The 48818-nt window shown below is 71.0% G+C and carries 45 protein-coding genes, 2 tRNA genes and 1 pseudogene; 20 read left to right on the forward strand and 28 right to left on the reverse strand.

Features of this window, described 5'->3' with window-relative positions; translation table 11 throughout:
• Positions 1 to 688: 688 nt before the first annotated feature.
• A complete protein-coding gene (locus tag J7F03_RS23450) occupies positions 689 to 1342 on the reverse strand; it encodes a class I SAM-dependent methyltransferase (protein WP_214952643.1) in 654 nt (217 codons plus the stop codon).
• A 376-nt stretch (positions 1343 to 1718) separates the two neighbouring features.
• On the reverse strand, positions 1719 to 2777 hold the full coding sequence (locus J7F03_RS23455; RefSeq protein ID WP_214952558.1) for a hypothetical protein: 1059 nt from the start codon (positions 2775 to 2777) through the stop codon (positions 1719 to 1721).
• Between the two features lie 373 nt (positions 2778 to 3150).
• Between J7F03_RS23455 and J7F03_RS23460 the strand changes: the two genes are divergently transcribed.
• Complete coding sequence (locus J7F03_RS23460; protein ID WP_214952560.1) at positions 3151 to 4281, forward strand: pentapeptide repeat-containing protein; 1131 nt, start codon at positions 3151 to 3153, stop codon at positions 4279 to 4281.
• Between the two features lie 184 nt (positions 4282 to 4465).
• Entirely contained in the window at positions 4466 to 4657 is a 192-nt protein-coding gene (locus J7F03_RS23465; protein WP_214952562.1) for a hypothetical protein, read from the forward strand.
• A gap of 194 nt (positions 4658 to 4851) precedes the next feature.
• On the opposite strand, the gene J7F03_RS23470 is transcribed toward J7F03_RS23465, so the two are convergent.
• Entirely contained in the window at positions 4852 to 5037 is a 186-nt protein-coding gene (locus J7F03_RS23470; protein WP_214952564.1) for a hypothetical protein, read from the reverse strand.
• Between the two features lie 277 nt (positions 5038 to 5314).
• Between J7F03_RS23470 and mobF the strand changes: the two genes are divergently transcribed.
• Positions 5315 to 9253 (forward strand): MobF family relaxase, encoded by a 3939-nt coding sequence (mobF, locus tag J7F03_RS23475; RefSeq protein WP_214952566.1) that lies wholly within the window; start codon positions 5315 to 5317, stop codon positions 9251 to 9253.
• A gap of 196 nt (positions 9254 to 9449) precedes the next feature.
• Here mobF and J7F03_RS23480 read toward each other — a convergent pair whose 3' ends face one another.
• From J7F03_RS23480 to J7F03_RS23490, 3 genes are all read right to left on the reverse strand, one after another.
• On the reverse strand, positions 9450 to 10151 hold the full coding sequence (locus J7F03_RS23480; protein WP_214952568.1) for a nucleotidyl transferase AbiEii/AbiGii toxin family protein: 702 nt from the start codon (positions 10149 to 10151) through the stop codon (positions 9450 to 9452).
• On the reverse strand, positions 10148 to 10513 hold the full coding sequence (locus J7F03_RS23485) for a hypothetical protein (RefSeq protein ID WP_214952571.1): 366 nt from the start codon (positions 10511 to 10513) through the stop codon (positions 10148 to 10150). The genes J7F03_RS23480 and J7F03_RS23485 overlap by 4 nt, the downstream gene beginning before the upstream one ends.
• Before the next feature lie 275 nt (positions 10514 to 10788).
• The gene (locus J7F03_RS23490; protein ID WP_214952644.1) at positions 10789 to 10983 is read right to left on the reverse strand and encodes an antitoxin; all 195 of its coding nucleotides are present in this window, start codon (positions 10981 to 10983) and stop codon (positions 10789 to 10791) included.
• Between the two features lie 240 nt (positions 10984 to 11223).
• Between J7F03_RS23490 and J7F03_RS23495 the strand changes: the two genes are divergently transcribed.
• Entirely contained in the window at positions 11224 to 11679 is a 456-nt protein-coding gene (locus tag J7F03_RS23495) for a hypothetical protein (RefSeq protein WP_214952573.1), read from the forward strand.
• A 758-nt stretch (positions 11680 to 12437) separates the two neighbouring features.
• Complete coding sequence (locus tag J7F03_RS23500) at positions 12438 to 12596, forward strand: hypothetical protein (RefSeq protein ID WP_214952575.1); 159 nt, start codon at positions 12438 to 12440, stop codon at positions 12594 to 12596.
• A 118-nt stretch (positions 12597 to 12714) separates the two neighbouring features.
• Here J7F03_RS23500 and J7F03_RS23505 read toward each other — a convergent pair whose 3' ends face one another.
• The 7 genes from J7F03_RS23505 to J7F03_RS23535 all read right to left on the reverse strand — a co-directional run bounded on the left by J7F03_RS23505 (position 12715) and on the right by J7F03_RS23535 (position 19562).
• Complete coding sequence (locus tag J7F03_RS23505; RefSeq protein WP_214952576.1) at positions 12715 to 13902, reverse strand: integrase; 1188 nt, start codon at positions 13900 to 13902, stop codon at positions 12715 to 12717.
• Positions 13903 to 14103: 201 nt separating this feature from the next.
• Positions 14104 to 14865 (reverse strand): enoyl-ACP reductase FabI, encoded by a 762-nt coding sequence (gene fabI / locus J7F03_RS23510; protein ID WP_214952578.1) that lies wholly within the window; start codon positions 14863 to 14865, stop codon positions 14104 to 14106.
• A gap of 94 nt (positions 14866 to 14959) precedes the next feature.
• Positions 14960 to 15274: a ferredoxin gene (gene fdxA / locus J7F03_RS23515; RefSeq protein ID WP_214952580.1), complete on the reverse strand. Its 315-nt coding sequence runs from the start codon at positions 15272 to 15274 to the stop codon at positions 14960 to 14962.
• 39 nt (positions 15275 to 15313) lie between these two features.
• Positions 15314 to 16762 carry an MFS transporter gene (locus J7F03_RS23520; protein ID WP_214952583.1) on the reverse strand — a complete coding sequence of 483 codons (1449 nt, stop codon included), beginning with the start codon at positions 16760 to 16762 and terminating at the stop codon, positions 15314 to 15316.
• A 179-nt stretch (positions 16763 to 16941) separates the two neighbouring features.
• Positions 16942 to 18075: an acyl-CoA desaturase gene (locus tag J7F03_RS23525; RefSeq protein ID WP_214952585.1), complete on the reverse strand. Its 1134-nt coding sequence runs from the start codon at positions 18073 to 18075 to the stop codon at positions 16942 to 16944.
• 262 nt (positions 18076 to 18337) lie between these two features.
• Complete coding sequence (locus J7F03_RS23530) at positions 18338 to 18499, reverse strand: hypothetical protein (protein ID WP_214952648.1); 162 nt, start codon at positions 18497 to 18499, stop codon at positions 18338 to 18340.
• 67 nt (positions 18500 to 18566) lie between these two features.
• On the reverse strand, positions 18567 to 19562 hold the full coding sequence (locus tag J7F03_RS23535) for a DUF2156 domain-containing protein (RefSeq protein ID WP_214952587.1): 996 nt from the start codon (positions 19560 to 19562) through the stop codon (positions 18567 to 18569).
• Between the two features lie 176 nt (positions 19563 to 19738).
• On the opposite strand from J7F03_RS23535, the gene J7F03_RS23540 reads away from it, so the two are divergent.
• Both J7F03_RS23540 and J7F03_RS23545 read left to right on the forward strand, forming a co-directional pair.
• A tRNA-OTHER gene (locus J7F03_RS23540) sits at positions 19739 to 19832 on the forward strand.
• Positions 19833 to 19862: 30 nt separating this feature from the next.
• Positions 19863 to 19956: transfer RNA gene (locus J7F03_RS23545), tRNA-OTHER, on the forward strand.
• A gap of 164 nt (positions 19957 to 20120) precedes the next feature.
• Here the strand turns inward: J7F03_RS23545 and J7F03_RS23550 are convergent.
• Entirely contained in the window at positions 20121 to 20753 is a 633-nt protein-coding gene (locus tag J7F03_RS23550) for a TetR/AcrR family transcriptional regulator (RefSeq protein WP_214952589.1), read from the reverse strand.
• Positions 20754 to 20928: 175 nt separating this feature from the next.
• Here J7F03_RS23550 and J7F03_RS23555 point away from each other — a divergent pair, with 175 nt between their 5' ends.
• The 3 genes from J7F03_RS23555 (at position 20929) to J7F03_RS23565 (ending at position 24277) form a co-directional block, all read left to right on the forward strand.
• A complete protein-coding gene (locus J7F03_RS23555; protein WP_214952591.1) occupies positions 20929 to 22539 on the forward strand; it encodes a DHA2 family efflux MFS transporter permease subunit in 1611 nt (536 codons plus the stop codon).
• 84 nt (positions 22540 to 22623) lie between these two features.
• Complete coding sequence (locus J7F03_RS23560; protein WP_214952593.1) at positions 22624 to 23109, forward strand: hypothetical protein; 486 nt, start codon at positions 22624 to 22626, stop codon at positions 23107 to 23109.
• 373 nt (positions 23110 to 23482) lie between these two features.
• A complete protein-coding gene (locus J7F03_RS23565) occupies positions 23483 to 24277 on the forward strand; it encodes an AfsR/SARP family transcriptional regulator (protein ID WP_214952595.1) in 795 nt (264 codons plus the stop codon).
• Positions 24278 to 24382: 105 nt separating this feature from the next.
• Here the strand turns inward: J7F03_RS23565 and serS are convergent, their stop codons facing one another.
• From serS to J7F03_RS23620, 11 genes are all read right to left on the reverse strand, one after another.
• Positions 24383 to 25672 carry a serine--tRNA ligase gene (gene serS, locus J7F03_RS23570; RefSeq protein ID WP_214952598.1) on the reverse strand — a complete coding sequence of 430 codons (1290 nt, stop codon included), beginning with the start codon at positions 25670 to 25672 and terminating at the stop codon, positions 24383 to 24385.
• An 81-nt stretch (positions 25673 to 25753) separates the two neighbouring features.
• Positions 25754 to 26974 carry a beta-ketoacyl synthase gene (locus J7F03_RS23575; protein ID WP_214952600.1) on the reverse strand — a complete coding sequence of 407 codons (1221 nt, stop codon included), beginning with the start codon at positions 26972 to 26974 and terminating at the stop codon, positions 25754 to 25756.
• Positions 26974 to 27204 carry an acyl carrier protein gene (locus tag J7F03_RS23580; RefSeq protein WP_214952602.1) on the reverse strand — a complete coding sequence of 77 codons (231 nt, stop codon included), beginning with the start codon at positions 27202 to 27204 and terminating at the stop codon, positions 26974 to 26976. Before J7F03_RS23580 ends, J7F03_RS23575 begins: the two co-directional genes overlap by 1 nt.
• Positions 27205 to 27283: 79 nt before the next feature.
• Positions 27284 to 28312 (reverse strand): beta-ketoacyl-ACP synthase III, encoded by a 1029-nt coding sequence (locus J7F03_RS23585; protein ID WP_214952604.1) that lies wholly within the window; start codon positions 28310 to 28312, stop codon positions 27284 to 27286.
• Complete coding sequence (locus J7F03_RS23590; protein WP_214952606.1) at positions 28309 to 29295, reverse strand: VlmB-like protein; 987 nt, start codon at positions 29293 to 29295, stop codon at positions 28309 to 28311. Before J7F03_RS23590 ends, J7F03_RS23585 begins: the two co-directional genes overlap by 4 nt.
• Positions 29292 to 29882, reverse strand: a complete 591-nt coding sequence (locus J7F03_RS23595) for a flavin reductase family protein (RefSeq protein ID WP_214952608.1) — start codon at positions 29880 to 29882, stop codon at positions 29292 to 29294. Before J7F03_RS23595 ends, J7F03_RS23590 begins: the two co-directional genes overlap by 4 nt.
• Entirely contained in the window at positions 29879 to 30427 is a 549-nt protein-coding gene (locus J7F03_RS23600; protein WP_214952610.1) for a hypothetical protein, read from the reverse strand. Before J7F03_RS23600 ends, J7F03_RS23595 begins: the two co-directional genes overlap by 4 nt.
• A gap of 26 nt (positions 30428 to 30453) precedes the next feature.
• A complete protein-coding gene (locus J7F03_RS23605; protein ID WP_214952612.1) occupies positions 30454 to 30942 on the reverse strand; it encodes a type II toxin-antitoxin system RatA family toxin in 489 nt (162 codons plus the stop codon).
• A 2-nt stretch (positions 30943 to 30944) separates the two neighbouring features.
• Complete coding sequence (locus J7F03_RS23610) at positions 30945 to 32243, reverse strand: aspartate aminotransferase family protein (RefSeq protein ID WP_214952614.1); 1299 nt, start codon at positions 32241 to 32243, stop codon at positions 30945 to 30947.
• Positions 32244 to 32327: 84 nt separating this feature from the next.
• A complete protein-coding gene (locus J7F03_RS23615) occupies positions 32328 to 33467 on the reverse strand; it encodes an acyl-CoA dehydrogenase family protein (protein ID WP_214952616.1) in 1140 nt (379 codons plus the stop codon).
• A gap of 40 nt (positions 33468 to 33507) precedes the next feature.
• Complete coding sequence (locus tag J7F03_RS23620; protein ID WP_214952618.1) at positions 33508 to 35175, reverse strand: aldehyde dehydrogenase; 1668 nt, start codon at positions 35173 to 35175, stop codon at positions 33508 to 33510.
• A gap of 230 nt (positions 35176 to 35405) precedes the next feature.
• On the opposite strand from J7F03_RS23620, the gene J7F03_RS23625 reads away from it, so the two are divergent.
• The 6 genes and pseudogenes from J7F03_RS23625 to J7F03_RS23645 all read left to right on the forward strand — a co-directional run bounded on the left by J7F03_RS23625 (position 35406) and on the right by J7F03_RS23645 (position 41281).
• Entirely contained in the window at positions 35406 to 36404 is a 999-nt protein-coding gene (locus J7F03_RS23625; protein ID WP_214952620.1) for a diacylglycerol kinase family protein, read from the forward strand.
• Complete coding sequence (locus tag J7F03_RS23630) at positions 36365 to 37975, forward strand: MmgE/PrpD family protein (RefSeq protein WP_214952622.1); 1611 nt, start codon at positions 36365 to 36367, stop codon at positions 37973 to 37975. The genes J7F03_RS23625 and J7F03_RS23630 overlap by 40 nt, the downstream gene beginning before the upstream one ends.
• Positions 37976 to 38016: 41 nt before the next feature.
• Positions 38017 to 38220: pseudogene (locus J7F03_RS41225) on the forward strand (TetR/AcrR family transcriptional regulator); the annotation flags it as partial.
• A gap of 491 nt (positions 38221 to 38711) precedes the next feature.
• Positions 38712 to 39113: a VOC family protein gene (locus tag J7F03_RS41230; RefSeq protein ID WP_251072367.1), complete on the forward strand. Its 402-nt coding sequence runs from the start codon at positions 38712 to 38714 to the stop codon at positions 39111 to 39113.
• A 400-nt stretch (positions 39114 to 39513) separates the two neighbouring features.
• Positions 39514 to 40017, forward strand: a complete 504-nt coding sequence (locus J7F03_RS23640; protein WP_214952626.1) for a hypothetical protein — start codon at positions 39514 to 39516, stop codon at positions 40015 to 40017.
• Positions 40010 to 41281 (forward strand): MAB_1171c family putative transporter, encoded by a 1272-nt coding sequence (locus J7F03_RS23645; RefSeq protein WP_214952628.1) that lies wholly within the window; start codon positions 40010 to 40012, stop codon positions 41279 to 41281. Before J7F03_RS23640 ends, J7F03_RS23645 begins: the two co-directional genes overlap by 8 nt.
• Positions 41282 to 41332: 51 nt before the next feature.
• On the opposite strand, the gene J7F03_RS23650 is transcribed toward J7F03_RS23645, so the two are convergent.
• Together J7F03_RS23650 and J7F03_RS23655 are read right to left on the reverse strand one after the other, a co-directional pair.
• The gene (locus J7F03_RS23650; RefSeq protein ID WP_214952630.1) at positions 41333 to 41683 is read right to left on the reverse strand and encodes an ankyrin repeat domain-containing protein; all 351 of its coding nucleotides are present in this window, start codon (positions 41681 to 41683) and stop codon (positions 41333 to 41335) included.
• A 77-nt stretch (positions 41684 to 41760) separates the two neighbouring features.
• Positions 41761 to 42642: a helix-turn-helix transcriptional regulator gene (locus tag J7F03_RS23655; protein ID WP_214952632.1), complete on the reverse strand. Its 882-nt coding sequence runs from the start codon at positions 42640 to 42642 to the stop codon at positions 41761 to 41763.
• Positions 42643 to 43103: 461 nt separating this feature from the next.
• Here J7F03_RS23655 and J7F03_RS23660 point away from each other — a divergent pair, with 461 nt between their 5' ends.
• The gene (locus J7F03_RS23660; RefSeq protein WP_214952634.1) at positions 43104 to 44297 is read left to right on the forward strand and encodes a helix-turn-helix domain-containing protein; all 1194 of its coding nucleotides are present in this window, start codon (positions 43104 to 43106) and stop codon (positions 44295 to 44297) included.
• A 170-nt stretch (positions 44298 to 44467) separates the two neighbouring features.
• On the opposite strand, the gene J7F03_RS23665 is transcribed toward J7F03_RS23660, so the two are convergent.
• Positions 44468 to 45352 (reverse strand): hypothetical protein, encoded by an 885-nt coding sequence (locus J7F03_RS23665; RefSeq protein WP_214952636.1) that lies wholly within the window; start codon positions 45350 to 45352, stop codon positions 44468 to 44470.
• A gap of 379 nt (positions 45353 to 45731) precedes the next feature.
• Between J7F03_RS23665 and J7F03_RS23670 the strand changes: the two genes are divergently transcribed.
• The 3 genes from J7F03_RS23670 (at position 45732) to J7F03_RS23680 (ending at position 48083) form a co-directional block, all read left to right on the forward strand.
• Positions 45732 to 46139, forward strand: coding sequence for a YciI family protein (locus tag J7F03_RS23670; RefSeq protein ID WP_214952638.1), 408 nt, complete (start codon positions 45732 to 45734; stop codon positions 46137 to 46139).
• Positions 46140 to 46147: 8 nt separating this feature from the next.
• On the forward strand, positions 46148 to 47293 hold the full coding sequence (locus J7F03_RS23675; RefSeq protein ID WP_214952646.1) for an RNA polymerase sigma factor: 1146 nt from the start codon (positions 46148 to 46150) through the stop codon (positions 47291 to 47293).
• Between the two features lie 361 nt (positions 47294 to 47654).
• Positions 47655 to 48083: a VOC family protein gene (locus J7F03_RS23680; protein WP_214952641.1), complete on the forward strand. Its 429-nt coding sequence runs from the start codon at positions 47655 to 47657 to the stop codon at positions 48081 to 48083.
• Positions 48084 to 48818: the final 735 nt, after the last annotated feature.

The raw sequence follows: 48818 nt of genomic DNA on the forward strand, positions 1-48818 counted from the left end.
CCAACCTCACGGGTCAGTACACCTAGCCCGGATCCCGCAGCACGCATACCGAACCCGTGGGTCGGTCCGTGCCCTGCGCGCAGCCGGCGGCGCTGCTGTCGTTCTCCGCGGCCACCGACGTCGCCCATCTGATCACGACGATCTGCGAAGCAGGCCGGCGAGCCAGACGGTGGCACTGTCGCTATTTCCCATGAACATCCAGAGCACAGGTGATCACTGAACGCCGCCGGAACCCACGAACAAACGCTGTCGGTTGAAGTGAACGCAGCCACCCGTAGACCCCGTAGACCTCGTAGACGGCGTCGGGAAGACTCCGGGCGACGACGTTGGGGAGACCCCGCGCGATGACGTTGGGGAGACCCCGGGCGACGACATCGGGGCGACCTTCGCCTATGACTGAGTGGCCGGGAACTTCCGGAGTCGCGGCCTGAGTGGCAGCGCGAGCTGATCGTGGCGCGTACGTGAGGGCCCCGACTTTTGTCCGCGGACAAAAGTCGGGGCCCTCCGCGCCCTCCGGCGAGCTCCTCGACGGAGGGCGGGAACAGCGCTCGGAAGCCGTTCCGTTCGGCATCGGCCAGGTGTCGGGCCGGGGGAGGCCGGCCGCTCCGTGGAACCATTCGGCCGGCAACGGCAGCGTGAAGCTCCGTGCGGCGCAGATGCGGCTCGACAGCCCAGGTTGCTGCTGGGATCAGATCTGAGCGATGAGCGCGTAGCGCTCGTCGGTCACCGGCCCGCCCCAGAGGTCGGGGCTGCTGCTGAGGTCCTCGGTTCGCAGATCGGTGACGAGCGGGCGTACGGCGGCTGTCAGTTCCTCGGCGCGAATGCCGCGATGCCAGGGCAGGGACTCAGCTCCCGCGACATAGGGGGCCCCGGCCTGTCCGGACTCGCGCCACCGGCCTTCGACCAGGACGAGCGTGCCGCCCGGGCGGATACGCGCAATCCACTCACGCAGCGCGGCCTGCGGATCGGGCAGCGTCCACACCAGGTGGCGGGAGAGCAGGAGGTCGAACTGCTCGTCACCGGTGGGCGGCACGGCAGCGTCCCCCACGAGGAATCGGGCCTGGAGACCGGCGGCCGCCAGCTTGGCGCGGGCCTGGTCGACCATCCGCGGAGCCAGGTCCACTCCTGTGACGCGATGTCCGGACTCGGCCAGTAGCTGTGAGAGTGAGCCGGTACCGCAGCCGACGTCCAGCACATCCGCCGGGGCGGTCGGCGCCCAGGAGAGCAAGCGCTTCTGCCAGGCGGTGCGGGTGACTTCATCGCGCAGGCCGTGGTCGGGCTCGTCGTCAAAATCGGGGGCGGCGTCGTTCCAGTAGGCGGCGATGGCGGCAGGGTTGGTCATGGTGGCGATCTTGGCATTCTCCACTGACAGATGTTGCGCCGAGGCGGTCGAGCATGGTGACCGTAAGGTGTCGGCCGTGCGGAGGGCGGCGAGGGCGGCGTTGTACCCGGCCGCTACGGCAAGATCCCCGCGCTGAAGTCCGGACCCGCGATCCGCACCCCCGCGGCGCGCGGTCCGGGCCGGCCGTGTCAGCCCGGCCCCCGAACCCGACCTCGCCGTCGGCGGCGCGCTCGCGCGGGCCGGCGACCGCATCGGCTACGCACTGACCCGCCATGGCAGTTGAATGCGTGATGTCGGTCAGCCGTCCATGATCAGGTCAGCTCCGGCCAGGCAGCCGTCGACCAGTTCCGGGCGGTCCGTCACGCCCTCGGACGGGTCAGTATTCGTGGCCGTAGATCGTCCGCAGCCATGGCTCGCAGACGGCGGGCATACGTGCGAGCGTGTGCCGGAACGCAGCGGCGGACGGCCGGAACGGCATCGTTGGGTGTGGTGGCAGCGGATCGTCTCGCTCCACGCCCTCGGGTAGCCCGCCGATCACCGGTAGCCGCGTCCGCTGGGGCGGGAAGGCCAGCTCGGCCCAGAGCGCGGCCTGGACGGGCACGGCCACCGCGCCGCCGCTCGGCTGCCACACCTCTCCGGTCTGCGGATGGACCGGAACCAGGAGCAGCTCGGCCGCCGGCTCGAAGATCCCCGGCCCCGCCAGGTCCAGCCGCTTCGCGCCTTCGCCAGAGGGCAGCAGTGCGGCGAGGGCCCGGCCGAGGAGCTCGGCGATCGGACCGGGCGCCACCTCGACGGGCCCGCCCCTGGCAGCCACCACCACGTGGGCGAGGGCCGCGCCCGCCGGGATGTCCCGGTACTCGCTCAGCCCGTGCCACAGCACACCGTCGGCCGGCAGCTCCGCCCATTCCATGACCGGCCGCTCCAGCGGGCCAGGCAGCCGCACCACCGCCTGCGGGAGGAGCCGGACCACCTGCCACTGCCCGCAGTCGTCGATCCGCGATCCCACCGGGAGCCCACAGCCCAGGCAGGCGAGGTTCGGCCCGCCGCTCCCGTTGATCCCCATGCAGTAGCCCTCGGTCCGCTCCGCGATCACCCCGGTGCCGCGCATGTCGCCGGGCGCGAGCAGGACGGTGTCAGACGGCCCGTCGGACAGGGAGCCGCACGGCGCGAAGAGCCCCCGCGCGGCGGCCTCCTGCGCTCCGACCTCGTCCCACAGCCGCCAGGGCGGCCCGTACGGCTCGGGGTCGACGGCGTAGGTCCCCGCCTCCAGGAGGGGCGGGTGCAGCGTCTCCCAGTAGGTGTCGCGCAGGTGGATCGGCAGTGCGACCTTCGACACCCCCGCCGTCAGTACCGCACCGCACCCCGCACACCCGAACACCGCAGTCCTCGCCAGACCGCTGACACAGGCGCGGCGACGCCAAGTCCCCGGTGACATCCCTCGTGACCAACCCGCTGTCATCCGCTGTCCAACCCCGCTGACATCTCGATGTTGTAGGGCGCAGAGTAGATGTCAGTGAGGCGCAGGGTTCTGTCAGCGCCCGTGGCTCAGCCGACGTCTGTGTTGGCCGCCGGGGCGCGTGCCCGGACGGGAGCGGCCCCACTGGCCTAGGACAGGGCAGCGGCTGGCCCTCTTCCACGGAGTGTCCGCCGCAGACTGGGCCGGAGGGGTGGCCTGGCAGCGTGTCGCCTCAACCGCGGACAGCGGAGAAGGTGCCATAGGCAGAGTGAGGCGCAGACCCGGCAGCGCGTGGCTTCATCGGATCGCCAGCCGACGAAGGGCGAGGCGAAGACTTCGGCGCGGATCGGGCATGGATGGCAGTCACGCCAGCTCGGCTTCGCTGGTAATCCTCAGCCTGCCGGGGCTTGCTGCCCTGGCCGCACTCCTCTTCACGTGGATGCAGGTCGGTCAGGCAAGCAAAGAACTCCGCATCAGCGAACAGGGCCAAATCACTGGCCGGTTCAATGCCGCGATCACCAATCTCGGTTCCAGCTCTGTAGACGTGCGCCTGGGCGGCATCTATGCGCTGGAACGCATCATGCTCGACTCGGCACGCGATCACCCGACCGTCGTCTCGGTACTCGCCGCTTATGTACGCCGACATGCCCCGGTCACTGCAACCAGCACAGCCCGCAAGGCGCCGCCTGACGCCGAGATCGACGCCGCCATGAACATTCTTGCCGGACGCCGACCGGACCGTGACAAAGGAGTGCTGATTGACCTCAGTCGCTCCGATCTGAGCGGATGGAAGCCCACACAAACCGACATCCAGCTCGGCGGAGTGGCCCTGACTGGTTCAGATCTCCGCGGGGCAGAGCTATCCGTCGCGGACTTGCACGACGCGAATCTGGAGCAAGCGGATCTCAGCGATGCGACGATGTATGGCGCTAACCTGCGGGCTTCGTCTTTGCTAGGTGCCAACCTTCGTAGCACGAACCTCTTCGAAGCAGACATCACCAACGCCTGGTTGTGCACTGATGGGTCAGACTGCCCCGACCTGACCAAGACGGACCTGACCGGAGCATCGTTGAGTGGTGCTTCCCTTGTGGGTGCCGACCTCGTAACGACCATCATCTGCAGCACGTCGACCGCATTCGTGATCGAGACAGAGGCGCCAGCCGCAAGTCACCCCCCAGGCCATGACGTCCGCGACTGTGCGAATTTGAGCCGCGCGGATCTCTCTCAATCCCGCCTCGTACAGGTGGATCTGGCGGGAGCGAACCTGGCCGGCGCCATCCTCACAGGAGCGAATCTGGCGGAAGCGCATCTCAAGGGCGCAAATCTGGCAGGGGCAGATCTGACGGGAGCGGACTTGTCGAAGGCGGACCTCACGAACGCCGATCTCTCCGGGGCTAATCTGACGAGAGTGGACGTCACAGGCGCGCGTCATGCTGGAGCGAAGTTGAAGGGCACCCGCGGTGTGCCGGATTCGTTCCACTGATTGGAGGCCGTTTTCTTACGCAGCCGCCTGTGACCGGACGGCAGTGGTCCACCTCGTGGCCGCGCGCGACCAGACGCGAAGGCCCCCGCCGACGCCTGGACAGTGTCCAGACCTCCCAGCTTCAGCAAGCGGCGCCTCCTGGCTGCCGGGATGACCGGCTGGGCAGCTCGCGGACCTCCTCGGCGTGCATGAGCACCAGATCGACCTCGAAGAACTCCCCAACCTGTCCGTCTGCGTCCTGCTCGAACTCGCCCGCCGCCTGGACATCCACCCGGCCGACCTCATGGACGGAGCGGACGACCTCTTCGAGCGGCCCGCCAACGGGAAGTTCTCGACCGGCGCCCGACCGGCGCCGAACACGACGCCCTCATCCTGATCACCGCGCTCACGTACGCCGACGGCCTCCTCACCCCGACGGCATCGCGCTGGCGTTGACGTGGAACAGCTACCGGCTCGACGCCGCCCTCGACTACGCCCGCACCTACCCCGGTGCCCTCCGGCCCGTCCCTCCAGACGGGTACACGGCCGCCCCGCGGCTCGACATCCTCCGGCCCGACCTCGCCGACGCCGTCACCGGACGGAAGAAGCCCCACGCTGCTGTACGAGGTCGCCGTCCAGCCCGTCGAGGCGGAGGACCGCCTCCGCGTCTGGGTCGATGGCGGCTTCGACACCAGCGACGCCGCTCAGCGCCAGGCCCTCGAAGACCTCGCCGACGCCGAGATGATCACCCGCGGCGACATCATCGACCGCTTCCACGACAACGTGCTCTACAGCCTTCGGATGCTCCCAGAGCCGCCCATACGTACTGACACGGACTCTGCGCCCCCACTGCCATAACCCTGCGCATCCCACTGACATCCACCCTGCGCACGACAGATGTCCAACGACGGTCGGCCCCGACTTTTGTCCGCGGACAAAAGTCGGGGCCGACCGGGCGTCGACCAGGTGTTGGAGATAAGTGCTTAGTACTCCAGGTATCTTTGGTACACGATCATGGTTCAGAGTGAGGGATACCGGATGAGGGGGTGGCCGGATGGGTTACGCGACGCCCATCTACGCCCCCGAGCAGGTCGATTACCGCCTGAGCGAGGACTGCGGATGCGATCGGGCCGAGGATGCCCAGGTCGAGTTCCGGCTCGCCGGGGAGAGCACGCTGCGGTGGATCGGGAGTGGGCTCGGTGAGTTGGGGCTCGTCGCCGGGGAGCGGGTGGATCCGGTTGCCGCCCGTGCGCTGATGGACGGTCGGGACTGGCGTAGCGGCGAGCAGCTCGTCGTACGGAAGAAGGCGCTCGATCCGCGCGGGAAGGTCGCCGCGCGCGTGCTCGTGGACGCCCTCGGCGAGGTGGCCGCCGGGGCTGGGAAGACGGTCGCGGAATACCTGGGCCGGCCCGTGCTCGCGAAGCGGTTCGCCCGGGCCGAGCGCGGGATCCTGCGGGACGGTGAGGTGCACTTGCTGCCGCTGGCCGACGCCGAGCAGTTGGCCGCGGCCGCCGGACTTGAGGTGGAAGGGCTGTACGGCGCGGACACCGTGGCCGAGGCGCGGAAGTGGATGCGGCACCGCGTCGATGTCGGCCTGCGTGGTGTGGACATCACCCTCGATCTTCCGAAGAGCATCTCGGCGGCCTACGGGTTGGCCGGCGCCGAGCTCGCCGGGCGGATAGAGGAGGACTGGCTGGCGTCCGTAGGCGAGGCCGTGCAGGCGCTGGAGCAGTGGGCGGCGTACGGGATGGCCGGCCATCACGGGGACGGCCGGCAGGCCGAGCGGGTGGAGACGTCCGGGCTGATCGGCTGGACGACGCTGCACCGTTCCGCGCGCCCCGTGGACGGGTCGCCCGGAGACCCGCACCTCCACGTCCACGTGAACATCGCGCACATGGCGAAGTGCGCGGACGGCAAGTGGCGCACGATCGCGGGCGGTGGCGAGGACCTGCACCGGTACGCCCACCTGGTCAACGAGATCGCCGAAGGCCGGCTCCGGGCGCGGCTGGCGCAGTCGTACGGGGCCACGTTCGAGCGGTCGGAGCGCACCGGGGCGTGGGAGCTGGCCGGGATCGGCGAGGGGCTGCGGGAGGCGTTCTCCCGGCGGCACCGGCAGGTCGTCGAGCTCGCGGGCGAGGGCGCCTCGCGCGAGCTGCAGAAGACGGCCGCCCGCAGGAGTGCGGAGGCCAAGGAGGAGGCCGGGCCGGGTGCGCCGCGGGAGGCCTGGCGTACCCGGGCGGCCGCCGTGCTCGGCGGCGGCGAGGGCGGCGGCGAGGGCGGCGGGGAGGATGCGGTCGACGCGATGGTCGCGGCCGCGCTGCCCGGGTGGGACGGGATCCCTCCCTCCTCGGAAGGTGGCCCCCGGAATCCGGGGCCGGCCGAGATCGCGGACCTGGTCTGGGACGCCGAGCACGGGCTCGTCGCCTCCCGTAAGACCGTCTCCCACACGCACGTCATGGCCGCCGTCGCCAAGACGCTGCCCGGCCTCCGGTCGGTCGAGCAGCTGACGGCGCTCACGGACGAGGTCCTCGCCGTGGGCGGCCACGCGGTCCGGCTGGCGGACTCCAACCGGGGCCACCACGCCCACCGCCAGCGCTACACGCACACCACGGTCGTGGCCGCCGAGCAGAGCGTGATCGAGTGCGCCACGGCCGGCCTGGAGCAGGGTCTGGCCCGGCTCACCGTCGAGGCCGCCGAGATGACGCTCGCGTCTGTTGAGGTTGCCGACTCGGCCCATGGCCGCCCCTTCGCCTTCAGCGCCGAGCAGCGTGCCGCAGTGACGCGGCTACTGACGGCCGGTCACGCGGTCGACGCGGTCATCGGCGTGGCCGGCGCGGGCAAGACCACGCTCATGCGGGCCGCCCGGGCCGGCTGGGAGGCCGCCGGGCTGCGCGTCGTCGGCGCCTCCACGGCCGCGGTCGCCGCCGCGAACCTGGCCGCCGAGGCGGGCATCGAGTCCCGGACCGTCGCCGCGTGGACCCGCGAGATCGACGGCGGCCGCGGCCTGCACGGAGTCGGCGTACTCGTCATCGACGAGGCGGCGGTGGTCGACGACCGGGCGCTCGCCGCCCTCCTGCGGCACGCGGCCGCCACCGGCACCAAGGTCGTCGCCGTCGGCGATCCGCTCCAGCTCCGCGACGTCGGCATCGGCGGCGGCTTCGCCCGCGTCCACCGCCTCGTCGGCGGACTGGAACTCACGGAGAACCGCCGCCGGCGCGACATCGTGGAGCGGGCCGCCCTGCGGGACTGGCGGGTCGGCGCCCGCACCAGCGCGCTCGCCGCCTTCGCCGCACACGGCCGCGTCCACGCAGAGGACACCGCCGCCGACGCCCTGACCGCGATGCTCGGCGACTGGAACGAAGCCCGGATCCGCTGGGCGGGCGACCCGCACGGGCAGGTCGCCGAGCTCCTGCTCCTCGCCGCGCGCCGCGCCGACGTCGCCGCCCTCAACGCCGGTGCCCGCGCCGCGCTCGTCGCCTGCGGAGAGCTGGAGCAGGGGCGTACGTACGCGGTCGCGGGCGGGGAGCGGATCGCCATCGCCCCCGGGGATCTGGTCCACATCCGCCGCAACGACTACCGCAGCCGGCGGGACGCGTCCGAGGGTGACGTCCTCAACGGATTCCGCGGCGTGGTCCTGGCGCTGGACGAGCGCAGGGGCGTACGCGTCCAGTGGCGCGGGCCCCGCCCGGCGGCCGGCGGGTCCGCGACGCACGGGTCCGCGACGCACGGGTCCGCGATGCATGGGTTCGCCACGCACGGGTTCGCCACGCACGAGGCCTGGATGTCCGTCCGCGACATCGCCGAGGGCCGCCTCAGCCACGCGTACGCCATGACGGTCGCCTCCGCGCAGGGGCTGACGGCCGAAGTCGCCATCGCCTACGGGCTGCACACCGATTCCCGCACCCTCTACCCGGCCATGTCCCGCGCCCGCCGGGAGAGCCACCTCCACCTGCCGCTGGAGGAGCTGGAGGACCACCCCACCCGGGCCGCCCTCGGCCCGGTCCGCACCGATGCCGAGCGTTTGGACCGCGCGGTCGCCGCGTACGGACGCCGGCTCGAGGCCGACGCCGAGGACGTGATGGTCACCGACGAACTGGCCCGGGTCGTCCCGGCTCGGGAAGCGGAAGAGCAGGCGTACGCCTCCTGGCGCCAGCGCCCGTACGGCCACCTGCCCGCGCAGTACCTGACGGTCCGGCAGGCCGAGGAGCGCGAGGCCGCGCAGCGCGCCGAGGAGCTCGCCGCCGCGTACGAGCGCCGCGCCGCCGAGCAGCAGGCCAGGCTGGACACCGCGCTCACCCCGGGCGGGGCCCTTGCCGCAGCCGCGTACGAGGTCCTCTCCCGCGCCGAGGCCCGGGCCGACCGGGCGCGCGAGGAAGCCGGGCGGGGTGCGGCGGCGCAGCGGCACGCGGAGTCGGTACGCCGCATCCGCGAGCGGATCGAGGCGTCCGGGCAGAAGGGCCGGCTCGCTCTGCGCCTGGCCGGCACCAGCAAGAGGGAGACCCTCACCCTCACCGCCCAGTACCAACAGCAGTACGAGGCCGCGCTCGCGGAGGCCGACCGGGCAGCGCGCGCCTCGGCCGAGGCACTGCGCGAGGCCGGTCGGATCCTCGCCGCCCACCCGCACGTCTCCTTGCTCGCCCCGGGCGGGAGCTGGACCCCGCCGAGGGACACTCAGGCGATGGCCGCTCTCCTGGAGGCGATGCGGCAGCGCGTCCCGGTGCCGGCCGCCCGCATGGACGCCCGGGTCGCCGAGGACGCCCAGCAGCTGCGCACCGACGCGGCGGCGCGGCGCGCCACGGCCGTACGGCACCTCGAGCGCGCGACCGTGATGCGGCGGGAGGCCGCCCTGCGCGAGGAGATGCGCGCCGCGGCCCCCGTCCGCCACGCCCGCGAGGCCGAGGAACGCACCGCGGCCCTGCGCGGCGGGCAGGACCGGACGCTGCCTCCGCAGACTCCTGCGCCTGCCGTATCGCCCCGCCCTCGGTTCGCGTAGGTCTCCGTCACCGAGGACCGTGGCCCCCGCGCGCCGGGCCGCTGATCCGACAGGCCTTCATCAGCGCCTATCGGCGTTCGGGCTCGGAGGCGAGGTCTTCGCGAGGACTTCCCCGTGGTGGCCGTCACCTTCGCCGACACGGTTCCCTCTTGGGGCACAACGAGGAACGTCCGGGGGCAGGGACGAGCGCGCGCTCTCAGGCGTCTTGATCGTGATCGTCGTGATCGTCGTGATCGTGACCGTGGTCGTGGTCGTGCAGACGCTGGTCGAGGTCGTCGGCCCAGCGCCGGGCCCAGACGCGCAGCTCGGCGGTCTCGTCCTCGGTGAGACCGTAGGCGGCGAACTCCTCGTCGTCCGCCCAGTCCGCCCCGGTGAGTCGGTCGCGGAGGTCCTGGAGGCGGAACTCTTCGCGGCCGTGCCGCTCGCCGAGGCGTTCGAGCTCGCCGGCGGTCCGGTGGCGGGAGGCCGCGTGGACGTCGATGAAGTCGCGAACGGCCCCGCGGTCGGCCAGGGCGCGGACCTTCGTACCGATGACGGAGTCGAAGGCGAGGACCGGCCCGTACTCGGTGAGGGCCGGCGGGGTCCAGAAGTGCTCCTTGAGGACGTCGACCTCGCACTCCTCGCCGGTGTCCGGGTCGACGACCATCAGCCGGGCCGACAGGGGATCCACGGCGATCACGCGCACCTGCCAGCCCCGCGCCGCCAGGCCCTGCTCGAGGCCGGCGACGATCTCCGCCATCGGGGCGGGGTTCTCGGTGGCGACGTCGAGGTCCTGGCTCAGGCGCTCGACGAGGCCGTGGGCCTGGACGGCGTACCCGCCGGTGATCACGAGGGGGTACGGAGCCCCGATGTCGATCACGGCGGCGAGGAGACGGCGGTGCAGGTCGCTCAGTTTCACGCGGCGACGGACCCCGCGGCCGCGAGCTCGGGGAACGCGTCCTCCCAGACCTCCCGCAGATGCCTGCTGACCAGGGTGCGCAGGACGGGCCACTGGGCCAGGAGGAGCTCCCGGTCCAGCAGGGCTACGAGGTCCTCGTGCTGCCCTTCGGCCAGGACGGTGCGGTAGAGGCCCATGCGCAGCCGCGGCCGGTCCAGGTCGTAGGAACGCAGTCCGGACCAGGCGACGTGCAGCGGCAGCTCGACCACTCCGTGCCGGGGCCCTGCGAGCTCCTTCAGCGAGGCGGGCAGCCGGCCCGCGTACCGGGCGTGGAGCACCTCGGCCGCCGAGGGCGCCGCGCTGCTGGAGGAGAGCATGACCATGACCCCGATTATCCCGTGTCCCGCCCGTCCCCGGTACCGCAGACGCGCGTACCGCCCCGCCGGCCGCACCGGGCATCCTGCTCGCGGCCCAGCCGGACTACGACTGCTGCCGACGCCCGCGTACGCACGTTCCCGGTCTCACAGGGCCGGCACGTTGGTGGCTGGGGTATCCGCGTCGGGGAGCAGCCCTTCGGTATCTCCGCGTCCGGGGCCTGTGGGGGGTTCATCCCCGCAGGCCCCGGAAGGGCGAAGGAACCGCTGGACTGCCCCCGCAACTACTTCTGCGGCGGCTCTTCCTGACCGCGGTCGTTTCCCAACTGCTCCTTGAGTTTTTCCTGGGCGGTGTCGACCGGGCTCCTGTACTTGCCCTGGGTCTTCTCGTCGACGAAGTCACCGGCTTTGTCGATGCCCTGTCCGGCCTGTTCCTCGTGGCCCTTCAGCATCCGCTTGAGCTTGTCCATCGCAGACATCAAGGCTCCTTCCGCTGCGCTGCGTTCCATCCCCTCCAGGATCGCGGCCCACCACGCAGCGCGCATCCTCTCGGCTTCGGGCTGCGGGCCAGGCGGTCGGATCATCGCGCCGAGACGTCACGGGCGCCGGGTTCTTCGTTAAGGGACCGAACACCTCACGTCCATGTAGCATGTGCAATATCACATGGCATACACCGTTCGGGGCAAGCCCGAGCGGCCGCCATGACAAGGAGAGGTCCCATGAACCGTCTTGCCCTTCTCACCGCCACCGTTGCAGGTCTGACCGTCTTAGGGGTTGCCCCCGCCGGCGCCGCCACCACTGCGCAGAGCGCCACCGCGACCGTCACCTCGTGCGGCACCATGGGCCTCCAGGCCGGTCTTGCCACCAGAGTGTGCGCCGACATCACCGGCAACTCGGTTGAGATCTACGGCAAGGTCTCCCTCGCCGGCCCGCCCTCTCCCGGCAGCCCGGCGCCCGCGCCGAAGGACCTCATGACGTCGGTGACTTCCGAGATCGTGGGCAGCGGCTCGCCCGAGACCCGCAACAGCCGGGTCATCTTCACCGCCACGACCATCAAGGTGCCCGGCGCGACCACCACGGTCCCCTGCGGCTCGACCATTCGCGGCACCTTCTCCGTGGCGTCGTTCCCCTGGACGGCCAACCCGGTTGTCCACGAGGTCACCATTTCCTGCTGATCACGCTGACGGCTCCCGCCGAGTTCTGACGATGGGGTATCGGGTTCCATCGAAGACTCCAGGGCGGGAGAGGCCTCGGGTCGGACCGCGCGGGGTCTGGGCGGTCGGTGCCTCCGGGCCCGGGGGACTGGGAGGGGCACCGCCCCGACCGGTCCGTGCCGACATGGGGTTCGTGCCGGGGAGATCCCTCGGCGGGAGCTACGGGCGGTGGCTACGCTGCCGGGGCAGGGTCGCCGCCGGCGAGGGTGCGGCGGAGACTCGGGCCTTGGGATGCGCGAAGTCGTCCAGGAGTGCGGCCCGGCCGGGCGGGGTGAGGCGGATCCTCCAGGTGTTGTGATGGATGAACCGGCCAGAAGGCCTTCGACCATCTCGCCCGGCGGTACTCCGAGGTGGGTGCAGATCTTCTGAGGGTTGATCAAAGTCCTGTGCCCAGCAGGTTTGCCATTGGTGCGTGATCGCGGAGGTCCACGTGGCGTGCGCCTCCGCGCCGGAACAGTCGAGCCGCGGCTACAGGCCTCGCTGACCAGCGCGGATTTCGACTGCGCGGCAGGGGCCGTCGCGCACACCGAAGCGCGACAGCGCAGGTCGACTTGGTCGCATGGCACCCTCAGAAGATCTGCACCCGACCTCGATCGTCTTCGTTCGTGCGAAGCCCGGGAATCGTGCCCCATTCGTGCTTGTCGTGCAGGTCTTGCGCTTGCGATCATCGCGACCGCAGTCCCGCCGACCGGTCGGGCCGCGACCACTTGGGGGAACGTATGCGCATCTCACGCCCGCTCGCCGCTGCTCTGCTCACCGCGCTCGCCGTCGGCGTCGCCATCCAGCTGTCAGAGGCCGACGGCCACACCGGCCCTCCGGCGCAGCTCGGCTACATCAACATCAACACCCAGGTGCTCCCTTCGCAGCAGCCGGCCTGAGCTGTGCGGGGCCGCCACGGTCAACGAGGCCCGGTAGTCCCGGCGTGGTCGATGCCTTCCACCAGGCCCGGACCAGCTCCCCGGCGGCCTTAACCGTCCAACCGGTCCAGGCCACGGCTCACCTGGCATCTGCCTCGGCGCTGCGCCGCGTGGCCTGGACCTGGTGCCAGGGGTTTTGGGCGCGGGATTGGGCTCGGTCGAGGTACTCGCGTTTCACCGTGGCCGAGCCCGGTTTCCAGCGGCCCTGGTGGGTCGGGTCGCCGCCGGCGTCCGCGATCTCCTGGGCTCCGCCGCGGCGAAGCCCGTGCGAGGTGATCAGGTGCCAGCCGGGCAGGCCGGCCAGGTACGCGCGGTGGCGGACCCAGTCGTTGAGGGCGTCACCGGTGACGTAGGCGCCCCGTGTGGTGGCCGCCGAGCGGTTCTGGAGCCTGCCCTTGGAGGTGAGGGCGCGCATCAGCGGGCCCTCGTGAACTCCCATGCGGTGCAGGCGGTTCAGCCAGTCCCGTACGGCCGCGACCGGGTCGTAGCGCGGGTCCGCGGGGTCGGCCGGGATGAAGGTGCTCTCGCCCTTCCCCTCCTGGTCGGTCTTGGAGTACGCGATCCACAGGTCGACGCCGCTGTCCTCGACCTCGACGTGGTCGATGTCCAAATCGGCCAGTTCGATACGGCGGTTCAGCGCCCCCCGGCCCACCATGAGCGCGCACCGGTCCCTCAGTCCGGCCGGTGAGCGCAGGTCGCAGGTGTCGACCATGGCGCGCAGCATCGGCTCGGTGATCGCCGGAGCCTTGCGGACCCGGTTCCTCTTGCCCCACTCCTTGCGGTACTCGGCCAGCATTCCCCGCGCTTCGGTCGTCCCGGGCCGCCGGTCCTCGGGCATCCACATACGGACGCCCGACATGTACGTGCGGATGGTGTTCGGCGCCATCTCGCGGGCGATGAGTCCCGCGACCCACTCCACGTACGTGGCAGTCGTACAGGGTCGCGCGACCCGGCCCATCGCCTCGCACCACTCGGCGAAGTTCTTGCGCTGGCTGGTGTAGTTGCGGTTGGTGTTGGCGGGTGCGGCCCTGTCGCGCAGGCGCTCCGCCGTCCCCGCGGACACCTCGAAGTCCGCCCGGGTGTACGTCGGTGCGTCCGCCTCCGTGGGGACGGCCTCCCCCGGGTAGAGGATGGTGTGCCGGTCGATGAGGGGCCTGGCCGGTTGACGGGGACTGCGGGTGGCCGGCAGCAGCCCGGCTTCCACGATTTCGGCCTCGACGACCTCGCTGTCCATGTCGTCCACTGCTGACTCCTGATCCTCACTCATACGCCCCTCCCCTGACGATCGTTCCTGCGCAACCACCCTCGTATAAGGAATCTTATACGAGGGTGGCTTGAGGATGTCCTGGTCGTGCCCCGGTGGAGTAGTCCGAACGAGGTCCCCGACCAGTCCCGAACGTCAGGGGGTGGTGACCTGGCGATTGCTGTTCCGGGTTGCTGTTGCGAGTTTGTGAACGGTCGTGGGACCTCAGGCGCCCATCATGTGTACGCCTCCGTCGACGTGGATGATCTCCCCGGTGGTCTGCGGGAAGAAGTCGGACAGCAGGCCGACGACGCCGCGGCCGACCGGCTCCGGGTCCTTGAGGTTCCAGGAGAGGGCGGAGCGCTTCTCCCACACTTCCGCGAGGTCGCCGAAGCCCGGGATGGACTTGGCCGCCATCGACAGGAGCGGGCCGGCCGCGATGAGGTTGCAGCGGATGTTCCGGTCCCCCAGGTCGCGGGCGAGGTAGCGGTTGGTGGATTCCAGGGCGGCCTTGGCCACGCCCATCCAGTCGTAGTGGGGCCAGGTGACGCCGGCGTCGAAGGTAAGGCCGACCACCGAGGCGCCCGGCCGCATGAGGGGCAGACAGGCCGTGACCAGGGCTTTGTAGGAGAACGCCGACACCTGGACGGCGGTGGCCACGTCGTCCCAGTCCGCGGCGAGGAAGTCGAAGACGCTCCTGGGTCCGAACGCGACCGAGTGCACGATGCCGTCGAGGGATGGCGCGTGGTCGCTGATCCGGGCGGCCAGAGCGGCCAGTTGTTCCGGGGACGTCACGTCCAGCTCGATGACCGGGGCGGCCTTGGGCAGTAGCCGAGCGGTGCGTTCCACCAGGGTCATTCGGCCGAATCCCGTGAGGATGACCTCCGCGCCTTCCTCCTGAGCGACCTTGGCCGCGTGAAAGGCGATGGACTGCTCGGTCAGCATGCCGGTGACGAGGATGCGCTTGCCGTCGAGTATGCCGCTCATGATCCCTACCAATCCGCCACCCGGCCGGGCCGGGCGGCTTCGATACGACGTACGGGTGCCCGTTCCAGGGCGGGTTCTGCCGGGCCGGGGTCTCTCAGGCCGCATCACCCCGCGGCAGTGCGGCCACCAAGGGCGGGTCGTGGGGGACTTCCCGCAGCGAAGCGGCTCCTCCGGGAGATCCGAGGGCGGTGAAGAAATCCGCGTTCGCGCTCCGCCACCGCTCCGGCACGTCGTCCTCGTAGAAGATCGCCTCGACCGGGCAGACCGGTTCGCACGCCCCGCAGTCCACGCATTCGTCGGGGTGGATGTACAGGGCGCGCGTGCCCTCGTAGATGCAGTCCACCGGGCATTCCTCGACGCAGGACTTGTCCTTCACGTCGACGCAGGGCTGGCCGACCACGAACGTCATGGAGTTTCCTTTGCGGCTTGTAGGGCGGGCGGGTGCTCGTCAGCGCTCCATGTCCACCGAGGCTCCGGTGGTCCGGTCTCCCAGGAGCAGGACCGTCGCCGCGAGCAGTGCCATGGCCGCGGCGATGACGAGGAAGAGCATGCCGGGGCCGTACGCGTCGAGGACCGGCAGCAGGATGAAGGGCAGCGCGGCGGCGCTGAGCTTCGACAGGGAGTACGCCGCTCCCGAAGCGGTCGCCCGGAAGGCGGTGGGGTACTGCTCCGCCAGGTACACGTGCGAGACGTTGGAGAAGACGTTGCTGCAGAGCGTGTAGCCGAACCCGAACGCGACGACGGGCACCGCGGAGTCCGCGTAGGCGAAGCCCATGCCCGTCGCCACCATGGCCGCGGCGACGATGCCCACCAGGGTCTTGCGCTCGTACCGGTCGATGATGGGGAGCGACAGGGCGGAGCCGATGGGGTAGCCCAGGAAGGAGAGGGCGATGAAGCCGAGACCGGTCACCACGCCGTAGCCCTTGGCCGCCAGGATCTGCGGGGCCAGCGCGCCGAAGCCGTAGTAGCCGAAGACGGAGAGGACGCTGAAGATCCACAGCATGGTCGTGCGGCGACGGTAGCGCTTGGTGAAGATGGTCCGCAGGCGCGGCCGCTGCTCGGCATCGGCGGGTACGCCTTCCCGTGAGGAAACGCCTTCCCGTGCGGGTACGCCTTCCCGTGCGGGTGCGGCCGTCGTCGGGCTCCGGAGCGGGCGCCGGGCGGCCGGGCCCTCGGACTGCGACTCCATCCGCGCGACCAGTAGTTCGGCCTCTTCCAGCCGGCCGTTCGCGGCGAGCCACCGCGGTGACTCGATCAGCCGGCGGCGCAGGATCCAGACCACGGCCGATCCCAGCGAGCCCAGGATGAACAGCCAGCGCCATCCGTCGATGCCCAGCGGGCTCAGTGGTACGAGCCACAGTGCCGCGAACCCGACCGCCGGCACCCCGCAGAAGGCGAGCGTGTAGGCCCACGCCGTGTACCGCCCCCGCTTCGACGCCGGGAGCACGTCCGCGAGGTAGCAGTCGGAGAGGGTCTGCTCGGCTCCGATGCCGATGCCCGCCAGGAACCGTGCCGCGATGAGCCACACCGCGTTGGGCGAGAAGGCCGCAAGCAACGAGAAGCCCGAGTAGAGCGCGAGGTTGATCAGGAACGCCCGGCGCCGACCGTACCGGTCCGCGACCCTGCCGAGCGCCAGCGAGCCGATGAACTGGCCGACGAAGGCGGAGGCCAGGACGAGCTTCAGGGTCGTGCCGTTGAAGGCGAAGTCGTTCTGGAGGACCTTGGAGATCGTGCCGGCGAGGTTGTTCTCGAACGTATCGAACAGCAGGCCGATTCCGACCACCGCGGTGAGCTGACGGTGCGTGGAGGTGATCGGCATGCGGTCCAGCCGCTCGCCGATCGCCGCCGCGGCGGCTCCGTCCCCGCTGCTCCTTGGTGGCGCGGCAGTCTCAAGCATGGGGGGCGACAACTCCTCGTCTGGGCTTTCGCTTCTTCTTCGCCGCGTCATGACAGCGGCAGGTCGGCGACCCGCCCGCCTCGGGGCCGCGGTCGCCGACCGGTCTGTCCGCTGTGGGGTCCGCTGTGGGGTCTGTCGGGAGGTACGTGCTCTGCGGCGCGTGTCAGGCGGCGCGCGCGTCAGGCGGCGCGCCGGCCCAGCGTCTGCTCGACCTCGCCCCGGCGCACGGGTGCGCTCACCTCGTGGAGGAAGCCGGCCACCTCGCGGTACGAGGCCCAGAAGCCCACCTCGTGGTAGGGGACGCCTCGCTCCGCGCAGTACTCGCGGGTCAGCTCCCGGGCGCGGGGCAGGTTCTTCTGCGCCATCGAGGGGAAGAGGTGGTGCTCGACCTGGTAGTTGAGGCCGCCGTACATGAAGTCGATGAGCCGGGAAGGGCGGATGTTGCGCGAGGTGAGCACCTGGCGCTCCAGCCAGTCCAAGGTCTCCTCCTCGCCGTCGCGGATCTCCATGCCCTTGTGGTTCGGGGCGAAGATCATTCCGAAGTAGAGACCCTGGACGAACTGCTGGACCACGATGAAGACGACGGCGAGCAGCGGGGAGAGCACGGTGAAGGCCAGCGTCAGGTAGATCGCCGCACGCAGCAGGATGAGCGAGGCCTCGAGCACCGGGCGCTTGGTCTGGCCCTGGGATATCACCTTGATGGCGGTCTTGCTCATCTTGAGGGATTCGAGGACCAGCAGGACGAAGAACAGGACGCTCTGGTACCGGACGATGAAGCGCTTGACCCCCCGGCGGGTGGCGTACTGCTTGAGGTCGAAGATCGCGGTGCGACGTCCGATGTCGGGGTCCATGTCCAGATGGTTCGGGTTGCTGTGGTGCCGGTTGTGGTGGTTGACCCACCACCCGTAACTCGACCCGTTGATCAGGTTGGCGTGGATGTAGCCCACGGTCGTGGCGACCCGCTTGTCGCGGAACATCGCCTTGTGGCCGGCGTCGTGGAACATGTAGGCGCTCTGCGTCCCGCACAGGCCCATCCACGCGGCCACGACCAGCTGCCACCAGGAGTCGCCGAGCAGGAAGAACGCCGTGAAGCCGGCCGCCAGGAGCAGGGTGTTGAGGGCCAGGCGGCCCGTGTAGTAGCGCGGGTCGAAGTCCAGCAGGCCCTCGGCCTTCACGCGCTTCAAGAGCTCGGAGAACGTTGCGGAGGCTCCTGCGGTCTGGGCAGCCGGAGCCGGAGCCGGAGCCGGAGTCGCGCGGCGGGCGTCGAGCGACTCGACCACGCCGTTCTGGGAAGGGACGTGCGGCGATGACATACGTGCACTCCTTGGGCTGATGCGCCCGGTGGTGAGGCGGTGGCACGGCAGCCGTCCCACGATCAGGAGGCTGCGCAGGGTGAGAGGCAGGAGCCACAAGGTGGCTTCGTGGCCTTGCCCGCACTTGTGCCGTGGCAGTGCGGTGCGTTGCGCCTGGTTCCGAGCTGGCGTGCCACCCAGCCTGGCCTACCGCGCTGATGCGGTTCTGATACCCGGCTGACTGGGGCGCGGCCGGGGCCGGGGTGGGGCAGGGCGGCGCGGGTCAGGCCGCTGCCGCCTCATGGGCGAGGCGGTCGTCCAGGGTCAGCAGGATGGAGTCGGCGTCGCGCGCCAGTGTCTCGTCGTCGGGGCATCCCATGATCCGCATGAGGTGCTCGACCATCGACTGTCGGAGCTGGTCGGTACTGAGAGATGCGTAGGACACGGTCTTCCTTTCGGGGGCGACATGCGGGGAACGTGCTCTAGAAGTGCCTTTGCGGGTGCGCGAACGCTCAGAAGGCGTTGCTGACGCGGAAGATGTGTGCGAACCCGGCAAGCGAGGCCTGGCTCTCGAAGGCGACGTACTCGGGTATGAGGACGTCGGCGGCCCACTTCTGCTTGTAGGCCAGCTGTGTCTGCGCGGGGTAGAGGGCGGAGCCCTCGGCCCACAGGAAGTGCATCAGCCACTGGAACGCCGGACTGTGGCCGACGACCTCGTGGCCCGCGTCCAGACCGGTGAAGGGCGTGAAGCCGAAGTGCAGCCACTCCACCCCCTCGCCTCGGAACACCTCGAGCGCGTGGGCGTTGATCGCCTCCATCAGCCCGGGAGAGCCCTCCGGGATGCGCCGGCTCAGGTCGTGCATCCAGCCGGCGCGCGAGCCGTACACGGGCGAGTAGGAGATGTACGCGACGGGTGCGTCGTCGATGGTCCCGACGAAGAGCCGGCGGTGCGCCTGCATCGTGCCGCCGATCTGGCCCACCAGGAACTCCAGGGGGCGCGCGCCTTCGCCCTTCGCCCCGAGCCAGGCACGGTCGATCCTCTCCAGGCCGTCCTGCCACTGCGACGCCTGGACCTCCTGGATCTTCAGGCCGTTGCGGTGCGCTCGGGAGACCTTGTTGCGCAACTGCATGAACCGGGTGCCCCGCAGGGTGAGCTCCGGTATGCGCACCGCCCAGGAAGCCCCGATCTGATTGACCGTGAAGCCCTGGCGGGCGTAGGCCTCGGCGTCGGCACGCTGGAGCTGTACGCCGACGAGGCTGAGGCCTTCGTCGTGGACGTACGCGGCGAAACGCTCGAGGAGTGCGTCGTACGACGCCTCCTCGGCAAAGGGTCCGCCGAACTGAACGGCGTATCGGCCCGCCCGCCGGTAGGAGATCACCCCGTCGATTTCGGGGACGCTGAATGTTTTGTTGCCCTCGTTCAGCGCGAGAAACGAACTGGGATTGTCGGCCTGGGTGTGCTTCTGGACGGCCCGGAATACCGGGCTGTCCGTTTCAATCACGGACACGTTCGCGCTCCCTCTCGGTGGGACTGGGCCGATGGAATTAGAGCATCGGACCGCTCGGCACCGAAAGGGGGTTCTCGCGGGATGTCGGAGGCACGTCAGCCCCGTGTCAGACCGGTATCAGAGGCGTCTGTCATTGTTGTTCTCAGGAACGGCCCGGTCGACACCGGGCAGGTCTTGGAGAGGTGCCCGGAGTGGTTTATCGGGGACCTGAGTTTCGGCTCGAAGGTCGGGTTCAATGGACCCGCGCAGGTTCGAATCCTGCCCTCTCCGCGAAACCGACCCGCGCAACCGGGTGGTTTTGGAGAGGTGCCCGGAGTGGTTTATCGGGGACCTGAGCTGCGGCTCGAAGGTCGGGTTCTACGGACCCGCGCAGGTTCGAATCCTGCCCTCTCCGCGTGTTGGTCTCCAGGGAGGGCCCCCCGCTCCCTGGTCGTGTGATCCGCCCTGGCAGGCCTGCTCAGCAGGTCCGCCAGGGCGGATCATTTGTGTGGGTGCGCCGGCCCGGGCCCGGCCCGGGGCCAGTAGCCGGGCCGGGGATCCAGTGGCCCGGCCCGGGATTCAGTAGCCCGCCGCTGCCAGGTCCGGGTCGCCGAGTGTCCGGTGGGCCATTTCGAGCACGCTGCGGCTGATCGCCGCGGTGTCGATGGGCGTCCCGTCGGCGATCAGGTCGTCCAGCAGACCGTCGGCGGCGTGGTAGATCATGCGGAACGCCCATTCGGGGCTGGCGCTGCGAAAGGCCCCGGCGACCGCGCCGCGTCTGACGAAGTCGCAGATCAGGTCCACTACGCGGGCGTTGGACTCCTTGCACAGCTCCAGCGCCTTCGCGTTCGCCGATCCGTAGACCAGCCGGTGCAGTTCAGCGTTCTCGATGGCGTGCTCGAGGAGTCTTTGCAGCAGCTCGTCCATGGTGGGCCACCAGGCGTTGCCCCGCGCGAGGATCTCCTCGGTGGTGTCGTAGAACGCGTTGACGTACTCCTCCCAGAGGGCGCCGAGGACGTGGTCCTTGGTCTCGAAGTACATGTAGAAGCTGCCCTTGCCCATGCCCGCGGCGGTCGTGATGTCCGCGATGGTGGCGTCGGCGAATCCGGTCGTGCCGAACACCTCGCGGCCGGCCTTCAGGATGTCGGCCCTGCGCGCCTCGGCGGTCTTGACGACGCGCTTTCGCTTCTTCGGAGTCGCGGTCTGAGCCATCTCTGCAGCCCTCCAGGCTTGTTGTGTATACGCCGAGGCTACATGACTGACCGCCAGTCGCTTGCCGGACCGACCGTCGGTCAGTTAGCGTTTGTCATGCCCCGGCCCCTAGGGCCCCCCGCTGCCCATCGTGCGGCGGGCCTCCCTCCGCACCCCGCATGAACGTGAGGACGGCATGACAAGTACGACACCGGACGCCACTCGAGGCAAAGGTCTCCTGCTGACCTTCATCTGCATCGGCATCTTCATGGTGTACCTCGACTCCACGATCGTGAACGTGGCGCTGCCCGAGATCCAGCAGGACCTTTCGGCGGACATGACCCAGCTCCAGTGGGTCATCAACGCCTACGCGCTCGTCGTTGCCTGCCTCCTGCTCACGGCGGGCACGCTCGGCGACATCTTCGGACGCAAGCGCATCTTCCTCGGCGGCCTGGTCGGGTTCCTCGCCGCGTCCGTGCTGTGCGCGATCGCGCCGAACTACGAGTTCCTGCTGGTCGCCCGCGTGCTCCAGGGTGCCGCGGGGTCCATCATGATCCCGGTCTCGCTGGCCCTCGTCTCCACCACCTACCCCGCGCCCGCCGCACGGGCCCGTGCCATCGGCATCTGGGCCGGCATCGGCGGACTCGCCCTCGCGGCGGGGCCGGTGCTCGGCGGCGTACTGGTGGACGCGTTCGGCTGGCAGTCGATCTTCTGGGTCAACCTGCCCTTCGGACTGGTCGCCCTGGCCGTCCTCGCCGGCAAGCTGGCCGAGAGCAAGGCGCCCACCCGCCGCCGCGCCGACGTCCTCGGGCAGATCCTGTTCATCGTGGCCATGGCCAGCCTCGTCTACGGCCTGATCGAGGCCAGCGCCCGGGGCTGGAGCGACTCGCTCATCCTCGGTTCCTTCGGTGTCGCGCTCGTCGCCCTGGCCGCGTTCGTCGCCTGGGAGCTGCGCCGACCGGACCCCATGCTGCCGATGAACCTGTTCCGCAGCCCCGTCCTCGTCGTCGCGGGCGCGGTCAACTTCCTCGGCCTGTTCGGCCTGTACGGCAGCATCTTCCTGCTGACCTTCTACCTCCAGCAGGTCAACGGCCTGTCGACCACCGCGGCCGGCGTCCGGTTCCTGGCCCTCAACGTGTCGATCATGGTGTTCTCGTACATCGCCAGTGTGGTCGCCGCCAAGTTCGGCCCGAAACTCCCGATCCTCATCGGCTCGGTGGCCAGCGCGGTCGGCCTCTTCGAGCTCGCCCAGTTGGAGCCCGGCAGCGGATTCGGCTCCTACTGGTGGGCGATGGCGCTGCTCGGTGCGGGTGTCTCCCTCGTGGGAGCACCGGCGACCGTCGCGCTGCTCTCCTCGGTCCGCCCGGAGCAGGCCGGTACCGCGTCGGGTGTCTCCAACACCTTCCGCCAGGTCGGCAGCGTGTTCGGCGTGGCCCTGACCGGCACCCTGCTGATCCAGCACCTGCGTGACGCGGTCCCGGACGCGCTGAAGGGCGTGGATCTGGATCCGGCAGCGCGCAGCGAGGCGGTGGACGTCCTGTCCTCGGGCGACCTGAGCGTCATCGCCGGGCTGCCGGCCGGGGCCCGGGGCCCGGTGCGGGACGCGGTGGCCCCCATCTTCACGGACGGACTGCAGATCGGCTTCACCGCGGCTGCCCTCGGCACCATCGTCGGAGGCCTGCTGGCGCTCGTGATCCTGCCCGGCCGCAAGAAGATGGCCGCGGCCAGGGCCGCGGCCGCCGCGGCGGCCGCCCCCGCGCCGTCGGCCGATGCCCCCCGCGCCGCCTCGGGCGCCACCTCAGTGTGACCGCGGCAGTCAACGCAACCCAGCGAGTTCCCGCGCTCCCCCGGACGCGCGCTCGCGGCACCCACACCTCTCACCGGAGCCCCCGTGGACACCAAAGAACTCTTTCGCGCCTACCAGGAACTGCTCGCCGCGGCTGAGGGCATTACCGACGACTCGCTTCTCGCCGAATCCGATCGCGCGCAAGTCGATTGGACACTGGCCCACATCGCGTTGAGCGATCGGGCTCTGGCCGGCGCGGGACGTGCGGTTCTCGCCAGTCGGGAAGCCCGCCTGGACAACGCCCAGGCCATGTCGAAGTCCGAGATCGGCCGGATCATCTGTTCGACGACCCATGGGGAGCGAGCGGAGATGGTGCGCCGCAACGCGATGGAGCTGGTCGACCTGCTGGACCTCAGTCCTGACGAGGCGGCGGGAGCGACCGTACGGGCCTGTCTCGTCAACCGTGAGGGAGCCGTGGTCTTCGACGACGACCTGAAATGGGGCGATCTGATCCGGATGCGCGCCGAGGAGCACATCCCCGGGCACACGGCGGCTCTGCGTTCCTGGGCGCGCGCGCAGATCCGCGGGTAGACACCTGGAGACCCCTATCGGCTGCCGGCTTCCGGGCCGGCGCCCGGCCGTCCCCCACGGCCGGGCTTTGCCGTGCACGGTTCGGAAAATTCCTCGGACTGGAGCCCGGATTATGTGAGATGAAATACTTTCAGTATGAATGTGCATGTGACAGGATCGGTATACGTCAATTGGCTGTGGTGCCACTTACGCAACGGCAGCACTGTCGAAAATTAGCCATCCGACGGCTACGGGGGAAGCGTATGCATAGGTCGTTTTCGGCCATCCGTGTGATTGGTGACCGCGGCCAGTTTCGCGCCTCCACGCCAACCAGTCTCCATACGAGACCACGTCCGTATTCATTTCCACCGAATACATGGCAAGGGAGCACGATGTGCTGAGTTTTTCGATTCTCGGGGCTTTAGAGGTACACACCGGAGCGGGTCAGATCGAGATCCCCGGAGATCTGCAGCGCACCCTCGTCCAGGTTCTGTTGGTCAGCGAGGGCCAGGCCGTCTCCGGCGAGACGCTCATCGACGAGATGTGGGGGGAATCGGCCCCCGACAACCGGGTCAACGCCCTGCAGGCACACGTCAGCCGGCTGCGGCGCCGTCTGAAATCCATGGAGCCCGAGCGCTCCGCATCGCGTCTGACCATGCACCCGTCCGGCTACCGGCTGGCAGTGGACGAGGAGGAGCTCGACGCCGCCCAGTTCCTGCGCAAGGTCCGCCGTGCCGAGGCGGTCGTCTCCGCCCGTCCCGCCGAGGCGGCCGGCCTGCTGCGCTCCGCGCTGTCCATGTGGCGCGGTCCCGTCTTCGGATCCCTGCCCGGCGGGTCGGTGTGCCGGCTCACCAGCGCCCTGTACGAAGAACACCGGCTGCGTGCCCGAGAGCTGCTGTTCGACGCCGAGCTCAGTGCCGGGCACCACGCGAACATCCTCGCCGAGCTCTACGACGCCCACATCAGCAATCCCCTGCGCGAGCGGTTCTGCGAACAGCTCATGATCGCCCTGTACCGTTCCGGCCGCCAGGCCGACGCACTGGACACCTACCGGCGCATGTGGCAGCGCCTTTCCGAGGAGATCGGCGTGCTGCCCTCTCCCTCACTGCGCAGCGTGGAGCACGCCATCTTGTCCCACGATCCCTCTCTCACCCTGATCAGCGCCGCCGCCATGCTCCAGCCCGCGTGACGAGCCCCTCGCCGTGACGCCGCCGTCCGTACGCCCGTAGGCGGGTACGGGGTCGGGCCCATCCGCCGCTGCAACCGGCGGATGGGCCCGACGCGTCGCCTCGCCTCAGGCGGTGCGCCCTCCGGGCAGGATCGTCCGGAAGCCGGTGTAGGGGACGAGGGCGTCCGGCAGGACCACGCTGCCGTCGGGCCGCGCGCCCTGTTCGAGGAGGGCCGCGACCGTGCGGCCGATCGGCAGGGCGGACCCGTTGAGCGTCGCGGCGGGAACGTTGCGTCCGGTCCCGGAGCGGTGGCGGATGCCCGCCCGGCGGGCCTGGAAGGCGCCGCAGTCCGAGACGGAGGAGATCTCCCGGAAGGCCCCGCTGCCGGGCAGCCACACCTCGAGGTCGTGGGTCATCCGTGCGGAGAAGCCCATGTCGCCCGCGGGGAGCAGCACCACGCGGTAGGACAGTTCGAGCTTCTGCAGGCACTTCTCGACGTGTCCGACCATCAGGTCGAACTGGCTCGGGGCGTCCTCCAGCGCGCAGACGCGCACCAGTTCCACCTTCTCGAACTGGTGCAGCCGCAGCAGACCGCGGGTGTCGCGGCCGTAGGAGCCGGCCTCGGAACGGAAGCACGGGGTGTGGGCGGTGAAGGCGAGCGGCAGCTCGGCGGAGGTGAGCACCTCGCCGGCTACGAGGTTCGTCAGGGGTACTTCGGCGGTGGGGATGAGGAAGAGCTCGCGGTCGCCGACCCGCGTGGCGAAGAGGTCCTCCTCGAACTTCGGCAGCTGACCGGTGCCCGTCATGGTCTCGCGGTTGACGAGGAAGGGGACGGCGTACTCGGTGTAGCCGTGCTCCTCGGTGTGCAGGTCGAGCAGGAAGGCGGCGAGCGCACGCTCCAGGCGGGCTCCCGGCCCGCGGCTGACGTGGAACCGGGCGCCCGACAGACGTGTGGAGCGCGCGGCGTCGAAGAGTCCGAGGCGCTCGCCGATGTCGGCGTGGTGGGGCACGTCGCCCTCGGCGGCGACGATGGGGGGCCCGCCCCGGCGGATCTCCACGGCCTCCTTCTCGGACTGGCCGTCCGGTACGCGGTCCAGCGGCAGGTTGGGGATCGTCTGCAGCCACTGGCTCAGCTCGGTGCCCGCCGCCCGCGCCTCGGTCTCGGCGTCCTGCACGCGATCGCGCAGGGCGCGTGCCGCCGCGCGTTCCTCCTCGCTCGGGGCGCCCGTACGGGCACCCTTCCCCGCGCGCGACGCGGCCTTCAGCTGCGCTCGCAGCCGGCTCACCTGTTCTTCGGCGGCCGTCCGCCTGCGGGCGGCGGCCTCCAAGGCGTCGAGGTCGAGGGGGTGGTTGCGCCGTGCCAGTTGCCGTACGGCCTCGGGTCCGAGCGCGATGAGCTCGCGTGCGTCGTGCACGGCACTCTCCTTGGTTTCCAGGGGTACGGGGAGGGGCAGCCGACCCGGCGTCGGATCGGCTGCCCCGGACGGCGTCGGCGGTCAGGCGGCGGCGATGGCCAGAACGGCGTTCTGCCCGCCGAAGCCGCAGGAGTTGCTCAGCGCCAGTTCGATGGGCACGGCCATCTCGGTCTCGGCGACCTTGATGTCCATGCGGGGGTCCAGCGTGGTCAGGTTGGCGGTGGGCGGTACGAGCCCTTGCTCCACCGACAGGACCGTGAGGACGGCCTCCACGGCCCCCGCGGCTCCCAGGAGGTGCCCCGTCACGCCCTTGGTGGAGGTGACCAGCGGGTCGCCCGTCAGGGTCCGCTTCAGCATGGCGGCCTCGGCCAGGTCGTTCAGGGGCGTCGACGTGCCGTGCGCGTTGACGTGCTGCACGTCTCCCCGTCCGGCGCCCGCGTCACGCAGGGCGGCGCGTACGGCCGACTCGATCCCGGCGCCCGTCGGATGGGGCGACGTCATGTGGTGGGCGTCGGCGGACGCCCCGTAGCCCACGACGCGCGCCCGGACCCGGGCACCGCGGGCGCGGGCGTCCGCGAGCCTTTCGAGGACCAGGACGCCGGCGCCCTCACCGGCGACGAACCCGTCCCTGTCCGCGTCGAAGGGACGCGAAGCGCAGGAGGGGTCGTCCTCGCGCTGGGACAGGGCGCCCATCTGCGCGAAGCCCGCCATCGCCAGCGGCGTGATCAGGGCCTCGCTGCCGCCGGTCAGGACCACGTCGCAGCGGTCGAGGGCCAGGAGGTCGCGTGCGACGCCCACCGCCGTCGTGCCGGACGCGCACGCCGTGGCCACCACGAGGTTGGGGCCGGTCGCCCCGAACTCGATGGCCGCCTGGCCGGCGAGCATGTTGGGCAGCTGCATGGGCAGCAGGAGGGGTGAGACCCGGCCGGCGCCCTGCTCGAGGAGCACCCGGTGCTGGGCTTCCACCGTGGTGGGCCCCCCGTCACCGTTGCCCAGCACCACACCGACCCGGGCGCCGTCCCAGGTCTTCGGATCCAGCCCCGCGTCGGCCAGCGCCTCGCGGGCGGCGACCAGCGCGAACTGTACGAACGGGTCCAGGCGCAGGGCGCGCCTGGCTCCCAGCAGGGCATCGGCATCGAACCCGGGAACGCGGCACGAGATCTTGACCGGGTTCGACTCCAGCACGGGGTCGAAGGCGGCTGTGGAGCGCCCTGAGCGGACCGTCGCCCAGCTCGGCCCGACCCCGATGCCGGCGGGGGTGACGAGGCCGAGACCGGTGACGGCAACATCGATGCCTGCCATCAGATCTTCGCGCCCCGCTGCTCCATGAGCGCCACCATGTCGCCGACGGTGGGCGCTTCCAGCAGCTCGTCGTCGCTGATGGTGAGGCCCAGCTCGGATTCGAGCATGAGGGACAGCTCCACGACGGCCAGGGAGTCGAGTTCGATCTCCTCCCGGGTGGCTTCGGGCGTGATGAGCTCGGGCGAGACCTTCAGCTTGTCGACGAGGAGGTTCTTGAACTGCTCGAACATGGTTCTTCCTTCGGTCGTGCGCGGGCTCGCGCGTGGATTTCGCTGCGTCGTACGGGGCCGCGGTCCGGCGGCGGGTTTCTCAGAACGGAGTGAGCTCGGGCCAGTGCAGGGCTGTCGCGCCCCAGGCCAAGCCGCCGCCGAACGCGGTGAGCAGGACCTTGTGCCCGGCGGCCAGACGGCCGTCCTGTGCCGCCTGGGACAGCAGCAACGGGATCGAGGCGCCGCCGGTGTTGCCCACGTGCTCGATGTTGGACAGCCGGCGCTCGCCCGGGATCTCCAGCCGGTCCGAGACCGCCGTGAGGATGCGGGCGTTGGCCTGGTGCGCGGCGAACCGGTCGACGTCGGCCATGGTCCATCCGCGGCGCTGAACCGCCTCCAGGGAGGCCGCGGTCATCCGTTCGACCGCGTGGCGGTAGGTGTCGCGTCCCCGCATCCGGAAGTAGTGGTCCTCCAGGGGGGCGCTCCGGCCCGAGGAGCGTTGCCGCGAGCCGCCGGCCGGCACGTGGATGAGGTCGCCGAGACTGCCGTCGCTGCCCAGGATCAGGGGCCCTATCGCGCCGGGTTCGTCCGGGCGTCCGGCGCGCAGTACGACGGCGCCCGCCCCGTCCGCGAAGATCACGGCGGTGGTGCGGTCGTCGGGGTCGATGATGGTGGTGAAGGCATCGGCGGCCACCAGCAGCACCCGGTCCGCGATGCCCGCCGCGATCAGTCCGGAGGCGGAGGCCAGGCCGTAGAGGAAGCCGGTGCACACGGCCGCCACGTCGAAGGCCGGCACACCGGTCAGACCGAGGCGGGCGGCCACGGCCGGTGCGGTGGCGGGGCAGGAGTGGTCCGGTGTCGTGGTGGCGAGCACCACCGCGTCGACGTCGGCGCTGCCCGCGGACTTCAGGGCCCGCTGCCCGGCCTCGACGGCCAGGTCGGAGGTGGCGGTGCCGGCGGAGACCACGTGGCGCGTGGCGATTCCGGTGCGGCTGCGGATCCACTCGTCCGTGGTGTCGAGCCGGCGGGTCAGGTCCTGGTTGGTCACCACGTCCGGCGGCACGTACGACCCGATGCCCGCGATGACCGCCGTGCGCCCCGCGGGTGCCCACCGGGTGGCGGTGGTCATCCCGTGCTCTCCTGGCCGCCGGCCAGGACGTCGACGGGCAGGCCCATGTAGGCCATGCGGGCCTCGGCCATCTCGTCGGTCCACTGCTCGGCCATGTCGTAGCGCTGCTCGGGGGTGGTGTCCAGCATGCGCACGCCGGGCCACAGTTCGTAGTCGCCGATCAGGTCGGCGTGCTCCCGCATGCCCTTCTGGAACATCTCCTCGCGGGGCAGGACGTACTCGCGGTCGGGGAGTTCGTCCCAGAGCCGGACGCCCGCCCGCAGGATCTCCAGCAGCCTCGGCTCGTACTCGGGGTGCTTGACGACGTGGTCGCGCAGGATCGTGCTGGCCACGGTCAGGTGCCGGATCTCGTCGATGGCGGTGCCGCGGGAGATCTCACCGGTGGCGGGCGACAGCGGGGTCCACTTGCGCTCGCTCAGCTCGGCCGCGGGGGCCAGTACGCCTTCGATGACGATGGCGAACACGGCGACCCCGCCGATGAAGTCCGACTGTCCGGTCACGATCTCGTCGGTGAACTCCTTCACCGGCTCCAGGACGCGGCGCCGGTAGTCGGCGGCCATCTCGTCCACATCCCGCAGCAGGCTGCCGGCGGGGTGGCCGAGCTCGACGAGGTGGTTGCGGAACACCCGGGCGTGACGGGCCTCGTCGATGAGCTGGGTCGCGTAGAACTCCATCTCCGGTATGCCCGGGGCGATGGTGACGTAGCGGCCGAGGATGCGGGTGGCCATCTCCTCGGACAGGGCGCGGAAGCCGAACTCCAGGGTGAGGGCGTCCCTCAGCGGGCCGGGCTCCTTGAGGAAGTCGGGAACGACGGCGTCGGCGTGGTGTCCGGTGTCGCCGCGGTCCCGCAGGGTCCCCTGGGCCACGGAGGTGAACCAATAGGAGAGGTCGCAATCGTCGGGGCCGAGGGTGAGTTCTTTCGCTCCGTCGAGCAGACCGGGTGCCTTGTCCCAGTCGGCTTCGGGCGCCACGGACTCGGTCATGCCGTGGTCTCCTTCCTGGTTTGACTGCCCGGCCCGGGGTCCCGGACAGGGGTGGGCGGGCCGCTGAACAGCCCGCCGGCGTAACTGAGGAGGGGGGCGCCCTCACCGACGGCGGCGTGCGTCACGTGGCCGATCAGTACCTCGTGGTCGCCCAGCGCGCTCGATCCGTAGAGCCGGCAGGTGTAGTGGGCCAGCGCGCCTTCGAGGAGGGGCGCGTGGGCGTACGGGTCGGGCTCCCATCCCAGTCCGGCGAACTGCTCCGCCCCGCCGGGGCGCGAGCTGTCGGCGAAGTACCGGGCCAGATCGGCCTGCGCCCCGGTGAGGACGTTGACCGCGTAGCGGCCCGCCGCCGCGGCCAGTTCGGCGAACTGCGACCCGCTCCTGAGGCAGGTGCCGAGCAGCAGCGGCTCCCGGGACACGGTGGTCACCGTGCTCACGGTGGTCCCGTGCAGGACGCCTCCGTGGCTGACGGTCAGCACCGCCACCGGGGCGGTGAGGTGGTACAGGGCCCTGCGCCGGCGCAGGCGTCCGTCGGGACTGCGGTGCCCGGCCGACAGTCCGGTGCGCGGGCGGAGCGCGGTGCTCATCGCGTCGCCTCCTGACGGACGCGCTCGCTTGGGACGGAGGTCCGCGCGGCGGGGACGTGCCCGACGGGCGCGGGGTCCGAGACGTGGCCCACGGGCTTGGGGTGCTTGATGCCGAGGTCGTCCAGGAGGCTCAGGTAGCCGGGCTGGCGCACGGGCTCGAAGGGCAGGGCGAAGGACTTCATGAAGTTGCCGAACAGGCCCCGGTCACCGAAGAGGTGGAAGGGAATCACCAGCAGCGCCCACTCCGGCCCGATCAGCCAGCACCACAGGGCCGCGACCGCCGCCTGGGTGATGAGGCTGTGCATCACGTTGTAGAGCACGTAGTACGTCTTGGATATCGGGCGGCCGCCGCTCCGCCGGAAGGCGATGGCGCCGGGGATGTACCCGATCAGATCGATGTAGAAGAACAGCAGGACGGCCGGCACCCATCGGATGTCGCCCAGGTGGGCGATGATCAGACCGGTGGTGACGGCCAGGCCGACGAGGTACTCGGCCCGGTGGAGCGAGTAGGTGCGCGGGGTCTCGAACGGGTTGGCCTGATCCACGGTTCAGCTCCTGTCGGGGCAGCGGGTCACGCCGCGACGTTCTCTGGGCGGGCGTCGCTGAGGTTGGCGTCGCCGAGCAGCGTGGAGCCGGGGAACAGGCCGGTCACGGCCCAGGCCACGCTCTCCTTGATGACGCGCTCGGCGATGGGGTCGAGGATCCCCTCGAGGCTGGGGATGCCGAAGTCGAAGTCGGCCTCGAAGTCGACGGTGACGTCCGCGCCGTCCTGGCGCAGCGTCCACACGCCGACGAAGCTGTCGAAGTCGCCGTCGGTCTGCTCGAAGCGGGCCGTCAGGTCCTGGACGGAGAACTCGTCCTTCTCGGTCCAGCGCAGCAGACCGCTGCGGAAGTGCAGTTCCCAGCTGGAGCTGCACTCGGCGGCCGGCAGCGTGCCGTGCACGGTGGTGGTGTGCACGTGGGGTGCCAGGTCGGGGTACTTCTCCCACTTGATGACCGAGTCGAAGACGGTCCGGGCGTCCTGGGAGGGAACCAGGACCTTCAGCTCTACGTGTCGCACGGTCAGTTACCGCCTTCCGGCATCGTGGCCGCGCCCCGTATGAGGTCACGGGTGGCCTTGTCGAAGGAATCGAGGAGAAACTGCACTTCGGTGTCGGTCAGGGTGGCCGGCGGCGTGAAGCGCACCACCGCACTGCCGTTCATCGAGTGGTTGGCGACGATGCCGTGGTTGAACAGCTCGATCAGCAGCTCGCCGGCGAGCCCGGCCTCGACCAGCTCGACGCCGATCAGCAGACCGCGGCCGCGTACCTCCACCAGCTGGTCGGGGATGTTGCGGCGGGCGATCTCGGTGAGCTTGGGCAGCAGGGTGCCGCCGAGGTCGACGGCCTTGGTGACGAGCCGCTCTTCCTTGATCGTCTCGATGGACGCCTGGACGGCGGCCATGAGCAGCGGCTGCCCCGAGAACGTCGCGGTGTGCAGGAAGGGGTCCTTGTCGAAGGGACGGAACGCCTTGCGGGTGGCGACCGCGGCGGAGACCGGCAGTACGCCGCCGCCCAGGGCCTTGCCCGTCAGCATGACGTCGGGGACGACGCCTTCGATGTCCGCGCCCCACCACTCGCCGAGCCGGCCGAGGCCGGACTGGATCTCGTCGAGGATGAGGAAGCCCTCGTACTCGCGGACCAGTTCCTCGACGCGCTTGAGGTAGCCCTTCGGCGGGATGATCACGCCGCCCTCGCCCTGGACGGGTTCGAGGATGACGCAGACCTCGCCGGGGTGGGCCGCGAGCTCGGCCTCCAGCGCGTCCGCGTCGCCGAACGGCAGGTGGAGGAAGTCGGGTACGAGCGGCCGGAAGGGCTGCTGGTAGACGTCCTTGGCGGTGGCGGACAGCGCGCCGAGGGTCTTGCCGTGGTAGCCGCCGCGCATGGAGACGGTCCGCTTGAAGCCGTTGGCGCGGGCGAGCTTGAGACCGGTTTCCACGGCCTCGGACCCCGACAGGGCGAAGTGCACGCGGTCCAGGCCCTCGGGCATGACCGATACGAGTGCCTCGGCGGCGCGGGCGGCGGTCGGCTCGAGGAGGATGCGGGTCGCGGCGGGGTGGGTGTGCAGCTGGCGCTGGACGGCCTCCACGACCCGGGGGTGGCGGGCTCCCATGATGAAGACCCCGTAGCCGCCCGCGTTGAGGAAGCGCTCGCCGTCGCTGGTGGTCAGCCAGGCTCCGGAGGACTCCACCTCCATGTGGCTGCCGAAGAGCTCGGCGAGCGTCGCCCGGCCTTTGCTGAGGTGTGCCCGGTAGAGGCGGAGGATCTCTTCCTCCGTGCTCGGCGCGGCGGCACCGGGCCGGGCTTCCTGGATCACGGTCACGAGTGGTCACTCCCAAGTGGTGCGGGGCTGGAGCAGGAATCGCGGGGGCCGGCGGCGGCCGGGGCGAGGACGCGGCGGCGCGCCTCAGGCCAGCTCAAGGGACCCGCCGGCGAAGTAGCGCAGGAGCGGTTCGGCCGCGGCGGGCCTGGCCGGCGGGTGGAAGGCCAGGGGGCGCACCGAAGCGGCGAGGGTGGCGTTCGGGGATCCCTTGATGAAGTCCATGCCGCCGAGGAGCTCCAGCGCCCGGTTGGCGTTGGCGACCAGGGCGTCCTGGACGGTGTAGCGGGCGATCAGGGCGCCGGCCACCGCCTCTTCGCCTTCGACTCCGCTCTCTACGGCGCGCGCGGCGCCTTCGAGCAGGGCGACGGCCGCCTCGTGGGCGAGCGCGAGGGCCGCGCGTTCGGTGGGGTTGCCCCGCTCGTGCGTGACCGCCTCTTCTACGAGGGCGGCGGTGGCTCCCGTGTATCCGGCGGAGATGAGCAGGACGAACCAGATGAACCCGGCCGTCTGCAGGTCGTCCAGCCTGGTCGGGTCGTCGGCGGAGGTCCGTACCACCAGTTCGTCCGGTACGAACACGTCCTCCAGGCGGACCTCGTCGCTCTCGGCCCCGGCCAGCAGGCCGGTGCCCCAGAAGGGGTGGACGCTCAGGCCGGCCGAGTCCGCCGGCACGATGGCGAGGGCGAGCTCGGGGGTGCCGTCGGCGCCGGGTACGGAGATGCTGGCCGTCAGCAGGTCCATCGAGGACGAGAGGCTGCAGGGCTTCTTGGAGCCCCGCAGGCGGTATCCGCCCTCGGTGGGCACCGCGGCCACGGTCGGGGCCAGGATGTTCTGCTGGGTGCGTCCCTCGGCCCAGCCGGAGGCCATGAGCTTCTGCTCGGGCACGATCCGGTGCAGGAGGTCCACTTGGGCGAGCGTCAGCCTGTCCTGCCGGTCGGCCAGTGCGTAGAGCATGGCGGCGGTGAAGTGGTGCATGGTCGTGGCGGCGGCCAGCGACGGTGCCACCGCGCCCAGGGCTTCCTGCACGCGGACGGCCTCCAGGGGGGACGCCCCGTTGCCGCCGAACTCGGTGGGGATGAGCAGTCCGACGCCGCCGTGGGCGCGGAAGAGGTCGATGGCGGCGCTGCCGGGCTTCTCCCGTTCGTCGAAGGGGATCTCCTCCAGGGCTTTGAGGAGCCCCGGGTGGTAGTGCTCGCAGACGGCGCGGGCTCGGTCGAGGGAGCGCACGGGTACCTCCGGTGGGAGAGGGGATTCGGGGGCAGGGCGCTCAGGCGCCGAAGACCGCCTCGTAGGGGCTGACGTCGCGGGCGATGCTCACGCCCTGCAGGTGGGAGGTCTTGAGCATCGGGTAGTTGGCCTCGCCGAAGGCTCCGCCGGTCAGGCCGGTGCCGCCGTGCGTGGGCAGGTAGGGGACGCACCCCATGTGGGAGTCGTTGATCTTCAGCAGTCCGCCGTTGGTGACCTGGCGGACGAAGGTGTCGATGACGTCCTCGGACCGGGCCCACAGCGAGTTGCGCAGTCCGTAGGGGTTCGAATTGGTGAAGTCGACGAACCGGGCCAGGAGCTCCTGGTCGGCGGCGGGTTCGGCGACGATGACGGGGATCAGCGGGAAGAACGTTTCCTCGCGGACGATGTCGAAGTCGCGGGCGCGGGCCAGGCCGTCGACCCGTACGACGGTGGGCTGCAGGAACACACCGGTGTCCGAGGGGGTGCCGTCGACCTCCATGCGGCGCCCGCCGGTGACGAGCGATCCGCCCTGGTCCAGGGCCTGGTTGAGGAGGCGGAAGAACCGCTCGCTGCGCCGGACCGGCGAGAGCAGGACGTCCTCCTCCTCCGGATAGCCGGGCCGTATCCGCTTGACCTGCTCCTTGAGCTCGGCCAGCAGCTCGTCGGCGACCGCGGGGTGCACCAGCACGCCGTTGGGGACCATGCAGATCTGGCCCGAGCCGTAGAAGGCCTCGGTGATGGCCTCGACGGCCTTGGGGATGTCCGCGTCGGACCAGACGACGACGCTGTCGTTGCCGGCCAGCTCGAGGATGGCCTTCTTGCCCTTCGCGACGCACTGCTGCTCGAAGCGCAGGCCCTCCTGGCTGCCCCCGATGTAGAAGATGTCGTCGATCAGGGGGCTGTCGATCCAGCGGTCCAGCGTCTGCTTGGGGTTGGCGCACAGGGCGTTGAGCGTGCCGGGCGGGGCGTCCAGCTCCTCGAGGATCGGGGCGACCACGTCCCGCATCAGCCACATGGTGCTGAGGGCGATGCTGCGCGGGGCGCGCATGACGACGGCGTTGCCGGACATCAGGCACAGCACTCCGAGGGCCGCGCTGGGGAGCGGGGCGTTCTGCGGGGGGTTGAAGGCGACGACACCGTCGGGCTGGCGGCGCACGATCAGCCGGCGGTCCCCGTGCCGGAACTCGGTGTGCATCTGCTCCTGGTACCAGCCGAGGCTCTCCTCGCTGAATATCTGGAGCAGGGAGCTGTGTTCCCAGCGGGCGAGCTTGGCGGGGTGGGCCTCCGCGATCAGCATCTCGATGAACTCGTCCCGGCGCCGTTCGAGCTCCTCGCGGAAGCGGTGGCCCAGGCGCATGCGGCGTTCCAGCGGGAAGGCGGCCCAGCCGGGGGCGGCGGCCGCGGCGGCCTCGCTCGCCAGGTCCAGGGCGTCGTCGCCGGCGATCGCACAGCGTCCCACGACGTAGGGGTGCTGGGCCGCGTCCGATTCGGCGTCCTGCTCCAGGGTCCGCTTGAGCGTCACGCTGGTGAACACGTCCTCCAGGAGGGATCTGCCGCTCACCGTGTAGACCCATCCGTCGCCTTCGATGTCCTTGCCGGCGACGTAGAGCTTGTAGCTGCGCAGGGGTGCCTGGCGTTCTTCTGCCGCGGGGCCAGAAGAGGCAGAACGTACGGAGGACTTCTCCTCTGTTGTTCCGTCCGAGAGCATGGTTGGCCTTTCCGGATGGGTCCCAGTGCTGACCGGCACGTGACAACGGGGCGCCGGGGTTCGGTTCGATCGTTGCAGTTGGCCCTGACCCGGTTCTGACACCGAGCTGATGCTGTCGCCGCCGGATTGACCGACCGTCGGTCATATGGTTACGGTCGAAGGGAGAAGAAGATCACCCGTCGGCCCCCGGCCTGACTCCCCTTCCGCTCCCGCCCACGTGTGAGGACGACATGCCCAACGACCCCCAGGCGCCGGCCACGACCGCACCGCATGCGGCCCGCCCCCGAAAAGCCCTCATCGTCGCCAACCCGACGGCCGGCACCATGCACCCCGGGGCGCTGGCGGAAGTCACCGACCTGTGCCGAGAACGCCTCGAACGGGTCGACATCCACATCACGACCCACCGGGGAGACGCCCGCGACGTCGTGAGCGAGGCGGTTGGGCAACCGCGGGGGGCAGCCCCGGACCTGGTCATCGCGATCGGCGGCGACGGCACCGTGGGCGAAGTCATCGCGGGCATGGCCGGCGGCCGTCAGCCCGCCACCTCCGCGCTCGCCATCGTCCCGGCGGGTACGGGCAACTCCGGCTACCGGATGCTCTGGGGCGACCTCCCCTGGCAGGACGCCCTCCGCGCCGCACTCACCGGACCCTCCGCCGGCACGCGGGAGCGCCGCATCGACCTCGCGCTCCTCGTCGAGACCGGCGCCCTGGTCTTCCTCGGCGCGTGCAGCGGCGTCATCGCGCAGGCCCTGGAGACCGCCCGGGGCATACCCCTGACCGGGCCCGCCCGCTACGAACGCGCCCTGGCCGAGACCGCGCGGACGTTCACCGGCTACCCGGGCCGCGTCACCGTCGACGGCGCGGTCGTGCACGAGGGCGGCACCGTCTTCGCCAACGTCGGCGGCGGACGGATCCGCGGCGGCCAGTACCTCGTCCTGCCCTGGTCGGTACCCGACGACGGGCTCCTCGACGTCTGCGTCCTCGGATCCGACGTGCACCCCACCGAGGTGGCGGAACTGACCCTGACCGGCGCGCACCTGGACCGCCCGGGCGTCGTGTACGCCCGGGGCCGCACCATCCGCGTCGAACGTCTGGACGGCCGGCCCCTGTGCTTCGAGCACGACGGAGAGCTCCAGCCCGCCTCCGGACCGGCGATGACCTTACGGGTCCTGCCCGCGATGATCCCCGTATGGGGCGCGCCGGTCACCGAGCCGGCAGCCGCCGCGTGATCGCCCGGGGCGCCGCGCACGGCACACCGGCTCCCGAGGTCACGGCGGCCTCCCCCACCCGTCGGGCAGCCGGTCCGGGGCGCCCCGCCGCGCTGGCCGAACTCGCGCGATGGGCCGCCGGACTCCGCCCCCAGGACGTGCCCGAGCGGCTGCTCTCACTCGCTGCCAGCCAGCTCCTCTCCCAGCTCGCCTCCATCCGGGCGGGCGCCGAACAGCCCCTGGGCCGGCGCATGGTCCAGGCGTTCGGCCCCCCGTTCCAGGACGACCCGCGCACCTCGGCGTGCGTCCTGGCCGGCCTCGGGTCCTGGCTCAACCTCGACGACACCGCCTACGCCGGGCACCTGTCCAACTCCACCGTCGCCGTCCCCCTCGCGTACGCGCACCACCGCGGCCTGGACGGCGCCGCCCTCCTCACCGCGATCGTCGCGGCCAACGAGTGCGCCGCCCGCGTCACCGCCGCGGCGACCCTGGGCCCCCTGCGCGGACAGAGCGCCCTGCACACGCACCTCGTCGGAGCCACCGCCGGCCGGCTGCACTGCGAGGGCGCCGACGCCGATACGTGGACCAACGCCCTCGGCCTGGCCCTCGCCATGCCCCCGTGGCCCCTCATGCGGGCCTTCCTGGCCAGCGACGCCCGCCTGTTCAACGCCTTCTCCCCCGTGCGCACCGCCATGGACGCCTGCGACGCGGCGACCGCCGGCTTCCAGGGGCCTGCCGACCTGCTCGAACACCCCGACGGCTTCCTCGCGCGCTTCGCCACCGTGCCCCTCGTCAGCGCCGTCACCGACGGCCTGGGCGAGCGCTGGCACACCGACACCCTGTCGTTCAAGATGCACCCGGGCGGACCCGGCGTCGACGCGGCCATCGACTGCGCGCTCGACCTGCACCGCGAGCTCGCGATCGGCCGCCCCGACAACGCCACCGACACCGCCGGGATCGACGAGATCGTCGTCGAGACCTCCCTCTACACGCTCGCCGCCCAACGCACCGCGGAGCGCTACGTCGACGGCCCCGGAGCCCCCCTCGGCGCGCTCGTCCTGCACACCCCGTACACCGTCGCGACCGCCCTCCTGACGGGCGACCTGACCGTCGCCGACTTCACCGCGCCCCGCCGCGACGAGGAGTCGCGCTGGCGGACCGCCCGACGCGTCCGGCTCGTCCACGACCCCGCCATGACCCGGGCCCTGCTCACCTCGGAGGCGCCGTTCGGAGAGGCGGTCCGTCAGGCCGGCTCCGACGCCGAGGACTGGCTCCACGGTTTCGGCGGGCCGGAGCTGGTCGAACTGGCCGCCGCCGTACAACGCCCCGAGGGCCCGGCCGGCTTCACGCGCGCGTCGAAGCTCACCGGGGCCCGTGTGAGCGTCCGCCTCTCCGACGGCCGCACCGCGACCAGGGAGCGCATGATCCCCCTCGGCGCCGCGGGTCCTCACACCCGTCAGCACCACGCCCGCCTGATGCGGCAGAAGTTCACCGGCCTGGGCGGGCCGCACCACGTGGCGGAGGCCGTCGCGGAGGTCGGCGGGATGTCCCCCGCCGCCCTTCGAACCTGGACCGAGGCAGCCCTGAGCTGACCGTCAGCCACGACCGTCAGCCACGACCGAGAGCCGGCCCGATGACCACCCACAGCACCCCGCGCCGCGGACCAGGCGGCAACGGCACGAGGAGTACCCCGGACCGGCGCGCCGAGATCCTGGAGGCCAGCCTCTCCATCTTCGACGCCATCGGATTCGGCGAGGCCACCGTCGCGGACATCACCAGGACGGCCGGCATCGCCAAAGGCACCTTCTACTTGTACTTCGACTCCAAGGACCACGTGCTCGGCGCCCTCTGGGAGCAGTCCGTCGACTCCCTCATCACCCGCGCCGAGGCCGTCCTCGACGACGGCGAGCAGTGGTGGCGCACCCTCGACCGCCTGCTCACCGAGGTCATCGAACACGCCCTGGAGAACGCCGGGCTCCGCCGCATCGTCTACCGGTCGGCCAACGCCAGGGCCCTGCGGATCTGCCGCGAGTCCGACGAGCGCGTCATCAGCCTCCTGACCGCCTTCGTCACCCGCGGGTCCCTGGCCGGCGCCTTCCAGAGCGCCGGCCCGCACTGGGCCTGCCGCATGCTCTACCGGGCCGCCGACGCCTTCCTCCACGACCTGATCTCCGCGCGCTCCCCGATCGACGCGCGGCTGGTCACCCGCAGCGTCCTCGAGGCGGCCCACCGCACCCTCGGCGACCCCCTGCCCCTGCCCGACTCCCCGCCCGAGCACCCACGCCCCGCACGACATCCCGTACGACATCCCGCACGAGAGGCTCCTCCATGTCCGGATACGCCCTGTCCCACGTCGACCTCAGCGTCAGCGACCTCGACCACGCGGAGAAGTGGTACGGCCGGCTCCTCGATGCCACCTGTGTCCTCGAAGGCACCAACGACGAGTACGGGTTCGCCTTCCGCTACCTGAAGACCCCCGCCGGCACGCTCCTCGGCCTCATCCGGCACGCCGAGCGGGACGCCGCTCCCTTCTCGCCGCGCCGGACCGGCCTCGACCACCTGTCGTTCGCCGTCGACTCCCCCGAAGAGCTCCGCGCCCAGCTGCAGAAGCTGACCGACCTGCGCATCCCGAACAGCGGCATCATCGAACAGCCCACCGGTGACGCGATCGCCTTCCGCGACCCGGACGGGATCCAGCTCGAGTTCTACCGGCTCACCACCCAGCCCTGACCCGTCACGGGCAGCAGGGGCACCCGCCGCCCACGGGGCCCACCGCCCACAGGACCTGACGGCCGGTTCTGTGGGCGGCTTCACGCCATTTCTCGTGCGCGGCGCGGGGGCCGGCCGAAGCCGGAGCCCTTCACTCCCGAGCGCGTGCAACGCCGTTGGGAACAAACCCGTCCGTTCTCCCCGCCGGGGCCGTGTCCAGAAGGTGCGGCTTTGCTAGCTGGATTCGTTCGGCCGACCATACGATCGCGACATTCGGTCCGATCAGGACGGATGAGAGCACGCGGCAGGGTACCGGGGGAACGTGATGCGCCGACGCTGGCTCGATCTGACCCGCAGGTGGGTGGCTACGACGCTGCGTCGGCGGGCCGCCCGCAGAGAGGCCTGCCGCGTCGTTTCGGACATGCCGCTGCCCCACCCCTTCAGCACGGCCGCGTTGATGGCGAACATGGAGGCCGTACGGGGCCGACGGATCGAACTGGTCTCGATCCCGGACCGCGTGCTCGGCCAGGCCGACATCTGCGGTCTGCTGCTGCGGCACGAGCGGATACCGGTGGACCTCATCCTCATCGCGGAGAGCATCTCCGGGTACCACCGGCAACGGGTGATCTTCCACGAGCTGGCACACATGTGGTGCGACGACCTCGGCACGCATCCCGAGCAGGCGGACAGGTTCCTTCCCGGCCTGCCCCCGGAACTGCTCGACCGACTCACCGGCCAGGGCGCCGCCGTCCTCGCCAGGCACCGCTACGACACTCCCGTAGAGGTGCGGGCCGAGATGGTCGCGGACCTGCTGCACCAGATGGCCTTCACCGTCGAACGCATCGAGGACGGCACCCTGCGGGGCCTGGACGAGACCCTCTCGTCCCCCTTCGCCCGTCCGAAGCGGAGCGGGTGTGGTGGCTGACTACGTCACCTGCCTCATCGCGGCTCTGCTCCTCGTCCAGGCCGTTCTGCGCGTGCCCTCCGCACTGCGCGGCCGGATACGGGAGCGCTCGCTGTGGGGGGCGCTGACGGCCTTCGCCGGCGCCTGGCTGATCAGCACCAGACTCGGAACGCACCTCGTCAACTCGATGGGCGTGGACGAGCTGGCGACGCTGCTCGAACACGATCTCAGCGTGGCGGGATCCTGCGTCCTGCTCCGATACGTCGCGGCCGTGTACCAGGACGGCGGCCCGGGCGTGCCCCCCACCCGTACGGCCCGCCTCACCAGGGCCCTGCAGCGCTACGGCTCGGCCGCTTCGGTCGTCGTGATCGGCGCCATGACCGCCGTCTTCCTCCTGGGCCTGGACCGCGGACCGGTCCCGGAGGGCTCCCACTTCATGGACCGGCACGCGGGCGAAGGCGACCTGGCCCTCTACCTCACCTTGTTCTACGGTCACTGCGGTGTCGTGATCACACTCTGCGGATCCCAGTGGGCGAGGGCCACGAGGGAGGCCCACCGCCCCACGCTGCGGGCCGGACTGGCCCTGATGACCACGGGCATGGCGGCAGGGGCGGTGTACACGGCCCTGCGCGCCGTCTACGGCATCGTCATCGCGGCCCGTCCGGTTCCGGCGGGCATCGCCCGCGTGGAGGAAGCCGTGGCCGACGACCTGCTCTACGCGACGTTCCTCTGCTGGGCCCTCGGTGTACTCGCTCCGGCGACCCAGGCTGCGGTGAACCGCCGGCGGGCCTTCCGAGCGCTCGCGGGGCTGCACCCCCTGTGGCGCGACCTGGCCCTCACCGCACCTGACCTGGTGCGTCAGGCACCGAGCCGCCTCTTTCCGGGCTCCCGGGCCGCCCGCCGCCTCAACACCCTGCGCGATCTGACGGCACACGACGGTTCGGCGCAGGTACGGCTGGGGCGCTACGTCACCGAGATCCGCGACGTCATCCACTCGATGCGCCGCCAGGCACCGGACGACCTCTACCAGCTCGCCCTGGAACTCGCGGAGAGCGAGGGGCACCTGGGTCTGGAAGCGGAGGCCACCGCCCAGGCCTACTGGATCATGTCGGCACGCCTGAACATGCGCGATCCGGTACGCGCGCCGGGTGTCCCGGCCGAGTTCCCTTCGTCGGGGGACGACTTCTGCTCGGAGGAGGTCCCGTGGCTGCTGCGCGTGGCGGCGGTCTACGCGAAGGCGGACCGCTCGATAGCGAGGGAAGTCCTGGCCGACGCCCACGCGTGAGCCGTGCCCGACGATCACATGATCCACCGGACAGTGCCTACGGGACAGCCCTCAGGGCGTACGGGTCCTGCTCGGTGTCCAGCAGCGGGCGGAGGAACTCGGCCGCCTCAAGATCGCCCGGTGAGCCGGGGGCGGCCCGGGCTCCCCCGCGGGCTCGGAGTCGATCCCGGCCAGTGCGACGCGCAGCGCACGGCGGTGCGGGCTGTCGGCGCTCAGCGGGTCGCCGCTGCGGATCAGCAGGGCCTGCAGGACCCAGTACGTGCCTCGGGCGGCCGCCCACGTCACGGGGTCGACACCGTCGGCCCAGGGGCGGGTCACGTCGACGCCGTCCTCGACGAGTCGCCAGACCACTTCGTCACGTCCGGCGTACGCGGCGGCGGCCAGCAGTGGGGGAAGGTGCACCGCGTGATTGTGCCCGCGAGGGCGACGACGGGGCGGACGGATTCTGTCCGGCGCCGCCATGATCCGCCGGACAGCCCTCAGCCGCATTCGTCGACGACGTCGCCGATGAAGTCGAGCAGCTCCGCGGGCAGCCCCGCGCCGCCCCCGCGGGCGGCGATCCCGGCGAGCCCGCCGCGAACGAGGCGCATGCCGCTGATGATCCGGTGCACCTCGGCGTCGTCGCTCCTGAAGAACAGCGGCGGAACGGCCAATGCCGCCGCCAGCGCTTCCAGTACCCCGTCGGACACGGCCTGCGTCTCGCCCGTACGCAGGCTGCGCACCATCGCTTCGGTCAGCACCTCGGCGCCGGCCTTGAGGTTGGCGTGTGCCGCGATCTCCGCGTCCGAGGGATGGGGGGCCGCGTAAGTCTGCTCGAGCAGGTAGCCGATCTTCTCCGCGAGACTGCGCGGCAGCCGGGCGGGCGCCGGCGACGGGGCCGGCGACGTCGGCGGGGCATCGGGTACGTGACGGTGCGCCGGGGCGGGTGACGCGTCCCGCCGGCCCGCCTCGAAGGACCGGTCCTGGGCGGCGAGCAGCTCGGCGGCGCTCACCCCGTACGCGTCGGCCAGGAGCGGGACGAACCTGTCGGAGAGGCGCCGCTTGCCGCGCTCGGCATTGGCCACCGGCCCGGCACTGCGCGTTCCCGTGATGCCCGCCGTCTGGTACTGGCAGTAGCCCGCGTCGCAGCGCAGGTCCGCGAGGTCGGGAGGCGAGGTCCGGGGGAAGAGCTCGTCGAGGTCCATCGCGACCGCCTGGGCGAGAGCGGGGAGCTTCTCGCCGTCCGGCTGGGACTTGCCGCTCTCCCACCCCACGACCGCGGGGACGGTGACCCCGAGCTGATCCGCCACGTCCCTCTGGGTCAGGTCAGCGGCGCGGCGCACTCTGCGAAGCAAGGGTCCGTCGACGTGACGAACTGGCATATGGGTACTCCTGGGCTGCGTCGGGGGACGTAACTACTGTAGCCACCAACAAACTTGATCGCTCCACTAAAGCTAGATAACTTCATTTCAGCGAAACTGACTTGGCACTCCCTGCCGTCTGCCGCGCCTGCGGCAGGCGTGCCGAGTCGCGCCCGCGGCAGGTTGCCGCAGCCGCGATTCCCCAGGGGGAGCAGATCACATGGGGGCGATCAGAACATGGGTACGCAAGCCTGCAGGAGAAACAGTGCGTCAACACCGCTCGGGGCGACGGCCCCATGCGCCGACGCGTCGCTGCGGGCTCCGCGCAGACTCCGGCGGAGACCGTGCCGCGCCCCCCTCGCGCACGCACCGCTGTGCCACCCCGGCAGGGGTGCGGACCGTGCCACCCCGGCCGGTGGGCCTGTTCTCCCCGCCTTGCCCTTAGCCTCCCCGGCCGCGCACGTGGGACGGGTGCGTCCGGCATGAGCGTCGAGCACATGGCCATGGTGATCAACGCCGCCGGTCTCGACGGCCCCGAGAAACTGCTCCTGCTGGCCTACTGCAACCGTACGGATGCCCACGGGTACTGCTGGCCGGGGCAGAGCCGCCTCGTCGACGACACCGGAACCTCCGCGGCCACGGTCAAGCGGGTCAAAGGACGCCTCATCCGGAAGAACTTGATCAAGTCGGTCAGGCGGATCAACCCCACGACCGGCGAGTCCATCACCAACATGACGCGGGTCAACCTGCCCCTGCTCAACTCGATGAAGCGGCCGCCGAAGGACTACGACGACAACACCATCCAGCAGCTCACCTTCGAACCGGAGGAACCCGCGCCGGCCAAGCGCGTACGCACCGTTTCAAAACCCGCCGACCTGCGGCCGGCTCAAGATGGGCCCGCCCCCTCCCACAGCGAGGCCACGCCCTCCCACCTGCGGACAGCTCAGGATGATCCCTCCCCCGGGCTCACCATGCGTCCGCACCCGGCTCAAGATGAGCCCGCAGGGGTACCCAACCTGAGCCCGCGGGCGGGTCAGCCTGAGCCACTAACCGTCAGGGAACCACCAGGGAACCATCAGAAACCCTTCCCGCCTTCCGAGGAACCGGGAGCGGACCACGCGGGAACCTCCCCCTGGCGGCCTTCGGACGGGGAGAAGCCCGAAGCGGTACCGAACACCGCGGGGGTCCGCCTCCTCACCGCGGTCGGCGTGCACGACCCGTCGCTGGCGCTGCACGGCAGCGTCCTGCGCGACCAGGCCAGGCGGCTGGACGTCCTGCTGGACGAGGGCTGGCTGCCCGAACAGCTGGCGCCCGGGCTCTCCCGCCCACTGCCCCACCCCGTCCTGACGAGTGTGGGCGCCTTGATGGCCGCGCGGATCACGACCTTCGCGCAGTCACCCTGCCCGGCACGCCTGGGCGGAGAGCTTCCGCGGCCCGCGCGAGGTTCCTGGAACGGGACTGAGTACACGAAGCGGGAACCGACCCCTGTTCCCCCCGCCTATGTCCACGGGGCATACGCGAGCGGTCCCCTCAGGGAGTGCGAGGAGTGCGGCCGGCCCGTTCTGATGGAGGGCGGCCTGTGCCCCCCGTGCGCGGGCTACGCCCGCTGCCACGCCTGCGGTACGTGGGTACGCCCGGGCACGGCCTGCCGCAAGTGCGCGGAGGCTCCGTCGTGACCTGAACGCGCACGGCATCGGCCGTGCGCGGCGGCCGGCCCGGGCAAGCGACAGCCCGGGCCGGCCGCGTGGACGACACCGCTGCCGGGCGCCATTACCTCCGAGGTAATGGCGCCCGGCAAAAAGGGTCGCCCGTTTTCAACACGCAGCGCTTTGCGCCACCGGCCAGGTCAGACGCCGGCGGGGGCGGCCGGGGCCGGCGAGTGGGTGACGGCGTCGGCGGAGAGCTCGGAGGCGGTTTCCTCCAGGTCGGGGTGGGTGGCGGCCACGCCGCGCAGGATGCGCAGGAGCGACTGGGGTTCCAGGGGGCGGCCGTTGACGGTGGTGAAGAGGTGGCCGGTGTCGGGGAGTGCGGCCGCGCGGTACGGAAGGTACTCGTCGATGGCGCGGACGGCGTCGTGGTGGACGGGCTGGAGGCGCGTCGCGTCGCTGGCGGCGTTCTTCTGGGGGACGTCCCAGGTGGTGCGGTGCTGTTCCTGGTGGCGGCCGCGCAGGCGCATGGCGGCGATCTGGCCGGGGCGAAGGACGTCCTCCTCGGAGCCGCGGCCCCAGAGGTAGTGGTTGAGGCAGAGATAGACCAGGGCGCGGGCGCGGTGGGGGCTCTCGCGGCGGGTGCCCTGGTAGCGGTCGGCGGCCTGGGCGAGCCAGCGGCACTGGTCGGGGGTCCAGAGCTCGCGGCCGGGCAGACCGGCGGCGAAGTTGCCACCGCGCTGGAACTGCAGCGACTTGGCGGTGCCGACCGGTACGAGGCCGGGTCCGCCCGCGCCCGCCGGGGTCTCTAGCCAGCGGTAGAAGGAACGTACGGCCCCGCAGGCGGCGTCGCGCGAGCGGGCCGCGCCGGCGTAGCCGACGGCCCACTCCTGCAGGGCCGCCGGCGTGGGCCGCAGATAGGCCTCGGGGTCCGGGAGCCCCCCACCGCCGCCGCAGCCCGCGGTGAGCCAGTGCAGGACCGCCGGCCGGTAGTGCTCGACGGCCTGGTAGCTGAAGTGGCCGCTCGCCTCGGAGTTCGGGCCCGCGAGCCACTGCTCGACGAGCCCGACGACGTCGTGATCCATCGGACCAAATTAGCCGTTCGGGCCCGACAGCCCGCACGGCAGGGGCCCGGCGTTCCGCGGGAGGGGGCTGCCTCGCCATGCCACAGGGCCGGCTTTCACCTCGCCGACCCCGCGCACGACGCCGCGCTCGTGTCCACCGACTGACACCCCCCACGCCGCATGAGTCAGTTGTTCGGTCGGTGCCGATCTTCGAAGCTCTCGCCCTCGCGACACGCTGTGGACCCGGACACCGCGAGTTGCGAGACGGCTCGCCCAGGCTCATCCAGGCTTGTCGACGCGAGCCCAAAGAATTTCGGACGGCGATGTCGAGAACCTGTGGCTGGCTCCGTCCCCGTATTGAACGCGACCACAATGGGCCGCACCAGCGAGGAGAAACACGATGGCCAAGTACTTGCTTCTCAAGCACTACCGCGGCGCCCCGGCTGCGGTCAACGACGTGCCGATGGAGAAGTGGACGCCGGAGGAGATCTCGGCCCACGTGCAGTACATGCGCGACTTCGCCACCCGGCTCGAGGGGACCGGCGAGTTCGTCGACGGCCAGGCGCTCGCCCCCGGCGGCACCTTCGTCCGGTACGACGGCGAGGGCCGCCCGCCGGTCACCGACGGCCCGTTCGCCGAGACCAAGGACCTCATCGCCGGGTGGATGGTGATCGACGTCGACAGTTACGAGCGCGCCCTCGAACTGGCCGGAGAGCTGTCGGCCGCCCCCGGGGCAGGCGGGGAACCGATCCACGAGTGGCTGGAACTGCGCCCGTTTCTGGCCGAGCCGCCCGCCGTCACGGAGTGACCCCGTCCGTGGACGAGGCCCTGCTGCGCGGCCTCACCCCTGGTGTGCTCGCGATCCTCGTCCGCCGCGGAGCCGACTTCGCGGCGGCCGAGGACGCCGTGCAGGACGCGCTCGTCGAGGCGGTCCGCGTCTGGCCGGCCAGCCCTCCGCGGGATGCGAAGGGCTGGCTGGTCACCGTGGCCTGGCGCCGGTTCCTCGACGCGACCCGGGCGGATGCCGCCCGCCGCCGCCGTGAGGACCGCGTAGAGGAGGAATTGGCGCCCGGGCCCGCGCCCGGGGTGGACGACACGCTCCAGCTCTACTTCCTGTGCGCCCACCCGTCGCTGACGCCGTCGTCCGCCGTCGCGCTCACGCTGCGCGCCGTCGGCGGGCTGACCACCCGCCAGATCGCCCAGGCCTACCTGGTGCCCGAGGCGACCATGGCGCAACGCATCAGCCGGGCCAAGCGCACCGTCTCCGACGTGCGCTTCGACCAGCCCGGCGACGTCGCCACCGTGCTGCGCGTCCTCTACCTGGTCTTCAACGAGGGCTACTCCGGCGACGTCGACCTCGCCGCCGAGGCCATCCGGCTCACCCGGCAGCTCGCGGCCGCCGTCGACCACCCCGAGGCGGCGGGGCTGCTCGCCCTCATGCTGCTCCACCACGCCCGGCGCGCCGCACGGACCGCGCCCGACGGCAGCCTGGTGCCACTCGCCGAGCAGGACCGCGGCCGGTGGGACACGCGGCTGATCGCCGAGGGCGTCGGGATCCTCCAGACGGCCCTCGCCCGTGACCGGCTGGGCGAGTTCCAGGCCCAGGCCGCCATCGCGGCACTCCACGCCGACGCACCGGCCGCCGAGGAGACCGACTGGGTGCAGATCGTCGAGTGGTACGACGAGCTCACGCGCCTGACCGACAGCCCCGTCGTCCGGCTCAACCGCGCGGTCGCCGTCGGGGAGGCCGACGGACCGCGCGCCGGCCTGGCGGCGCTCGCGGCGCTGGACGCCTCACTGCCCCGCCACGCCGCGGTGTCGGCGTACCTCCACGAGCGCGATGGCGACCTGGCGACGGCGGCACGGCTGTACGCCGAGGCAGCCCACAAGGCACCCAACCTCGCCGAGCGCGACCACCTGACGCGTCAGGCCGCCCGCCTCAACGCCCGCCGGTGTCGCTGACGGGTCGCGCCCGGTTTTTGCCCCGGCGCTGGGGCCCCTGCTCGGCACGGACCGGCACGGGCGGGGACCTGGCTGCCCGCTTTAATTACTTGTAACAGATCTAGGGCCACCCACTTCCCCTCCCGCGGCGTACCAAGGTCCGGTACCCAAAGGTGCGGCGCGGGGCGGGACCCGGCGCCCTGAGGTTAGTGGGTGGCAAGCCGTCTGTTACAAGTAATTCCTACACTGTGAGACGAAAGAGCAGGATCGTCATCCCACGGATCAAGGTCCCACTCATCGGCAAGAGCCGGCCACATGCGCCACAGCCTGGCCAGGGGCGGCCCGTGGAGGCGACGAAAGACCCCGCCCCTACGATGGGCCGATGGCATCGATCAAGCAGTTCCAAGTCACCTTCGACTGCGCGGAACCCGAGCGCCTCGCTCGTTTCTGGTGCGAGGTGTTGGGGTACGTCATACCGCCGCCACCGGAGGGGTTTGCCACTTGGGACGATTTCAAGCTCTCGCTGCCGCCTGAGCAGCAGGACGCATGGTTTGCCTGCAGTGATCCCTCAGGCGTGGGCCCACGCCTGTACTTCCAGCGCGTCCCCGAAGGGAAGGCCGCCAAGAACCGGCTGCATCTTGACGTACGGGTCGGCACCGGACTCGTGGGTGAAGAGCGCCTCGCCGCACTCGAGGCCGAGTGCGCACGACTGGTCCCGCTCGGCGCGATACACGTGCGAACGCTGTATGACGGCACTGATTCGTGCATCCCGATGCAGGACATCGAGGGCAACGAGTTCTGTATCGACTGAGTGGCCGCCAACGCGCCACCTTCGCGAGTCGACCGGTGCGGTTCGCCATCACGAGGGTCGCCGTACCGCGGCGCGCCAGCAGGGTGCACCTCCCGCGATCGTCGACCGGGCCAGGAACTCGGCGCGGGAAGACCGGGAGTACGCACGCTCGCGGGAATCCCGAGCTCGTGAGCAGGCCGGGCGGCGGTTGCAGGAGGCACAACGCGTCGCCACCGAGAGGGAACGGCGCCCGAGCCTCGCACCCGAGGCAGCCGGAGCCGAGAACGCGTTGCGCCTTCGCCTTCAGAACCTGCTGCAGACAGCTCGTCCACCGATACAGACACCGCCCGCTCCGGCACCCCCGCCGCGACGGCAGGGCCCTGAGCAACGCCCACCGGGCCGAGGACTATCCCGGTAAGAAGCCGACCGGCCCCGCATCGATGACGCTCGTTGAAACGACCGCCGTCCACAGCCGGCTTTGAGGACGCCCGGTCATCGGCGCCCAGGCCGCGCCGGCCGCCGAGCGGCCAGAGCTGAAGGTCTCATGATCCATCGCGCAGATGCTGGCTGCTCCGTTGGTCTGAGCGCCGCACACGGTGGCTTTGTTCACGAGAACCGGGCTCTGGCACACATTGCGTGAGTGACCTGGGGTGGCTTCATCGGGCTCGTGCACCCTCCGATCCGTGCTGGTTACTGGCCTGGTGCCTCCGGCTGTCGCAGGACCAGAAAGATCTTTCGCTGAGTAGGCCCGGAGCG

This window comes from Streptomyces sp. ISL-43 (genome assembly GCF_018614195.1).
GTDB lineage: Bacteria > Actinomycetota > Actinomycetes > Streptomycetales > Streptomycetaceae > Streptomyces.

Bases quoted from the DNA above. Each gene is read 5' to 3' on its own strand.
- J7F03_RS23450 (WP_214952643.1), bottom strand. From the start codon at position 1,342: ATGACCAACCCTGCCGCCATCGCCGCCTACTGGAACGACGCCGCCCCC.
- J7F03_RS23455 (WP_214952558.1), bottom strand. From the start codon at position 2,777: ATGTCACCGGGGACTTGGCGTCGCCGCGCCTGTGTCAGCGGTCTGGCG.
- J7F03_RS23460 (WP_214952560.1), top strand. From the start codon at position 3,151: ATGGATGGCAGTCACGCCAGCTCGGCTTCGCTGGTAATCCTCAGCCTG.
- mobF (WP_214952566.1), top strand. From the start codon at position 5,315: ATGGGTTACGCGACGCCCATCTACGCCCCCGAGCAGGTCGATTACCGC.
- J7F03_RS23485 (WP_214952571.1), bottom strand. From the start codon at position 10,513: ATGGTCATGCTCTCCTCCAGCAGCGCGGCGCCCTCGGCGGCCGAGGTG.
- J7F03_RS23490 (WP_214952644.1), bottom strand. From the start codon at position 10,983: ATGTCTGCGATGGACAAGCTCAAGCGGATGCTGAAGGGCCACGAGGAA.
- J7F03_RS23495 (WP_214952573.1), top strand. From the start codon at position 11,224: ATGAACCGTCTTGCCCTTCTCACCGCCACCGTTGCAGGTCTGACCGTC.
- J7F03_RS23500 (WP_214952575.1), top strand. From the start codon at position 12,438: ATGCGCATCTCACGCCCGCTCGCCGCTGCTCTGCTCACCGCGCTCGCC.
- J7F03_RS23505 (WP_214952576.1), bottom strand. From the start codon at position 13,902: ATGAGTGAGGATCAGGAGTCAGCAGTGGACGACATGGACAGCGAGGTC.
- fabI (WP_214952578.1), bottom strand. From the start codon at position 14,865: ATGAGCGGCATACTCGACGGCAAGCGCATCCTCGTCACCGGCATGCTG.
- fdxA (WP_214952580.1), bottom strand. From the start codon at position 15,274: ATGACGTTCGTGGTCGGCCAGCCCTGCGTCGACGTGAAGGACAAGTCC.
- J7F03_RS23520 (WP_214952583.1), bottom strand. From the start codon at position 16,762: ATGCTTGAGACTGCCGCGCCACCAAGGAGCAGCGGGGACGGAGCCGCC.
- J7F03_RS23525 (WP_214952585.1), bottom strand. From the start codon at position 18,075: ATGTCATCGCCGCACGTCCCTTCCCAGAACGGCGTGGTCGAGTCGCTC.
- J7F03_RS23550 (WP_214952589.1), bottom strand. From the start codon at position 20,753: ATGGCTCAGACCGCGACTCCGAAGAAGCGAAAGCGCGTCGTCAAGACC.
- J7F03_RS23555 (WP_214952591.1), top strand. From the start codon at position 20,929: ATGACAAGTACGACACCGGACGCCACTCGAGGCAAAGGTCTCCTGCTG.
- J7F03_RS23575 (WP_214952600.1), bottom strand. From the start codon at position 26,974: ATGGCAGGCATCGATGTTGCCGTCACCGGTCTCGGCCTCGTCACCCCC.
- J7F03_RS23580 (WP_214952602.1), bottom strand. From the start codon at position 27,204: ATGTTCGAGCAGTTCAAGAACCTCCTCGTCGACAAGCTGAAGGTCTCG.
- J7F03_RS23585 (WP_214952604.1), bottom strand. From the start codon at position 28,312: ATGACCACCGCCACCCGGTGGGCACCCGCGGGGCGCACGGCGGTCATC.
- J7F03_RS23590 (WP_214952606.1), bottom strand. From the start codon at position 29,295: ATGACCGAGTCCGTGGCGCCCGAAGCCGACTGGGACAAGGCACCCGGT.
- J7F03_RS23595 (WP_214952608.1), bottom strand. From the start codon at position 29,882: ATGAGCACCGCGCTCCGCCCGCGCACCGGACTGTCGGCCGGGCACCGC.
- J7F03_RS23620 (WP_214952618.1), bottom strand. From the start codon at position 35,175: ATGCTCTCGGACGGAACAACAGAGGAGAAGTCCTCCGTACGTTCTGCC.
- J7F03_RS23625 (WP_214952620.1), top strand. From the start codon at position 35,406: ATGCCCAACGACCCCCAGGCGCCGGCCACGACCGCACCGCATGCGGCC.
- J7F03_RS23630 (WP_214952622.1), top strand. From the start codon at position 36,365: ATGGGGCGCGCCGGTCACCGAGCCGGCAGCCGCCGCGTGATCGCCCGG.
- J7F03_RS41230 (WP_251072367.1), top strand. From the start codon at position 38,712: ATGTCCGGATACGCCCTGTCCCACGTCGACCTCAGCGTCAGCGACCTC.
- J7F03_RS23640 (WP_214952626.1), top strand. From the start codon at position 39,514: ATGCCGCTGCCCCACCCCTTCAGCACGGCCGCGTTGATGGCGAACATG.
- J7F03_RS23655 (WP_214952632.1), bottom strand. From the start codon at position 42,642: ATGCCAGTTCGTCACGTCGACGGACCCTTGCTTCGCAGAGTGCGCCGC.
- J7F03_RS23660 (WP_214952634.1), top strand. From the start codon at position 43,104: ATGAGCGTCGAGCACATGGCCATGGTGATCAACGCCGCCGGTCTCGAC.
- J7F03_RS23665 (WP_214952636.1), bottom strand. From the start codon at position 45,352: ATGGATCACGACGTCGTCGGGCTCGTCGAGCAGTGGCTCGCGGGCCCG.
- J7F03_RS23670 (WP_214952638.1), top strand. From the start codon at position 45,732: ATGGCCAAGTACTTGCTTCTCAAGCACTACCGCGGCGCCCCGGCTGCG.
- J7F03_RS23680 (WP_214952641.1), top strand. From the start codon at position 47,655: ATGGCATCGATCAAGCAGTTCCAAGTCACCTTCGACTGCGCGGAACCC.